The following is a 51,123-nucleotide window of genomic DNA, read 5'->3' on the forward strand; positions in this document are numbered from 1 at the left end:
TCGGTAGATCAAAGTTAAGATCCACATTCAGCGTGTGCATGGTTTGTTGATCTTGTAAAAACTGCACCCGATTAATCAACGGCGATATATCGCGTAAATATTGATTAATTAACAAGTCGTCGAACGGCGCCATGGGCAATTCACCGCTGGTTTTGAGCTTACTGAGTAATTCGTGATCTGGGCTGTCGAGTTGATGTTCAATGGCATTGTCGAGCATGCGTGATTGCAATAAATAACGCTCGAGTGCATTTAAGCTAAACGGCTCGTCATTGTCATCGGCTTGAATATCCAGTGATAAATCAACTTTTAAACTGCGGTTGAAAAAAAATTGCGCAGGATTGCGATAAAAACGGATTAATGCTGACAATTCGAGTTCGACCACTTTAATGCCATCGCTATTGATGTGAGTATGGGCGAACACTTCATCTGCCTGTTCGGCTGACAAGGGTAATGCTTGCTCAAAAAAGTGATTGTTAATGGTCGCATTGGCGGCTGGCGGACACCATTGGGCATTAAAACTGTGTTGCAGTTTACTGACAGTGTCCGCTGATTGTGGTGTCTCTCGAAATAGTTTTGCGTCAAATGGTTGCAAAGGTTGCGCTTGAATAAGCTGTGCCAGTACGGATTTATCAGCATCATCAAGATTGATTTCTACTTGCTGTTCAAGCTGTTGCTGTAAGGATTGCGGTAGGTAGCTGAGTTGGCAATATTCGACCAATTCAGACACTAACATTGAGGCGATACGTTCAGCATTATCGCGCTCACTGTGGCCAATATAACTGATGTAAAGCTGCTCTCTAGCAGACAGTAATGCTTCTAAAAATAGGTAGCGGTCGTCTAATCGGCGCGAACGGTCGCCTTTTTTAGGCCCAAAATGAGCCATTAAATCAAACCCGACAGGATGTTGAACCCGCGGATAGACGCCGTCATTCATGCCCAGCAAGCACACTACTTTAAAGGGGATTGATCGCATTGGCATTAAAGTACAAAAATTCACGCTACCAGCAAGGTAACGCTGGCCGACCCGAGATTCAGTTAAGCGTTGATTAAACCACTGTTTTAGGACTTCAATATCGACTTGGCCTTGATGGCCGGCGCTTTCAAGCTCGGTATCTAGGGTGACTAATGCATCTCGAATGGCTTGGATTTGTTCACGCTCGTCATCTGTGGTGTCGTAGCAATCGGTGAGTAGCTGTTGTAATTGTTCAAGGCGCTCTGCGGTGCTGTAGTCATTGGCAAATAAAGTGAAATAGGTGTCGATGGTTTCTAAGAAGTTGAGCAACTTACCTAATGCCTGCGATGACTGACCTTCAATGCCTTGCACCATTAAGGTATCGCGATAAATATCGGCATCGTCGTTAAAGGCGTAACCCAGTATTAAACGCTTAATGCCAAATGCCCATGAGTTTTGCGTAAAAGGCTGCACACCCAGTTGGCTTCGAGTGTGTTCACTGCGGCCCCAACGGACATTGGCATCATCTAACCAGCGGCGGATTAATGACAATTCGTCATCATCGAGTTGGAAACGACGCAAAATAGCCGGCACTTCTAAAATACCAATCATGTCAGTGAGGCCAAAGCGACTTTGATTGATATTTAACAGGCTTAAAAAGCTATTAATCAGCGGTGACTCTTGCGCTGCGCCCCTGTCGGCAATGGCGTAGGGAATGTAGTAATCGCCTTTATGCGGATTTTTGTCGGCAAAATACTGACTGTTGGCGGTGCCAAATACCGCATCAATATACGGCGCATAGGCCGCAACATCGGGCATCATGATCACTATGTCTTTAGGGCTTAAGTCGCTGTTGTTTGATAATAATTCTAAAAGATGATCATGTAAGGTTTCAACTTCACGCAAGGCACTGTGACAACTGCGTAAGGTAATAGAGTCATCACTTGGCAATAAGGTGCGGCGAGCATCAATATCTTGATACAAACTGGCATTTGGCCCTAATGGTTGACCGAGTGTTTCCATTTGTAAAATGTCGTATTGTACCCCGTGCAGCAGATTATTCGGCTCAGGTTCAACATAACAGTCGTAACCAAAATCGGTGTGCTCTGGCGGTAACGACAGTAATAAATCCAGTAGTTCACGGCCCATTTGACCATTATTGGCCAGTATAGGATTACCTACTTCTAGCTTGTCTTCCCAGTCTTGGTCGAGTTGTTTTTTATTGGCATATTGCAACGCCATGCGGGCACGGGTTTTCGGCTCAATAATATCACCCCAATAATGCTGGCAAGGGCTGAGAGACAGCATAATCACATCAATGCGACTGGCTAAATGGTACAGCACATCGAGGGTTTGTGGCGGCATGGATGAAATACCAAACACGTATAATCGAGCCGGCAACATGGATAAGTCAGTATCTGGATTAGCCAAGGTTGCAATTAAATCGGCATGTAAATTGGCGCGATGATAATGACTTGCGTGTAAATGATGTTGGTTATAATCGATTAATGCTCGCCACAGGATCGGTTGCCATTGCTGGTTTTCATCTAACGTTAAGCGATTGTCTAGGCTCGATAATGGCTGATTTTGCTCCCACGCTAAAATCCACTCGGGACGATAAACTAAGTATTGGTCAAAAATATCGGCAATGCGGCCACACAATTGAAATAGCTTAATCGCGTCATGTGACTGATTGAGCTGCAATATGGCGTGGGTGTTTGCTGTATGAATATCAGTACCAGTATTCGCATCGATATCTGTATCAGTAATATCACTTGGAGAATCAACTTGAGGTGATAAGTACTGTTTGAGCGGGCTAAAGTCTGGGTTATCTAGCAGACTTGGCAATAAGTCCATTAATTTCCACGTCATTGCCGCTTTGGTAAAGGCATTATCTTTTGGCACATCGGGCAGCAAGTCATGGCATAATTGCCAGGTAAAGCTCGAGGGTAGTGGGAACGATAATGCGGCGGCTATACCATTGTGTTTAGCGATTTCTAAACGCAGCCAAGTCGACATCCCCGGGCTTTGAACTAACACATGCTCACAGGCTAATAAACTGACGTTATCTAAGCGAATAGCCAATAGTTTGGCCAGTTGTTCAGATAACACTTCCATCTGATTAGATTGAATTAAAGTAAGCATGGGCGACCCGCTAATTTGAGATTAATTCATTCTATGGACTCTGCCGTAAATCATCAATCAAAACCGTTAATAATCAGGATGATTGCTGCTGTAGTGCACAAGATCAGTTGCGAAAGAGTCGCAGGCGCAAGCGACGATATAACTGGCTAAAATGTTGCTGTTGTTGCTGGATTTGCGACGCTGTCAGTGGTTGATATTTAAGAGCTACATAGGCACTGCTCAAGGCCGTAAAGTCCGCTGCCACTTGAGGAGCAAGGGCACCTAAATGTGCACTGACTGCCTCAGCGTAATCGGACGGTGCTTGGCCTTGTTGGCGGGCGATGCCTTTTTTGGCTAAGCGTTGGCAAATGATTTGATAGCGTTTATTGAGTGGGTCTTGTTGGCGAACGGTACTAAATAACCCAGCATAATAAGCAATAATCAGCGCGATAATGATAAAACTAAACATCATCAATAAGGCGATTTTAGTGCTGCTGACATCCCCCAATAGCTTGGCTAATACCTGTTGTTTTCGTTGTTCATCGAAACCTAATACCCACACGCTCCAGTAATAATCGACACTGGCAAACTGTTGGCGTAATTCATTTAACCATGGGTATTGCTTCATGTGCAGCGTGCTAAACGGGCTGTCTTGTAAGTAGCTGCTTTGGCTGTCAAAGGTGGCATCAAACCCATCGAGTACCCGTTGCGGGGCAATCATTGCGGTAGGATCAAAACGTTGCCAACCTTGGCCTTCTAACCACACTTCGGTCCAAGCATGCGCCATGTATTGATACACACTGTAATAGCCCGCTTTGGCATTGTATTCTCCGCCCTGATAACCGGTAACCATCCGCGTTGGTATGCCGCTGGCGCGAGCCATAAACACCAGCGCCGAGGCGTAGTGAGCACAAAATCCGGCACGGTTCTCAAATAAAAAGTCATCAATTTGCTGCTCACCAACACTCGGCGGACTTAAAGTGTAATAGTAGGCCTGCTCAGCAAAATAATTCATCATCGCATTAATGCGCGTCTGCGGATCTGGATAATCTTTGGCAAATTGTAAACCAAGCTCAAGGGTTTTTGGGTTGCTGTTGGGCGGTAATTCAAGGTTTAGCTGTTTGGTATTGCGATCGAGTTTTTTATCCATAATCTGATCGGGATATGAGGTCACTCGATAACTCATGCGCTGATCGACAGGCCTGAGTGAATACAAACGATAATCCGCTAATTCAACCACTTGATCATTATTGCTAAACGCTTCATCTAAGCCATACAACCATTTTTGATGACTGGGTTCGCTAATCACCACATAATCGATTTTGCTATTATTGCTGTTGGCAGCAGGGGCTTGGCGATCGGGTTTTTTAAAATATGCCTGCTGTTGAATTTGTTTGATACTTGGGTCTTGGCGCCATGTTTTACCATCGTAATTTTCCAGCACTAAGGTGCGCCAATATAAGTCTTGGTTTGCCGGTCCTAGGGTACTGCCATCTGGGTTGTCAAAACCGACGCGAAAGGCTAATTCTGCTGAACGAGTGAGCTTACTTATGTCACCAAAGGAGACTTCATCGGATAATCCAGTTTTGGCGGTTTTCATATTGGGCACTAACCATAAAGGCCCGAGCCTTGGGAACACCACAAACAGTAATATGGCTAATGGTAGGCTTTGTAAGATGATTTTTAGACTAAAACTGAGGTTAGCCGCTTTGTTGGATTTGTCTTGATAAACACTGATTAACACACCGGTATTGAGCACCGCAACGGCCAATAAGTGCAAGGTATCAAGCATGCTTTGTTGATCAAGCAGGGTGAGTCCAATAAGGAAATACCCTACTAATACAATCGCTTTTACATCTCTTAGTTGGCGCATTTCGATGTATTTTAATGCGTAACCTAAAATTAATAAGTTAACCAAGGCATTGAGTAAACCGATTTCAGATGACACTAAAGCAAGGGTTATCGCGGCGCCAATCGCCAAAGAAGTTACCAGCAATTTAGGCGGCGCAGCGACTTTACCGAGAAAAATGCCTACTCGCCAAACAAAGCAAATCGCACAGATGCCGATGCTCCATAAGGTGGCTTGTTGATACAAGGGGCTAAGGATGGCGACATTAGTGACCAATAGCCAAAACAAGGTATTGCGACTAATAATGGCATCAAAGTTATCGGTCATAGTGATTTACCTACCGTTGAGGAAGTCACATCGCTTGGGCTAAAATCTGGATTCATATTGGCGGGTAAACGATAAGTTGCAATCATGGTTTGGCAAGCCACTCGGTGTGCTTCGCCTGTTTGCTGGTTGATAATATGCTCATCCAGAATTAAGCCAAATACTTGCTTGGTTTGGCTGAGTTTATCAACTTGCCAAGCTAACTTACTCAGTTTGTGTTCAATGTTATTGCCCGATGTGTTGGCCAAGGTTAACCAAACAGGTAATCCTTCAGGCTCTGCAAACTCTTTGGATAACATGCCTTTGTCTTGGGCCCATTGTTTCCATGCCACTTGTTTGAGTGATTCCCCCGGAATATAAGTGCGTAAGCCTTTGTAGTCATCAACGCCTGGGCGTAATTTACCGTGCTCATATTGGCTATCATTGTCACTTATGTGGCTTGCAAGCTCAATGTCACACATTTCTGGTTTAGCAAAAATAACATGATGAATATCTAAGTCTACATAGGACCATGCACAGCATAATCCTAACGGAAAATAGGACGATACTTTGATCCGCCCAGGGGTTAATTGACCACGCTTAGCCCCTTTAAATGGCACGATAGCAATAGTTTGCTCGTGCATTTGTTTGACGCGGACATGGCGCTGATAGCTAAATTGCAAACAAATTTGCTGGTGGGTGGTATCGGGATTTTTCTGCCGAGTATGACCAGTTAACATGATGGGAAATGGCATGCTGTCGCCAGCATAGCATTGTGGCGGCGTGACTGGATTAAAGGTTAACCCTGCAAGGTTTTTATAGCTGTATATGATGCAGGTATGAAACACACTGGCGAGTAATAAGCTTAAGCCAATCACCAAGTTATTTTGATAATTGGTGCCAAATAAATACAGTAAAACAATGAGTCCAATCCACACCAAGCCAAAACCACTGGGAAGAATAAAAATACCTTTGTGGCTGAGGGTAATTTGCTTTTGTGCTGGTAGGCGCTTACTTATCCACCTTGACCAGCGCTGGGTTAACGATGCTGGAATTAAACGACGCAACCGTGACGGCTTGATAGCACCATTGGCATAGGTTGGCGAAGAGTGCTTTTTTGCTGTCGTCGATTTAGCCATGGGTATCTGCGCCGTTAACGTATTGGGTTAACACTAGCGAGGATAGTGTCAGACAACGCTTCGCCCTGAAATTGACTACTGCTGCGAATGCGATGTTCTGCTACTGAGGCAAATACCGCTTGAATATCTTCAGGGACTACGTACTGGCGTTGATTGATAAAAGCCCATGCTTTGGCAGCTTGAAGCAGAGCAATACTGGCGCGTGGCGATAAACCGTTAGCGGTATTGTGTTGCCGAGAAAAATCGACCAAGGCAATTAAGTAATTTAGTACTGCATCAGATGCCGACACTTGCGCCACTTGTTGTTGCAGTAGCATTAGCTCTTGCGGGGTTAAGCATTGTGATAATGAAGCCGGTTTATTCGCTTGAGTGCGCGATTTTAACATGGCTAATTCCGCTTCTGCGCTAGGGTAGCCGATGGAAATTCGCATCATAAATCGATCAAGTTGCGACTCTGGTAAGGGGAATGTGCCAGCTTGATCAACTGGGTTTTGGGTCGCAATAACAAAAAACGGTGAGCTAAGTTGATGGGTTATGCCATCGATAGTAATTTGTTGTTCTGCCATGGCTTCAAGTAAAGCACTTTGGGTTTTCGGGCTAGCGCGGTTAATTTCATCGGCCAACAACATTTGATTAAACACTGGGCCTTTGTGAAATATAAACTGTTGCTGCTCTTTACTGTAGATGGATACACCAAGAATATCAGCCGGTAACATGTCACTGGTAAATTGAATACGCTGGTAACTCATGCCTAAACTGTTGGCAATACCCTGGGATAAACTGGTTTTACCCATGCCGGGCAAGTCTTCAATCAGTAAATGGCCTTTGGCGAGGATACAAGCGACGGCAAGTTTTATTTGCTCTGGCTTACCGAGCAGAACTTGGCTGAGTTGAGTGAGTAATGTTTGAATATTTGATTGCGACACGAAAACTCCAACTTGTCTGCAATAAACCCTTATTGGTTTATTGTCGAAAGGGTTTATTGTGGGTTACGGTTTGTCGTTCAGTATTTGATCACTATCCTTGCCATTCGGGCTTATGATTACTGTGCGTTAATGGTGATAGATGACCATTGTGATTAGCATCAATCACCACCAAGCGCTTCAACACCTATAATGCCAGCACAATACCTACATCATAGGTTATCTTGTGAACCCATGTTAGCAAAATACACCAATATTGAATGGCGAATATTGGCTTCAACCAGAGCTAAAACGGGTCACGATTTATCATTGCTAGTAACGATAGCTAAGCTCTTTACGACTAAACATACCGTCTTTAGATGATTTATTCTGTTGGAATATCATGCGATAGCTCAGTACTGCTTGAACATATTCCCGGGTTTCAGTGTACGGAATTGTTTCAATGAAGCTCATTACATCTAGGCGACCATTGGAGTCTTTTAACCAGCGTTTAACACTACCTGGGCCAGCATTATAAGCCGCAGTTGCGAGTACTCTATTTTGATCAAATTGTTTAAGTAATTCACTGTAATACGCACTGCCCAGCATAATGTTCACTTTCGGGTCGTATAGGTCTTTTACGTTATTAAAAGGGATTTTATTTCTTTTAGCCGTTTGTTTGGCCGTAGCTGGCATTAACTGCATTAAACCTCTGGCTCCTACACCTGAGGTTGCATAGAGATAAAAGGCACTTTCGCGACGAGAAATAGCACGAATTTCATCAATATTAACCGAGAATTTTTTACTGGCGTTAACGAACTCATCGTTAGCCGCTTCCGGAAAGCGCAGTGCCAGTGAATCCCATAACTTACCTTGAATACTTGATTCAACGCTCAATGCATGCCAACCGTTTTTTAAGGCTAACAAACCGTATTGTGCCGTCATGTCACTGTTATGGCGGCGCATTAAATACAACCACTCATTACGAGCATCAATTTGCTTATCTAAAGCCATTAATTCAATCACGCGAGCAAGGCCGGGATCTTGATTTAACTTAGCTTGCAATTCTGGATTGGGTGCTAAGTTATTATCATTCATCGCCAAAGGTTTACCGAGCGCTTCTGCGGCATTAAAGCCGTAAAAGTTACGTTCGCCACTTAAGGTCAACTGCAGTTGTGTTGCACGGGTTTTGTCATGGCTAGAGGTCATCTTAGCTTGCCAATATTGCCAACGAGGATCAGCTTTACCTTGGTCGCTTAATAAGGCTAAATACTTCTCTACTGTCGCAAAGTCCTGTTGACGAATGGCCCAGCGTAAGCGCATTTCATATAAATCATCAGACTTGAGTAATGGCAACATGGTGTCAATGTGTGACACTAATTTATCGTCTTGCTTTATCAGTGCTCGGCGAACTAAATAGCGATTAAGTTGGCGTCCGCCAAAGTCACTGAATCGATCTAATTTTTGATATTTTACATACAGTTTAATTGCTTGATGTAAATCTTTGTAGGCCAGCTTTCGCAATCCGGCATCTACAATATCACCTATGATAGGTTTTGAGCTGGCAAATTTTTTCATGTGCCGTAAGCTATTTGGGTCGCGATACACTGACAATAATAGTTTGGCTTCGTCATCATGTTGGGTGATTTTTTGAGACAAATAGTTGAGTAAACTGGATTGGCCAGCGTCGAAACTAAGTAGCATGCGGGCCCAGATAAGTTCTTGGGTGCGATAGCCCGCTTTAGTCCATTGATTAATCACCGCATCACATTCTTTCGGACGTGAATAGCCATAAACCCATATGCGTTCTACACCTTTGTATGTCATCTCTTTATTACCCGCATCAAGTTGTGCTTGGTAGTAATAACATTGCAGACGGATATCATTAGGCGTGTCTGGTGATATCACCAGAAAGTCTTGCCAACGTTGTTTCTTACCTGCATTAAGCAGATAGCGATAACGGGCATTATTGTACAACGGTGTAGTATCAAATTTGTTGATAGCATCGAGTGCTATGCTACCTGGAGACTGCACTATGCTGTCGATGGTTGCGTGGTAGTCGAGGTAAACCGTTAATGGATAATCGGCTAATTTTTTGCGTAATGCTTGATACTTATCCAGCTGGTTTTTATCCAGTGCTTGACGAGCATCAAGATAGCGTTGCTGTTGTGAGGTCAGCGCATTAGCTTGGCTTATAAAGGCCAATGATGTACTGAATAATAATGCGCTAGCCATTAACATGTTTGCCCAAGTATTACGCATTTAAATAAGGATCTCCGCCACAGTAATTTGTTTCCTAAAAAGAATGGGTGATTAATGCTTTTGCTAAACAGTCGTTGTACGTTGTTAAATCACTATTAGTCTTATTGATTAAATAAAGATTAATTATTACTTATTATTGCAATTCACTATCACTAGTGTGTTTTTCGACTGATTCATCTAGTGCCCGGTTGAGCAATTGTTTATCTAACTGCTTGCTGGTATCGACACCTAATTGCTGCATGTAATGTGCTTGTCTAATGACATTGCCTTTACCTGAGGATAATTTTGCCATGGCACTTTGATAGCTTTTGTCTGCCGTGTCTAAGGCACGGCCAAGCTTTTCCATGTCTTCAAGGTAACCGCATAATTTATCGTAAATACGACTGGCTTGCTTAGCGATATTTTGCGCATTTTGGTTTTGGTACTCATAACGCCATATATTGTTGATGGTGCGCAAAGCTACTAATAAGTTGGTTGGACTCACCAGCATAATATTTTGCTCTAAGGCAAAGTTAACTAGGCTTGGATCATATTCAATGGCCAGTAAAAATGCTGGCTCAATCGGAATGAACATTAGCACATAGTCCAAACTCTTCAGCCCATGCAGCTTATGATAATCTTTTTGGCCAAGACCCTTAATATGTTGTCTAATTGATAACGCATGTTCTTTTATTGCCTGGTCGCGAATGTCTTTATCTTCGCTATTAAAGTAACGCTCATAGCTGACCAGCGACATTTTTGCATCAATTACCACGTCTTTTTGCTCAGGCAAATGCACGATAACATCGGGTTTAAAACGCTTGCCATTATCGTCTTTTAAATCTTGCTGTGTTTGATACTCATGGCCTTCGCGTAAACCACTTTCTTGTAATACGCGTTCTAAAATCACTTCGCCCCAATTACCTTGCTGCTTGTTGTCACCTTTAAGCGCTTTGGTAAGGTTAATGGCATCTTGGCTCATTTTTAAGTTGAGATCGCGTAGATTGTCTAATTGATGCTTTAACGCGCTACGCTCAGATTGCTCATGGGTGTACGACTCTTGAATTTGACGTCGAAAGCCTTCTAATTGTTGTTTCAGCGGCCCGATAACACCGTCTATTTGCGAGACATTTTGTTGTTTAAAGTTTTCACTGCGTTCTTCGAAAATTCGATTTGCCAGGTTTTCAAATTGCAGTTTAAGGCGTTCTTCAGCCGATTCGAGTAAGGCTATTTTATCTTGTAATGATTTTTGCTCAGTTTCAGCTTTGACCAGAATCGTTTGTTGCACTGCATTAGACTTCGCTAAATTGAGCTGTGATTCCATTAAACGATGTTGAATATCAACCATTTGTTGTTCAACAAGACTAACCCGATCTGCTTTGGTTTCTGCGCTAGACAGTTGGCCAATCAGATCTTCAATTTTACTTTGCAGATGATTACTGTGATCAATTTTGTCATCGAGATTATCTTGTAATCTGGACATTTCAATTTGGACTTCATTGAGTTGTTGAAGCGTTTGCTGTTCATGTTGAAGCTTAAGTTGCTCCCATCGTTTACGAGTTAATCGTTGATTGATTAGGGCGCCAATGAGAAAGGCAACAAACGCGACAGCAATCAAAGCTGCAATTTGAGGAGGAGTTAACGACACTGCAAAAGGCATAACAAAAACCGATAGAAAATAATGGTTAAGGGTCGCACGGCTAATAATCCGCTGCAAGAGGTAAACTGAGGATTTAATCAAATATTATTGTTAATGATTAAATTTAAACCTAACCCTTATATAGGTTCGTATGGGATTTACAGTGACACCATTTCGGCAATCGATAAAGGTTGACGGCCTTTTGGTTTTTTTTAGTCATGTTCTGAAATAAAAAAAGGTTTTTACCTGTCTATTGAGATAAGTATGGCAGATTATGGTAATACTTTGCTGTCGAAAAATATTTTATTGAGGTGATTTATGACCGGTAAAAAACGCTTTACTCAAGGCATACAACAACGTGCGGCTTGGCATATTCCTGATAACCAAGTGACACCCGAATCGGTATTTAATGATCGCCGTAACATTATCAAAGCACTTGGGTTAGGAGCGTTGGGAGCCAGTTTGCCTGGTCAAGTTCAAGCCGGTATTTTTGATTTATTTGGCGAGCAAAAAGCGCAACATCCTTTTGTGACTCAAGGTCTGCAATATACAACTCCCGCTAAGTTTGTGTTACCCAATCCGAAAACCCCAGAAGATAAAGTGACTCGTCATAATAACTTCTATGAATTTGGTACCAGTAAATCCGATCCTTATGACAATGGGCAAAACTTTAAGGTTGATCCTTGGACTCTGACCATTGATGGCTTGGTCGATAAGCCGATTACCTTAGACCTTAATGAGTTGACGACCCGTTTCGCTCTTGAAGAGCGCACTTATCGTTTACGCTGTGTTGAGGCTTGGTCGATGGTGATACCTTGGGTGGGCTTTTCGTTAGCCAGTTTACTTAAACAAGCTGGGGTGCAAAGTAACGCGACTCACGTTGCTTTTGAGACCTTGTTTGATCCAGAGCAAATGCCCGGACAAAAGAGTCGCTTAATGGGTGGTGGGATCCATTATCCTTATGTTGAAGGCTTAACGGTTGCAGAGGCAATGAATGACTTATCGTTTTTAGCCGTCGGTTTATATGGTAAAACCTTGCCGCCACAAAATGGTGCGCCTATCCGCTTAGTCGTGCCTTGGAAATACGGTTTTAAGAGCATTAAATCAGTAGTGAGAATCCGCGTGATGGATAAGCAGCCACCAACGAGTTGGAATCAATTAGCTTCGAGTGAGTATGGTTTCTATGCCAATGTCAATCCAGAGGTTGATCATCCACGTTGGTCACAAGCATCTGAGCGCAGTATTGGTGAGGGTGGACTTTTCTCAGCGAAACGTATTCCGACGCAAATGTTTAATGGTTATGGCGATTCAGTCGCCGACCTGTATAAAAATATCGACCTGAGGAAGTTTTACTAATGCGCATAAGTGCTCAAGGGCTGTTTTGGCTAAAAGTCTTGTTGCATATTAGCTTTTTATTGCCAGCCTTTTATCTCGTGGCGCTAGTGTTAACTGACAATGCGGGCGGCGATCCTGTGCAGTATATTATTCATTATACGGGCATGGGAGCGCTTAATAGCTTGTTAGCTACTTTGCTTATTTCACCTATTGCGAAACGTTTTAAGATAGCCGCGCTAATCCAAACTCGCCGCTTGGTGGGCTTGTATGTGTGTGCCTATGCACTGTTACATATTAGTGCTTTTATCAGTTTAGACTTACTGTTTGCGTGGGGATTATTGTTTGAAGAGGTGATTAAGCGGCCTTATATTTTAGTTGGCGCAGCGGCATTACTAATCATTTTATTACTGGCGCTAACGTCACCTAATAGCATCAAACGCCGCATGGGAAAGCGCTGGCAGTCATTACATAATTGGATTTATCTGGCTGCGATTTTGGCACCTATCCATTTTTATTGGTCGGTAAAGTCTGAAATTATTGAGCCGAGTATTTATATTGTGCTGTTTGCGGCGTTATTGCTTTACCGAAAAGACAGTATTTATAAATGGATTAAACCGAAAAAATAAGCTTTTTTTTATCAACTAACGTCTCAATTTTTGATTGAGGCCGTTAGTTGAAAAGGCGGCAAACACAGTAAATATCATCACAGACAGCATGATAATAGCCAACCTTAACCAAGGTTGTTGCAGTGCAATGCGCATATCAATAAAATTAAATGCGCTGACCGACCAGACAAATACTACGCTTACCAGTAAACCTATCTTGAGTAATGTGTGGGTAAATGAATGCCGAATAAGCATGAGTAATGGTAAGCTCATGGCAATAATGGCTAAGACGTGCTGGTCAAAACGTAAAAAATGCGCGCCTAATAACAGGTAAGCTAAACTAATTATGGTTACTCGCCACCACATACCATTCTTCCTCATTAATACGCCACAACGAATGCCAATAGTGCCACTACGAAAGTGTTACAAGTGTGTATGTCGTTGGCGATGAATAATGCAGCATAGCGTTAAATGATGGCTGATTGTTGGCTGCGGTTCACAAATTACTTATTTGTCAGCTTAATGATTCTCGATAATCAGTGATTAACTGAGGGTTATTTCAAGGGTATTATTTATCGGCGCGATGATTAGCTAGGCGCAGGCTTAAATTACAATTTGAGCGCCAGTATTAACCTTGCTTCACCAGGGGAAAAATAATCATTTTCGTTAGTCAGAATAATAAATTCCATTGATTGATATAAAGACAAAGCGACAAGATTGTTAGGCGCAACTGTGAGTAATAAACGTTTAATTGCCCCATTGGATTCACCGCGGGCAGTAGCGATAGCGTGATTGATTAGTCCACGAGCAATTCCTTTACCACGAGCTTGTGTTGCAACGGCCAATGATAAAATCCAAGCATCACCAGTTTGAGCGTTCGACTCAACCCATAATAAATAGCCTAATAATGAGCTATCCTGTTTGGCAACTAATAGTCCTTTAGGACAGCAATCAAAAGCTTGTCTAAAGAAAAAGGCAGGGTAACAAGGTTCACCAAATATCGTCTTTTCAAGTTGATGGATATCAGCTAAATCAGTTTTTTGGGCGAAATGGATCGGCAGTTGATCAAGAGGCAAAATATAATATCCTTATTATCTAACTTAGATTAGCGATGACTGATAAAGTGATTTTAGTGATTATCCCTTATGGATACAAAGCACTTATTAGCAAAATTAATACAATAGCATTATTCTCACTATCAATAAGCTACAAATGATTGTTGAATTAAGGTAAACACCACAGGAGTGTTGGCAATGAAGGCATATATGGCTGTAGGGTTACTCAGCTTCACATTAATCATAAGTGGTGCCAGCAGGGCACAAGAAACTGAACATGATATCGATTGCGATGCAGCAATGAGTACGGTTGATATTAATCAATGCGCTAGACAGGAATTTGAAGTGGCGCAAGTTAGGTTAGATGAATATATTGCTAAGGCTAGTGACACTTTTCATGATGATCCTGAAGTGCTTGAAGCACTCCAGCTATCGCAAAGAGACTGGCTGACTTATCGAGAGTCTTATTGCCATGCGATATACCAATTATGGCGAGATGGCACAATAAGAGGGGTTATGTATCAAGGATGTATGCTGCAACTTACGGTGCAGCGTACTCATAATATTTGGCAAAACTATTTAACCTACATGGATTCAAGTGAACCTATATTACCCGAGCCACAATGATGACTTTCATTAATCTCTTACTCATTGTATTGACTCAGTATAGGATTATTTACTCGCTGCTTCCAAGCTGACTATTTTAGCCCAAATTTGTTCCGATTCAGCCGTAAGTAAAGAGTAGGTTTTAATATCGCCTTTTCGCTGCGCTTGCATGGCTTGCTCTAGTATTGCATCGTAGCTTTTGCGCAATTTTTTAACTGGATCTGGCTTTAAAAATGAAAACATTATAGTGCTCTTTGTGATGACGATTGTTATTAAATACGAAGCGACTGAGGTTTCAGCTCAATGTGAATAAGGTTTTTGTCTATTTTAGCATTTATTCAAATATGCTTGGTTGTTTGGCCTATTGATAAAATCAAAAGACTGGGTAAACCGCTTGCCATTATTTAGTCGACAAAGAAGGTTTACAGACTATTTTTCGTAAGATAACCAATTAATATCATTAAAAATCATCGGTGCAAGGGAGATTTTTTGCATGACTCATTGCGTTGTCATCACACCTTTATTGATTAGATTTCAAATGACGCTTGCTTTGATGTGGCTTTTTTTAATGAAGATAATATTTTTTGCTCACCTTGTAATAAATCCGCCATTGATGCTCGGGCCTTGATCCGCGTATAAAGCGCTGAAAGATTCGGCCAACGCTGTGCATCTAGTTGCTCTCCTGCGTGCTCCATATTGACCATTTGAGAAGCAAACGCTAAATCGGCGAGGCTTAAGGTGTCTGCCACAAAGAATTTAGCATTACCTAAGGTGTGTTCTAAGTAATCAAAGTGGATGGGGAGTTTATCGTTTAAAGCTGACATTACCGAAGGTTCATCGCAAAGATGGCCCATACTGGGATTAATTATACGCTGTTGAAATAGGGTAAAGGTGACCAGTGGGGCCAACTCATAATCAGCATATTTTTCTAACCAACGTACCTTGGCATGTTGCTCTGCGGTTTGTCCTAGTAAAGGAGTAAGCTCGCAATATTTATCTTCAAGGTATTGGCAGATCACGCTGGAATCAGCCAAGGTTAAGTCACCATCCTTCATAGCTGGAATACGCCCCAGAGGATTGAGTTTTTTAAACCAAGCCGGTTGGTCAAAAGGCAATACAATGACCAACTGATAATCGAGCTGTTTTTCGGCCAGACATAAACGCAGTTTACGTACATAAGGAGAAAGTGGCACGCCATAGACAATTAGGCTCATTATAGATCCTTGTTAGTTAACCAATTCATAAGCTAGGTAGGTTAATTACTAGTGAGCAGCCATCACGATTTCATTTAGCGTAATGCAAATATCGCTGGCTGATTGAACCTCACAGCATGATCCTGCTAAAGATGTAATGGATCATGCTGTGTCGGTCAGGGGCTATTACTGACGTCTAATAAACGATTCAATATAAGCCGGAGTCCGTGCATTTAAAATAGGATCCGCTGACGGTGTAATCCCTTTTGGTAACAACACAGGGTTAAAAATACCATTGCCACATGTTTGGATCGTTGATTCGTTATCTCTTTCGCCGTTAATGATAACTTGGCCAACTAATAAACGCTGTCTGTCTTCAGGCCAAAGTACCGTTGGGTTATTAATTTCATCACCTTTTTCTGCAAGCTTAATGAATAAATTCCAGACTGCGGGTTGATGTTTAATTCGTGTTAATAATTCTTCTTTTAAAAAGTCATCTGGAAGCTCTGCAAGTTGAGCTTGAGATAAATTAACGACGCCGTCTTCAGGTTCAAAAATCCAACGACCAGGAACTATGTCGTTATTTTTGGTTGTGAATAGGAAGCTATTAACACCGAAATACGGGCTATTGGCAAAACTTGCACTGGGTGGCAATTGTTTGACGAAGTCAAAAAATGCCTTAGCATCGGGTTTGTTATCGATTAACCATTGTTTGCCTTCAGGCCCTTGTTTTACTTTAACTTGAAAAGTAAAAAAATCATCTAGGTTACCGGCAAAAAATACCGGTGAGTTTGTGGTGACAAAATTGAGGTTTTCTTTGTCACCATCAATTTTAAGTGACATAAAGCGTCCGGCAGTTTTATCTGAAGCGTGTGGATTTGTGCCACCCATTGAAAAACGCGCGGTGACATTAATCTTTGATTGGTCAAAGAAAGGAATCGCTAATTCATCATTTAATTTAGGGTTAGGTGCAAAATATCCAGAGGTACAGAATCCTTTAGCATGATTGCGCAGTTTGACTTTTTTACCTGCTTCTCGACTCGCCATATCAGGTGTGCCATTAACAGCATCAACGATTTCTTGCATGGTTTTTTCTGATGCATAAAGTGACGTTGATAGAATAGAAAGACTAGAGAGTAAACAGATTTTTGACAGTAATTGATATCGACGAGTCGTCATTTTTATTATTCCTAGTGGGGTAATGTAATCAGTATAGACAGGCAGAACCCGTGAAATATTTCACCGCTAAGGTATTTATTTTATATTTACGCTTAAATAGATTAAAAATCTCAATGTAACGTATATCAATGACAGCCATTATTTGAACCGTTGATCATTTTTTAGGTCAACGAGATAATTGTGTTATTAATAAAAGATGGCTTAAAAATAACCCCTAGATGATTTTACCAATGGTGTTTTAAAGTTGTACCCTTAATTAGATAGTGTATTTTTCTCTAGTTATTTTTAGGGGCATTGAGAAAGTTTTGAAGGCTGCTTATAGCTAAACCATAACATTATCTGTTGCGGTATTTTTATAATGCATCTCATGCTTATCAAGCAGAGGCCATGAAGTATTAATGGGACAAACTTCTGGCCATTTGGAAATTAACCTAACCCGTCAAGGTGAAGGCGTATTATTTGATTGGGTAGTCGGTTCGGCAGCTCGTCAGTCACTTCCTGCTAAAATTCGCAGAAGTTAATATTGGCACCTAGTTTGAAGCTAACAACGCTTTCCATAAAATGGAAAGCGTTGTTAATTTATGCTGAACACTGTTCCAGTTGAGTATTTTTCTTGTTCATTTGCAGATAACTTAACAGCCACATGATTAAGCCGCCGGCAAATAGCACTGCCGCCACATAACCGGTCTCGTTAGGCATGGCACCTTGTGCGATAAACATACCACCCACCCAAGGGCCGATAGCATTGGCGGTGTTAAATGAACATTGCACTAATGCACCTATCATGGCGTGACCATTTGGCGATACGTCCATCAGTAAGGTTTGAATTAATGTGGCTAAACCCACACTGCAACCAATAAAGAAAATCACCGCATACAATAGCCAAATATTATGGCTGGCGCTGACATAGGCCACAGAAAATATAATCGTACACACTAATGCGATACCTGTGGTTTTTAAGGCGGCGCGATCGGCCGCTTTGCCTAATACATAGTTACCTAAGGTACAACCAATACCAAACATCACCATGGCAATTGAAATCGTGTAGGCCGGGGTTTGTGTCACCACTAAGATGGTGTCGGCGATATAAGTGTAAATACAAAACACACCGCCAAAGCCAATAATCACAATGCCTAAAATTGACCACACCAATTTATTTTTCAACACACTAAATTCATTAATTAAATTAGATGGTTGGCTATTTTCTATTTTTGGAATTACCACATAGACGCACACAAGTGCGATTAAAGCGAGAGCCGATGCACCTGCTAAACAATAGCGCCAGCTTAAGTTTTGGCCGACTAAAGTGACAATTGGAACCCCAACAATGGTCGCTATGGTTAAGCCCATAAACACTTTAGACATATAGCTGGCACGTTTATGTTGTGGGGCAATATCGGCAGCCAATAAAATTGCGGCACCAAAATAAGCGCCGTGAGGTAGACCGCTTAAAAAGCGAAATACAATAAGCTGTTCAAGTGAAGTGGCCATGGCACTTAAGCCATTTGAGATAAACATTAATGTCAGAAATATCGCCAATGCATGACGTTTTTTCATATTGGCAGTTGTCAGCATCAAAATCGGTGCACCGACAACAACCCCTATCGCATAAGCACTAATAGCATAACCGCTTTGAGATGGCGTAGAGGCAAATGTCTCGCTAATTAATGGCAGCATTGGCATCATCGAAAATTCAGATAATCCCAAAATAAAGGTGCCTAGCGCTAACACGAGTAAAATGGCGGTAGTGTTTAGTTGGCTTGGTGATGTTGCCGCCGGTGTCATATGTAATCCTGTTATTGATAAGAGACGAATAGTGGTGAGTTTTATTTTTAAGCTTATGATAGTCATGTTATGTAAAGACATTATTACGGTTTAGATCTGGCAACAAGCAACAAGCTTTAATGTGCCAAAGACATAATGGTTAAACATGACTGCATCGACAGTGAATTCGCTATTATTAGGGGAAACTTAGCGACTGCGACATCATAAAGCACCACAGTTTATTAGATTTTTAATAAAAGGCCGCAATAAATTAAATTTTTATTATAAACAGGCTATTATGATTATTTAATGTGTCCTTTTATTGTCCAAGTCGTAAATGCGATGTAATCATGCGGTTAATCTGAACGGTTAATCTTAGCTGTTAACTTGAACAGGTAACTTAAGCGGTCAATCTCAGCCAACATTGATTCTTGATTCTTGATTCTTGAAATATTGATTTTTGGGTGCCTAAATTCCTTTCGTCTACGTTAATCTTTAGTCTAATACACCCCTTTTTTACTTGTGAGTGACCCCATGCATTGGTTAGTTTGAATAAGACGAATAACATTATTCATTATAATAATAAATGCACGGAGGCTTTAATGGTCAAACAACACCAAGCGCAACTTCCTCTTACTCTGAGTGAATACCATGGTGCCACTTCAATAACGCTTATCAATAAAACCATTGGTCAATATTTTGATGATATTGCTAACACCTATCCAGATAATCTTGCCGTTGTCGTTTACCATCAACATATCCGCTGGAACTATCGCCAGTATCAAGAAAAAATAGACTCCCTTGCCACAGGTTTGTTGCAGCTAGGCATTCAAGCAGGAGATAGAGTAGGGATCTGGTCGCCTAACAACATTGAGTGGTGTTTAACGCAATTTGCGACCGCTAAAATTGGCGCCATTATGGTGTGTATCAATCCCGCTTATCGACCTGAAGAGCTGGAATACTCCTTGAGCAATGTTGGTTGCCGTGCCGTGATTTGTGCTGATAGGTTTAAGTCCAGCGATTATCTACAAATGTTGAATGAGTTATTGCCAGAATTGAGCAGTAATCAGGGCCGTTTATCCGCTCGCGCACTGCCAAAACTTGAATTTGTTATCCGCATGGGTACAGACAAAACCCCTGGTATGCTTAATTTTAATGATTTGCTGGTGGAGGTTAACGCTGATGATCAACATGTGTTGGCTAGCATTGCTGACTCTCTTAATACACATGATTCGATTAATATTCAATTTACCTCTGGTACTACTGGCAGCCCCAAAGGCGCGACATTATCGCATCATAATATTTTAAATAATGCTTATTTAGTGGCTGAGGCGATGAAACTTACTCCGGTCGATAAATTGTGTATTCCTGTGCCGCTATATCATTGTTTTGGCATGGTATTAGGCAGTTTATGTTCAATTATAAATGCCTCCGCAGCTGTATACCCGGGAGAGTCTTTTGATCCGCTAACTACGTTAACCGTGGCTGCACAAGAGCGTTGTACTGCACTACATGGTGTACCGACCATGTTTATTGCTGAATTAGAGCATCCGCAATTTAGCGAGTTTGACCTTAGTTCATTGCGCACTGGTGTAATGGCGGGCGCCACTTGCCCCGAAGAAGTGATGCGCCGCGTTCAAAATGTAATGTATATGAAACAAGTATTAATAGGTTACGGACAAACTGAGTGCAGCCCGTTAAATCATATTACTGAGATTGATTCTTCCATCGAAAAGCAAGTACTCACAGTTGGTCGTGCATTGCCGCACACTGAAGTGAAAATCATCAATGAATTTGGTGATGTGGTGGCTGTTGGCCAACCCGGTGAAGTGTGCAGCCGAGGTTACTGCATTATGCAAGGTTACTGGAATGATCCGGTTAAAACTGCCGCAACCATTGACAGTGTAGGCTGGCTGCATTCAGGAGATATCGGTCAAATGGATGAACTTGGCTACGTACAAATTGTCGGCCGAATTAAAGACATGATCATTCGCGGCGGCGAGAATATTTATCCTCGTGAAATTGAAGAAAAACTCTACAGCCACAAAGATGTGCAGGACGCAGCCGTTTTTGGCGTTCAAAGTGACAAATATGGCGAGGAGGTGTGCGCATGGATTAAAGTGCGCGCCAATGCCGATATTACTGAAGACGATATTCGTCATTTTCTCACTGAGAAATTTGCCTATTTCAAAGTGCCGCGCTATATCAAATTTGTCGATCAATACCCCATGACAGTGACAGGTAAAATCCAGAAGTTTAAGATGCGTGAGTTAATGTATCAGGAGCTACACGAAGCGATAAATTAGTCTTTGAGCATTGAGTTTATACAACACCCAGTATTGCGTCATTGATACTGGGTTTTTTAATGGGTTCAAGGCTGTTGTACCGAAGCAATACCACACTTAACTTCAAAGAGATAAACCGTTGAGTTAGTCGGTTTAAACCAAAGTATTTCAACGACTCCGCATATCTCCATAGGACCAGCTAAATGAGCGGGTTTTATTCTCTGGCTTGAACTGCATACATCAACTACAGCGTTTATTTTTATGCGAGTAAATGCAAGCTCTGTTGAGATAACCGTAATATTTAAAAAGCTAAAATGTGTAGTTGTCATTCGAAAGAATGAGAACGCCAACTCCTTGATCAGCATAGTCAAAAATATCACTTTTTATTGATCTGACCCCGTATTTTTAATTAATTGAAATTAAATATTTTTCAAGTCAAAAAGCGCATTTTGATGGATTAAGGGCTATTTTACCCTCTTGAATATTTCCACATTTTTTGTATGGTTAACGGTATGTTTAATAGGTTTCTTTTTGGTAATAAAAAGGTGGTTTAAATGTTATATGTCGGTGCCGGTTGTTTAAGGTTTTGACTGTTGGATCGACTGGCGAACAAGGTTTACAGAGTGCATAAACCTTGTCGAGTTTTAATACCGCCCCAACTTAGTTACATAAAAATAAAATATAGGAGGTTGTTATGGTTGATTAATTTAATCCCAAAATAATTACAGGAGGTTGTTATGTTATTTGTTAAATATTTTAATAAAAAACCGCTTGCCCTTGCTATTTCTATAGCATTGCTTGCCTCAATAGGGAGTGCTACGGCTTATGAATCGCCAGTGCACGTTTTTTCAGTTAAGGATGTTCTGGGGGGACTTAATGGTGTGACTTTCTCTGAAGATCCATCAATTATTTGTGATATTGGAGAAATCAGTTGTCCTAGTGATAATCTTCCATTTCTTGATAAGTCGGGGGTGATGTTATATCCCGTCGATAGTGAATTTGGATTTTACGTTGTAGATTTTCTTGGCGCCCAACCCAAAGCGCGCAATGGTGACTACCTAGAAGGATTCGTTGGTAATATTCTCGATGGAGGAGAGATTATCGGTATTCAAGTTGCTAATGCTGCCACCGAAAAATATAAGGTGAAACCTCCATTAGGTACTTGGTGTCAAGGGTTAGGTGGCACCTCGGTAAAATGTGAAACGGAACATTATACCGTTATGGAGCATGCCCTTAGTTGTTATGAAACCATCCCATACTTTTTTGCCAGTCCAGATGGTACCCAAGCGATTTTATCAACACCAGACGGCAGTCTCTCGTTTGACTGTGCAAATGCACCACTGGATGATAATGTCCAAGTTTTAGTCGGTGGGAAAGCATATGAACGCTTGATCAAGGCAACACCTTGTGTGGCAGATAATGATCCAATTGGCTGTCAGATGTTCCCTAATGATAAGACCAATATGTTAGATAATATTGCCTTAAGTACTGATTATTCAATACAGCTCAAAGATGATGGTAAGCCACTTTATGGTTGGGGAGGAATACATAAACGGCCTAATGATATTCGCATGTATGCTCAGCTGGCATTGCCGGCAGAATGGAAAGATCCAGCAGCAAACTTTGTGGTTACTCGAGCAGAGTTGGTGGTTAATCATTGGATCACTAATAATCCTAATGACCAACTTCGTCCTGAAGACTTGGAGAATGAGGCGGCAACAGGTCGTAAACCATCTTATAGAATTGAAGGTGAAGGTGACACTGCTATTTGGAAAAGTACTGTTCCTTGTTATGAAGGTGATAGTGACATAATTGATACCGATGAAGGGTCTTTAGAACCGTCTTTTATCGGAATCGGTACCGTACTAAAAAATTCCCCTAAAGCGCTAGACCCTGCAGCTTCTCCTGGTTCAGAACCCTCCGATCATCCTTATGCCTTCTCATCGGATCTTGTTGGTGGTTATTCTAACGCCTACTATACCACCCTTAATCGAGACCCATTTGAATGGTCTTATGATACAAATCCAGATCCAAATATTCAGGACTTCATCGGTAGTGCATTGCCCGATGCTTCGCTTGGGGAGCTGGTTTCTGGGCCACGCTGGAGACTTAAACCTAATAAGTTTGGTCAAGACCTTCCTGGAATGGAAATCCCCTTGATTGAATGTAGTGCGCCGCCTTTTGCCAAAGATAACGTGAAATATACTGTGGGTATACCGACAACAACAGTGATCAATTTACTCGATTGGGCTGAGGGCGAAACCTCTCCACTCGCAACGAGTAAAGGCTGGGTAGATGTAACTGCAAATGAGTATGTCACAATTGTTTCTGACTCAGGTGAACCGCCTGTCACCAGCAATGGTTTGCCGATGACGTCGGACTTTGATCTTGCGGTCTATATTAAAGGCGATAGTAAATCGACGGCTTTATATAACGCGCAGCTTATCATCGAATATGAGGGTGAAGTACCTGTGGTGAATACTGAGGTAGATGTCGCATTGACGGCCTTTGCTGCATCAGCACAAGCTAAGTTTGGTGACACTGTGGCTATGGTTGTCGAAGTGGCCAATCTGAAAGAGAGTAGTGTTAGTGGCGAGGTAAGTGTGAGTGGCGTAACCAATAGAGGATTAGTTATTCACCTGCCTAGCTTGGCTTTTAGTGACTTAGCTGGCGGGGCTGCTACATCTTTAAACTTCAGCTGGCCAGTCAATATCCTAAAAAACGAGAAAATTATCTGGACGGCGACAGTGTTTGCCGAAGGCGATCTTAATAATGATAACAATACTGGTACTGCAATAACCAAAATCCGTAGATTTTAATTAAGGATTGACTGGTGAATCAAAGGGGGAGAGCGCTGTTCTCTCCTTTTCACTCAAGCTAAATAGAAACTGTTATTAGCCGTTTTTATAGACCGAAAGGATAGGAATAGCAGATGCGCATTATACAAATTGTCTTCATTGCGATTATTATTTTATCTTCGGCAATTATCACTTTGTCAGCTGAAGATAATCGTGATCCAACCCAATTAGAGACACCTGTTACTTCAGCTACGCCTGCTGAAACAAGCACGAAACCGTCACAAGTAACAGTAAAGCCAACTAAAGTAGTTCAAATAACAGTCACCCCAACAGCTAAACAAAGTGCTAAAAAACCGGCAATGGGCCACGATTACCAGAAAAATATGCCTAAGCTTGGTAAAGGTGAAGCTAATTATCGTGGTGGAAAGGAAACAACATCAGAAGAACAAGCTAAGGATAGCCCATTAAAACAATCACCAATCATAGATGAACAGCATATAAATAGTGCTAATGTTGGTTATCCTGGATATCGAGAACAAGGAGGTTCTGCTTACTTTCAGCATCAACAATATGCTAATCCACCCCGCTCTTCAGCAAGCCAAGCTGACCCCAAACGATTAGACCAACGCAATGATTTGCAACATAATCCGTTATTGATTGATGCTCAGGATAATAATGCTAAACCCCTGAAACCCTCTCACGAGCAACGCAGAGCATTACTTCATGCAGCCGCTTTTGGCGATGTGCAAGCGGTGAATAAACTTCTTAAAGAGGGAGCAAGTCCTGATGCCAGAGCAAAAGACAGAATAGGGCGTACAGCCTTAATGCTCGCTGCGTTGAGTGGGCATACCGACGTCGTTAATACTCTGCTTAAGCAAGGGGCGAGCGTAAATATAAAAGATAAAACAGGGCATACAGCGCTGAACTGGGCGGCAAATCGTTCAGATATAAATATCGTGACGATATTGCTCAGCTACGGAGCCGACATTAATACTCAAGATAATGCTGGAACATCTCCTTTGTTGTATGCCATTGGAACACACAATATTGCAATGGTCCGTTTATTGTTATCTCATGGCGCCGCGACTGAAATAGAAAGCGATGAAAGTAAGATGACCCCCTTGCTACTTGCCATCGAGCACAATGATCTGGAATCGATTAATCTTTTGTTAGATAACCGAGTCAATGTTAATGGAAAAAACAATGATAATTTTCGGCCATTAATGGCTGCGGCAGAACAAGGTCAACTCAATACTGTGCAACAACTTATCTTTCATGGTGCAGAGGTTAATCAGTATGATAATAAGCATTTTTCTGCATTGATCTATGCCGCGAATAAGCAACATATTGCTGTAATGGAGTTTTTATTGGCCAAAGGGGCAGATATTAATGCTCTTGATGGTAAAGGGTTGTCCATTGTGATGCGTGCCAGACAGCAGGGTCATACTGAAGTGATAAAGTTACTATGTGGAAATGGAGCTAAGCTTAACGCCGACGACTGCTGATATAAAGGGTGCTATCAATCTTTTATTATTCTGAATTATCATCTGCAGTACATATGCCGAAAGTCACGCTGATAATCAACGTATTGGCCGTTATAGTGAATATTAACTAAGGTTAGAAACCATCTCTTTACGGCTTCTCAGTGCAATATTGTAAAGCAATTTAAGCAGGACATGACTCAGTATATTGGTCTTTGTAGGATTTAAATGAAGGTTGAAATACGACATTATTTCGTTGTGCAGTGAATATCAATACATGTACTAATGTTACTGCTTTTAATCGTCGCACCTTGTCATACAGATGCTGCAGAAAAATGTGTGTGAAAGTTCAATTCATGCCATTCAATTTTGTAAATTACAGAAAAAGGCCCACAAGCTTTATGTCGTGGCTTAGATGACGTAAAAGTCAGCATTGATATTGAGTTTATAGACAGTCAGTTCTTTTATGAAACGATCCGTGTGGCTGATTTTTATATTGCATTAAATAACTCACTTTCTTATAAACAGACATACGACGGATGAATACTTCTGATGATAATGCTTTGGTATTTACTCTTAGGCATCAAGAAGACTTATTTGTGAGTGTCACGACAGTATTTTAGGTGTAAAGGGAGGCGGGAGCTCTAGATCACCGCGAAATGCTTAAAGACATGGGATATCACTTAGCCTAAGGATATGGTATTGCTAGACATATACCATAAAAAATTAATCAATTGGATAAAGCATTGAGTCCTTTAAGAGGAGTTGCTTAAGGCTATTTAGTCTCTGGCTCAATGTCGATATGAAGGTTACTGTTATGCCTTTTTATTTTGCTACCAGCGGCACTCTGTATTCGATATAGTCTTCATTCGGAGTGAATTATGTTATGACAGCTGTAAAGGAGTAATACCATGAAAGTATGCGACATTATGACCCCAAATCCGGTGTGTATTAGTCATGAAGCTAGCCTTAAAGATGCTCACCAATTGATGCAAAGCCGTAATGTGCGTCATCTACCGGTTATTTCTGAGCAAAATGGACAACTCATCGGCATGTTGACTCACAAAAAGATGATCGCCAGCGTGTTGAGTATGCTTAATAAATATGGTCAAGGAGCGTTAGACAGAAAAGAGCGATATACTCCTATTGCCGATATTATGGACACGAAAGTACAAAAGTTAGGCTTAGATGAACCGCTAACCATAGTCGTACAATATTTTATTGATAATAAACTAGGTTGCTTGCCGGTTGTTGATGAGCAAAATAATGTTCTTGGTATCGTTACATCTTCAGACTTTGTCAAACTGTGTCAGCGCTTATTACTGGCACAAAAGTAATAACGTTCAAACTAAGCTGACAATTTGATCAATCTCCATAGCTACCATTTCGCTTTTTAACAATGTTGCCGGAACTATGGGGCAGTGATTTAGTGTTTGGTTTTTATGTGGCGAAGTCTACTGTGTCACAGGCTAAAGGCTATAAAAGAATTAACTGGATTGCTCAACACAAACTAGAAAAACAAAACCCCGTTTCAGTGTTGCTGAAACGGGGTTTTGTTTAGGTCAATTTCGATAATATATCGAAATAAAACACCTGATTTGGTCGGTATGAGAGGATTCGAACCTCCGACCCCTGACACCCCATGACAGTGCGCTACCGGGCTGCGCTACATACCGAGTTTTATAGTACTTTATCACACTAGCGGTCAATAGTTAGTATCAAGCTGGTTGGTAAAGTATCACTTAGTTCGCCTAATGGCTTTGGGGTAACTCAGCTGAGTTCACTAAGCGGATAAGCACTTTATCAACAGTAATTAACGAGTGCAAGCAGTTAGTTAAGCGCTATTTATCGATTGACTATAAACTGCCCAATTACGATAACGAATATTGGATAAGCGGCTAGAATATAGCCTTTTGCATAAGCGTTGATCATGGATATAGGTCGATATTGACTTAGATGCTGAAGGGAACATTTATTGTATTACCTTCAGAACTTTTTAAGTATAACTTACACCAATGAATGGTACTTTGGTTGGTTTATTGGTTGTATAGCCTTCTACCTTCGCGCATCACTTGGATGAGTTCTGGTGCACTCATTTTTTTATCTAAGCGTTTTTTGTAGTCCAAATCATAGATACGGTACTTGCCGAAGCGATCCAGCACGGTAATTTCAGATTTTTGATAGATAGCAAAACGGCGACTATCTCCTATATAGACCCAGGTTTCATTATTAGGCTCTAGCAAGCTTCGGCCCGAGCTGTAATCAGTACTTGGGTTTGTGCAGCCTAAGACATGGCTTAGCAAGGTTGGTGCTATACCATAATGGCTAGTGCGGTAATTGACTTTATTACCACTGCTGTTTGGCCAATGAATGATCAGTGGCACTTCAACGTTACCGGGTGATAAATCGCTGCGTGCATCACTGGCGTTACTGGTGAAGACTTGACCGTATGTGCCGGTAATAAGCACCACAGTGTCATCACTGACATTATTGAGTAACGTAGCGAGTTGCTGGTCAATAAAGTTAAGCGACTGACGATATTGGTTAAACAATACTTTCTGTGCTGGCTTTAATGGCATTTGCGGTTTTACAGTTTGCACGCCTAAAAAACCAACAGGAGTATCGTAGTCTTTCGGTGCAGTCAGATTGACTAAGCTGAACCAAGGTTGTGTTTGATTCTGTTGCCATTGATTGACTGCGCTAATGGTATTGATGTCGGCATCTGCACTGCCATTTTGACTTTCGCTGATGTGCATGGTCATGCCGTTAAACATTGCGCTATTGGCAGCGTATTGTTCATTTTCGGGGGCAAACATGGCTAATTGATAACCTTGCTGCTTAAGGATGTTGCTTAAGATTGGGCTAGTACTGTCAAACTCTTTGCGGTCACTATAATTACCTTGTAGACCATACATGAGAGTAAACATACTGGTTTCAAAGTCAGAACCACCAGCATAGTGATTCGTAAAACGCTGATTTTGGATTCGATATTGGCTTAAAAACGGCATAGTGACGTTATCGACCATGTCTGCTCGAAGGCTGTCTATGGTGATCAGCATAATATTAGGTTGGCTATCAGCACTGCATTGCATCGGATTGATTGGGTAGCTTAACTTTCGCGATTTAGTGTTGCGTGATTCTGTTGACTGCATGCTGCTGTCAATGCCGTGATTTTCCATAAACGATCGCGCTGTTGCTGGGTATGACACTGGATAAGCGTCATCAAAACGAGTGACTTCAGTCATGTTAGTGGCATCGGCCCAAATATGAAATAAATGGCTGCTGACGAAACAAATTCCGACAAACAATACCACTTTATTACCCCATTGTTTTTTCTGGATTTTGTCGATGCGTTTCCACAAATAATTGGCCGCGGTAAGTTCAACAATCACAATGACGATAGGGGTGACTATGTATGAGGTACTGTGCAATAGCGCGTTGAGGTCTTGCCAAGCTAAATCAAAGGCAAAAGGACTTAAATGAATACCATAGTCGTCATAAATAATGGTGTCATACAGTAGGGCATATAATCCAATTGAGGCAATAAATGCAGCAAAACCGCGTAAAATTTTAGAGTAAGGTAGGAGTAAGGTAATCGGGAAGATAAAAACTAAGTAACCGATAAAAGCCAAAAAAGTAAAATGGCCAATGGTACTGATAGTAAGATATGCCCAGCCAATAATGGATTCTGGATAGCCGACACTGCCGATATACCGAGCGCCAATCAACATCGCCAATATGCCATTAAAGAAGGCAAACCAGTGACCCCAATTAACTAAGCGTGACACTTTATCACGCGTCATTTGCTGCTTTTTGCGCTCGATCATGTTAACTCGTATTCCTACGTTATTATCACGGCTTTTTTTTCAGTGTAACTGATTGTTAGCATTAGTGATAAATTTTATTTAGTCGTTACTTAATCGACTGTGTTAAAGCTTTGGCAAATTGCTCTGCTACTTTTTGACGAGACTCATTTGGGACTTTTTTGTCAAGCAAATGGGTCACGCAGTTACCTAGTACCATCAGGCTTAAATCGGTAGGTGCTTGATGCTTTGCTAGCACAGCAAGCAGCTCACTGATAAGTGCCTCAACTTGAGTGTTTGTGTATTTAGATTGAATTGCCATAGTCAGAAAACTTCAATAAAGAATGAATTAGCTGCACATAATAACGGATTTAGCCGGCGCTCGCCTCAAGTTTTATTCGCTCTATGTGAGGAATATCGTAAACCCTTGTTCGATTTATACGGTTGGTCTGATATCATTCTTTTTAAAATTATCATCTGTGACTGACTAGGATTAACAAGGCTTATGGGCATTAGTATTGAGCAAGCAATTATTCACGAAATATCGCAAGACAGTCAGGGGCAAATGCGTTGTCGTTTACGCCCGCAACCGTTGTTGAATACTCACGCCGTTGAAACCATGTTAGAAGAGTTACATCAGACCTATTCGGGCAAAGCGGGAAAAGGTTTTGGCTTTTTTGGTACCCATGACGATGATGGCGAAGCCAATAGTGCATTTTCTGATGCTCTGACAGGCTATCGCAAAGGCGATTTAGGCTTTGTAGAATTTAGCGGCCAAGCAAGCCAACTATTGCAGCAAGAATTGTCTAAGTACGACTTTAGCCAAGGCGGATTTTTATTGATGTCTTGCTATACCAGTATGACAAGCGACTATTTATTTGTGGCGTTATTAAGCGCTAAGTCGTCGATGACTGTCTTAGATGACATGGAATTGTCGCAAAATAATCACTTAGATTTAAACAATATTCAACTGGCCGCCCGCATTGATTTAACTGAGTGGCAGGCCGATAAAAGCTCGCGTAAATATATTTCGTTTATTCGTGGTCGTGCGGGCCGTAAAGTTGCCGACTTCTTTTTAGATTTTATGGGCTGTGTTGAAGGGGTTAACATCAAAGCGCAAAACAAAACCTTGATCCATGCGGTTGAAGACTTTGTTGCGGGCAGTGAGTTAACCAAAGATGAACGTCAAGAGTGCCGTAACAAGGTCTTTGACTATTGTTCTGAGCGCGCGGGCTCTGGTGATGTGATTGAAGTTAAAGATTTAGCTGACGAGTTAGCTGATTCCGGCATGGATTCATTTTATGATTTCGCCTGTGGTGGCAGTTATGAGTTGGATGATGAGTTTCCGGCAGATAAAGCCAGTTTACGCAGTTTGAAGAAGTTTTCAGGTACTGGCGGTGGAGTAACATTGAGTTTTGATGGCGGCCATTTAGGTGAACGGGTTATTTATGATCCTATTTCTGACACCATTTTGATAAAAGGTGTGCCGGCCAATTTGAAAGATCAATTGGATCGTCGTTTAAAAGGTGAGTAACTTAAGCTGAACTAACTCAATCTGCGTAGTGTGTTGTTATAGCGTCCTATCTGGGCGCTTTTTTATATCTGCTGAAAACATTAATGAAGGTTTAGCGCGTGTTATGCTGTTGTGAGTTAGCAGCTGAAGTCACTATATGTGATGTTACACATTGGTTTTTTATGGGAATGTTATGTTGAATATCGTGTTCGTTGACGCGAATATTAATGATGAAAATAGTCATTCTTTACATCAGTATCCAGATAATTAAATAGCCTAAGTGGCGCTTAATTCAGCACAGTCTAGTCTAGACTTATCTCATGTCTTATTTCACGAATGATGTCTCTGGTACGATCTTTGGCGCAGTTGAATATTTTACTTTTCATTCATTTGTAGTTGAGTAAACTAGCGCCACTTTTTGAGTGTTTTTTGTTTGTTGTGCTTTATAGCCTAATGAACTTTGGGGGAGCGATGATTACTGCATACGCCTATCAAAATAGAGAGTTAATCACCACCGAATTGAAAGTGGGCGATAAAGTGCCCGAGTCGACCTTATGGTTAGATTTATTGAAACCCGATGATGAAGAACGTCAGTGGTTGAGCTTGTTTTCAGCTGAAGAAGTACCCGACGAAGAAGATATTAAAGAAATTGAGGCATCAGCACGTTTTTATCAAAACCAAGATGGTTTACATATTAACTCGTTGTTTCCTCAACGTGTGAGTTCAGATGTGCGTGCAGTGAACGTGTCATTCAACTTACGTGAAAATTTTTTGCTGACAATGCGTGAGGAAGACGTTGGTCTTATCCGTTTATTGCGTAACTACTTGCGTTTAGGTCGTTTAGATATTACCACCCCACAAGGGTTATTATTAGAGTTATTTACCCTAAAAGTAGATTATCTATCTGACTTAATTGAAGATGTTTACAGTGTATTAGAAAATGTCAGCGAGCAAGTGTTTAATGATGAAGAGCTTGATGACGTATTTAAACTGATCACCTTGCAAGAAGACTCTAACGGTAAAATTCGATTAAGTTTATTGGATACCCAGCGCTCCTTGCGTTATATGCAACGTTATTATCGTGATCGTTTGTCGGATGAAAACTTGAAGGATATTCGAGAGATGTTATCGGATATTGAATCATTGATGCCACACAGCCAATTTATTTTCGATAAGTTACAATTCTTGCTTGATGCAGCCATGGGATTCAGTGGCTTGCAACAAAACAAAATTATTAAGATATTTTCGGTATCGGCGGTGGTTTTTTTACCTCCCACGCTCATTGCCAGTAGTTATGGGATGAATTTTCATATTATGCCCGAACTCGATTGGCGATTTGGCTATCCCATGGCGGTCGGATTAATGCTTGCCAGCGCAGCGGGAACTTACTTTTTCTTTAAACGAAAAGGCTGGTTATAACCACAAATTATGCTATAAGAAAGCCATCAATTGTTGCCAATTGATGGCTTTTTTATTTCTCAACAAGGGTGTATCAATTTGTGAATAAGGTCGTTGAATTTTATCATTATTGACATGACGACAACCCAAAAGCAGTGTCATTTAGCTGGCTAGCTTTGACCGATACCTAAGCTGATTTGTTCTCGAGGATTTAGGTATTTATGAATTTTCTCTGGCAATGCGGCGGCAGGTAAACTACGGACAATGGTGAGGCCTTCTTGTTGTAAACTAATGATAGGCGCCAAATCTTTAGGTACTAACTGATCGTATACCACAATATTAGGACACAATAAGTGTTGTAAGTTTACTGACATCACCAAGGCAAATTGGCCACTGGATAACTCGATAATACTTCCAGGAGGATAAACACCTAATAGTTTGATTAGTTTACTAATATACTCAGCATTTAGTTTATTTTTATAATTTTTATATAATAAACCTAAAGCGATACTGGGCGGCTTAGGTTTGATTTGATTAGTACCATTACATAGATTGTCATATTCATTGATCACCGCGATCAATTGCGACAACTTGTCTATCTTGTCTGCTTTAAGGCCTTGTGGATAACCACTCCCATCTAAAAATTCGTGATGATTAGCAATTAATGGTTTAGCCTCTTCCGGGAAATTATCTGCAAGTTTGAGAAAGTTAATGCTCATTAAAGGGTGTTGTTTAATAAAGTTTTCTTCTGGTGTGGTCAGAGGTACCCGCTTATTGAGAATATTACTTGGAATTTTGAGCTTACCTATATCGTGAAATAGCGCCCCCATACCAATAGTCTCTACCTCTTGGCGATTCCAGCCCAGCTCTTTTGCCATCAACATACACAGCATGGAGACGTTAAGTGAATGATGGTAAATATGTTCATCATTTTTAGCATCGGCCATTAAATGCAAGGCTAAGTTATCACTGTTGAGTAGCATGGTGGTCATGTTACTAATGAGATCTTTAGCCTCGATAACCGAGTTAAGAGGTCTGCTGCCGATTTTAGCGACCATGGAATGCATCATTGACACTGAGCGATTAAATTGTTGTTCGGTTTTCTTTAAATCGCGTTTGAGTTTTTGTTGTTCATCTATCTGCGCTGATTTTTGACTGAGCATTTGCTCTTTACGTGCATCGATTGTTTGCTGGTTAGGTGCTGTAACGTCAGCCGTGTCAGATGTTACCGGTTCAATGTCGCTTTTATCAGGATCAAAAAAAACATCCTTTAGCCCTAATCCTTTGATTAGCTCTATTTGTACTGTGTCTTTAATTTTAAAACTGCTGAACAAAAAAGGATGGTCTTTCCAAGAAATAGGCAAGCGGATAAAAGTACCCACTTCTAATTGATCTACAGATATTTTTTGATTTTTTTTCATATTCAATCGATAGTTACTTTGAAGAACAAAGAGGTATGTTGTGCATTGCGCTTTACAGATGCTTTATAGGCATGGCAGCATACTACTATACATTTATTAACAATAGTTACTCCCTATGGATTTTATTGAAGTATATCCCAATGCGATAAGTAATGACCTATGTGATCGTTTAATGGCAGCATTTAATGCTCATCCGAGTGTGGGGCCTGGTCATACTGGTTTTGGCATTGATACCGACAAAAAGCGCAGTCGTGACTTAATGTTAGACGCTTTTGATGATTTAGCTGAATTGAAAAATGAGCTATTAGCGGCAACATTTACTCACATTAGTGATTATTTCACCCAATACTCATTAACCCTAATGGGGGCCGTGTCAGTGCAAGTTGCTGATGAAAATGGTCAAGCTCAAACCCTGACGCCTGATAATTTTGAAACATTAGGTCGGCCAAGGGCTGCAGCGTTAACTAAGTACTTGTACCGCAGTGGTAGTATCAACGTGCAGCACTATCAGCAAGGTGTCGGTGGCTATCCGCATTGGCATTCAGAGCAATTTCCACAAAATGGCCATAATGAGGCGCTTCATCGGGTAGTGTTATACATGTTTTATCTTAACGATGTAGAAGAGGGCGGTGAAACGGAGTTTTATTATCAGCAGCGTAAAATAAGTCCTAGAAAAGGCACTATGGTTATAGCTCCCGCCGGCTTTACTCACAGTCATCGTGGTAATGTGCCTATTAGCAACGACAAGTATATTGCCACTTCTTGGGCAATGTTTAATCGTGCAGAGCAGCTTTATGCGCCATTGAGTTAGTGAATACTGTCGAGTAAAGCGTGTTGTTGCTGTATTTACTGCCCTGATAGCTTGCTTAGGTACTTATGTTTAAATGATATTACGTCGTTGCGGAGAGCTGGATCACAAAGGCTGCTCCGCCTAATTCACTGGTCGTAATGGTCATGGTGCCACCATAACTGCTAACGATTTCATGACATACTGCTAAACCAATGCCTTGTCCCGATGATTGGGTATCGGCTCTCATTCCGCGTTGAATGATTTTTTGTTTAATGGCGTCATCAACCCCAGGGCCATCATCTTCGATACTAAGCTGAATCATGTTGCCATCAAGATGCTGGGCGGTAACTTGTACCTTGTTACTACACAAGCGAAACGCATTTTCCATTAAGTTACCCAATAACTCCATTACATCCCCTTTGCTGAGCGGTAAGTGTAATGACGCCGATACTTGCAGTGTGAATATAACGTGTTTGTCCCGATAAATCTTATCAAGCATTTGTGCCACTTGTTGGGCAATAGGTGCGACCTTTGTTTGTTGTTGACGTAAGCCTTGCTGGCCTAACATGGCACGTTTGAGCTGATACTGCACCAGATGATCCATATCATTGATTTGTTCTAGTATCTTTTGCTGTTGCTGCTGACGATCTAAAGAGTCATCGTCAATGATGGCAATGCTGGCAGCAAGACGTGTCTTTAAACTATGAGCCAAATCATTCATCGCATTTTGATAGCGAGTCTGACGTTGATCCGTTTGGTCCATAAGCTGATTTAACGCCATCGTAATACCGTGTAATTCAACGGGATAATCCTGTGAAAGGCTTTTTTTATGTCCTTGTTGTAGTTGTAATAGTTCTTGTTTTAATTGTGTTAACGGCCGCATGCCCCAATAGGCTGCACTGACTAACAGTAGTAATGCAATAGCCATGACGATGGCTAATCTAAAATAAGTTAATCGGTTAAATTGTTTAAGTTCCGTTTTTAATGCCGTCGCGTCTTTTAAAATCAATAGATGATACATTTGCTCTTCAACATCAATACTGAGCAAATAAGCAAAGTAGCTTTGCTGGGCGTCAAAATTAAGATAAAACGGCGGTAAATCATCTTTTATTTGAAGATATTTTTCACAGATGTTATTCAATTTTAAGCTAATCGCGAAATCAGAACGCCATAAAGTGTGATAAGCACTATTACAAGTCGCCATAATATATTGCGTATCGACGTCATCACCTTCACGTGCTTGGGTGATGGGGATTAAATTGTTTTCGCGAAACTCCGCAGCAATGATAGGTAATTTAGCGATTAACGCGCTGGTGGTTTGGTTATAACGGTTTTGGGCATGGAGCAGGGTAATTAACCAAGCCAGACCAAATCCCACTAATGTGATAATAGCCAAGGAAGTAACAAACATCCTTGTTAGCAGGCGTTTTTGAGGTCGGGGAATTAGTCGCATGGGTGATTAAATTTATATCCTTGACCGCGAAGAGTCACAATCGCCTCTGCTATTCCGCCCTGAGCCAGTTTTTTTCTTAATCTACTGATTATTACTTCAATGGTATTGGGATCGCCTTCTTTGTCTGCATATACCACATCAAGTAAACGCTGCTTAGCGATAACTTCATGACTATGGCGCATTAAGTATTCCAAAATAAGGTATTCAAAGGCCGTGATGTCTAATGGTGTTTGATTCAGTGTCACGTTTTTTGCTGCCATATCAATTTGCAGCGCCCCACTGGTAATCGTTGAACTCACAAAACCACAGCTGCGGCGAACGATGGCGTCAAGCCTAGCGATGAGTTCTTCTTTTTGAAACGGTTTAACTAAATAGTCATCGGCGCCAGCATTAAGCCCTTCGACTTTGTCTTGCCACATGAGTCGTGCGGTTAAAATGAGAATCGGGGCTTTGATATCGGCACTACGGAGCATTTTGATTAAACTTATTCCGTCTTGATCGGGTAAACCTAAATCAATAATAGCAGCATCTATCGGATAGTTAGTCGCTTGATAAAATCCCTCTTTTGCGGTTAATGCGACTTGTACTTGGTTGCCTTGCGCAGATAACTGAACCTGTAAGTGATGTGACAAAATAGGATCGTCTTCAATAACCAATATGCGCATAATTTATCCTTGTTTCGCCGCTGCCTTAGGTAAAATGTGCTCGATTAGTATTACCTTATCAATCTTTTAGGTTAAATATTAAATAGGCTTTGGGTGTCGATATAATCAAGTTTATAACAATAATACTAATATTTTTTATTTGTTTTTACTCACATTTTTTATATTGAGTCGCTTTGGCTATGTAATCGAGTAGCAGGTAAGTTAGAATAGCGTTAACAACCGACTAACTTATAAGATTAAGATGAAACTAACACATTTATTAGCAGCGAGCTTTTTAAGTTTATTTTCGACGTTTGCATTAAGTGCAACCTTTACCTTTACTGCTATCCCTGATGAAGATGAAAGTCAGCTTCGTACTCGATTTGATAAAGTAGCTGATTATTTATCTGAGCAATTGGGCGTGGAAGTAAAATATATTCCAGTAAAGTCTTATTCTGCTGCGGTAACGGCGTTCCGTAACAATCAAGTTCAGCTTGCTTGGTTTGGCGGTTTATCTGGGGTTCAGGCTCGTCGCTTAGTGCCTGGTTCTGAAGCTATCGCTCAAGGTTTTGAAGATCAGTACTTTAAGAGTTATTTGATTGCGCATCAATCTACTGAAATTGTTCCTTCCAGTAATTTCCCGCTACTAAATGATTATACTTTTACGTTTGGTTCTAAAGATTCAACGTCTGGACGGTTAATGCCGCAGTTCTTTATTGAGCGAAACTTAGGTAAGCCGATCGAACAGATTTTTAAACGAATCGGTTTCTCTGGTGATCATAGCCGCACCATTAGCCAAGTCGAAGCGGGTGTATACCAAGTTGGCGCGGTTAATTATAAAGTGTGGGACACTGCTGTTGAAAAAGGCGAGGTTGATACCAGTAAAGTGAAAGTTATTTGGGAAAGTCCTAGCTACCCTGACTATCAATGGACAGTACGTGCTGGCGTTGATGACTCTTTTGGTGCAGGTTTTAAAGAAAAATTGACTAAAACATTAATTGGTATGACGGATAAAGATTTATTAGCCAGTTTCCCTCGTGAGTCATTTGTTCCCGCCCATAACAACGACTATGAGCCGATTGAGCGCGTCGCAAAAACCATTGGAATGCTTGATTAATGTTGTCTTTGGTTGATGTTGATTTAGGTTATAGTCAGAACATTGTTTTATCTAAGGTTAATTTGTCATTTAAGCCCAATGAACATGTGGCTATTTTAGGTCCTTCAGGCGTGGGTAAAACCACGTTATTGCATCATCTATATCTACAATTGGCTCAGCAAACCTGTTTGTGTTCTCAAGCACAAGGGTTGGTTGATAACTTGTCGATATATCATAATGTATTTATTGGTGGATTAGCGCGTTACTCTCGTTGGTACAATATGGCTAATTTATTATTGCCATTTAATAAGCCACAACAACAAATAGCCGCTATTTGTCAGCAGTTAGAGCTCACCATGCCATTAACACAAAAGGTCAGTGAGCTGTCTGGTGGACAACGTCAACGTGTCGCATTAGCCAGAGCATTATTTCAACAGCAATCCATTTTTATGGGTGATGAGCCCTTTTCTGCATTAGATCCATTAATGGGCTTACGGCTATTAAATTTGATTAAACAAGCACATCAAAGTGTGATTTGTGTGCTGCATGATGCTGAGTTAGCCTTAGCGCATTTTGATCGCATTATCGTGATTAGCGAGGGCAAAGTGGTGCTAGATGATGGCGCCGATAAGTTATCTCTGGCCCGTTTATCACAGCATTATGCTTTGGCCGATATGCCAAAGCAGGTTATGGCGTGAATATGATCACATCGCTGCAGCTCATTATATTGCTTATCACAGCTCTATCTGTGTGCCGTTACTGTCTTTTCTATTATGTCTGACGCTATGATTTTTCGTGGACGCGCTTTTGTGGGCCACTGGCAGAAAATCACTTTACTACTTTTAGTTACGGTATCTGTGTGTTGGTTTTTTGCTGATACCGAAGTGATAGCAATCGATCCTTGGTCCGAACTCGGCCGTATGTGGCAGGGTTTTGTGCATCCCGATTTTTTTGCGACAGAGAATCTGTTTGATGCACTGTGGCAAACTATTAGTTTTGCCTTGCTTGGGATCACGGTTGGATTGCTAGTGGGATTTCCATTAGCCTTGTGGTATCAGCATCCCTTAATTGCGGCCTTGTGTGCCTTTATCCGTGCGATCCATGAGATTTTCTGGGCGCTGATATTTTTACAGATCTTTGGTCTATCAGCCATTACCGGTATCTTAGCCATTGCACTACCTTATGCTGCCACATTTGCCCGAGTTTTTGCGGATATATTACAACAAGCGCCAATCCATACTTTATTTTCACTGCCCAAGGGTACTGATAAATTATCGGCATTTATCTATGGACGTTGGATGCACATGTATCCACAGATTATTGATTATATTCGTTATCGTTTTGAATGTGCATTGCGCAGTAGTGCGGTATTGGGTTTTATTGGTATGCCGACATTAGGCTTTTATTTAGAATCCGCTTTTCGTCAAGGGCGTTATGAGCAAGGTGGGGCATTACTGATTTTATTTGTGTTATTAATTGGCAGCATACGCTTTTGGGCTAAACCGATTTTGCTGTGGCTATATTTACCGCTTGCGGTGTATTTTTTACCACCAATACCTGTGATTGACTCGCAACTTATTTGGCGCTTTATCAGTGTTGATATCTTACCGCCAATGCTCCAAGGGCAGGCTTTTTTTACCTGGTTTGATGCAGATAATTTATCAAAGTTGTTTGACTGGGTTTATGAATTAATAAGCCAACAAGTGTTTCCGGGAATGATTGCCACTTTAGTATTGGCTTTTTGTGCCTTAGGATTAACTCACTTATTCACCATGATATTGTTGCCGCTAAACACGCGTTTAATGATGCCAAACCTGATCATCTTGTTCATGCGTGCGGTTAATTTAATATTACGTTCACTGCCAGAATATTTATTGGCTTTTGTGTTTATGATGTTGCTGGGTCCTTCTATGTTACCCGCTATTATCGCGCTAGCATTACACAATGCCGGTCTTATGGTATTTTTAATGGCGCGCCAAGCTGACAACGTGAGTGTTCCGCTCACATATCTGCCAAGGATTGACCAATATAGTTATTTGGTTGTGCCTACGCTATATCCACATTTTATGGGATTACTGTTTTATCGTTTTGAAGTGATTATTCGTGAAACGGCTATTTTGGGTATGCTTGGCGTGATGACGTTAGGCTTTTATGTTGACAGTAACTTTTCTGAAATCCGCTTTAGCGGTGCCTTATTGTTATTGGTGTTCACTGCGGGTTTAAATGTTGTCGTGGATTATCTAGCGCGTCGATTACTCCATTATCCTCGGCATCGTATACAGGTTTGCTAAAGCAGCCTTAAGATTAACCCTCGGATTAATCTTGGCCACGAATTACTTATAAGGCTTAAAACTCAGGCCGCTTTAAATGAGTCTATCTATTTCAATTAGCTGATAATTTGTTGGATAATATTACTTGCAATAGTCAGCGCAACGGCAATAAAAATAATTCCTACCAGTAAATCAATAATGGTATTCGCTGCGAGTAATTTTTGCTGAACCCGAGGTTTAGATAATACTAATGCCAGCAAGCTAAACCATGCTAATGACAACACAAACAATAATACTGTCGCAGCTATTTTGGTTGAATGATTGACTTGTGGCGTAATTAATACTGAAAATAAAGTAATAAAAAAGATCAGCGCTTTAGGGTTGAGTAGATTGGTATAAAGACCCACCTTAAACCCTTTTAACGACGAGACTATAGCCACCTGGGTGAGATTTTGCTGAACTGAAGGGATGTCTACAGTCCGGTGTTTGCTGATAATACTCGTCATCGCTGATTTAAGCGCCCCATATCCCATCCAAGCTAAGTAGCTGCTACCAATGAGTTGTACAGCCATGAACGCAATATGAGATTGTTGGATCATCACACTGATCCCCATCAAAGATAGAAAGGTATGTATCAAGATCGCCACCGCAATACCTAAGGCACAATAAAGTGCGGTTAAGCGTGTTTGTTGTGTGGCCATTTTTACAATAATGGCGAAATCGGGTCCAGGGCTCATCAATGCCACTATGTGAATAACCGCTAAACTTGCCAATAAAGTAAGGTCCATATTTATTCCGTTTTTTGTAAGCTATGACGAGTCATTTACCCATGAGTTTTAATGATAATGAAAGCCTATATCAATGTAAGTTGATGATAATGACATATTTATGCAGAAAAAAGATAATAAAAAAGCGCTAAATTAGCGCTTTTTTATATAAGGTGATGTTAAGTGTTAATTTTTGGAATTGAGCACTTGCTCTTCAAAGTTTTTAGCGACTTTACCCGCTTGTGAGTCATTGAATATTTGTTCATTGAATTCACCCTCTGATTTAGCAATAATCACCGTCGCTACCGCATCACCGGTTACGTTCACCGCGGTGCGGATCATGTCGAGCATTCTGTCGACACCAATAATTAATGCAATCCCCTCTACAGGTAAGCCAACTTGGTTTAACACCATGGCGAGCATGATTAAGCCTACGCCTGGCACCCCCGCAGTGCCAATGGAGGCTAACGTTGCAGTGACCACCACTGTAGCGTAATCCATTATGCTCAGTTCAATACCAAACACTTGGGCAATAAATACCGTGGCGACACCTTGCATAATGGCGGTGCCATCCATGTTAAGTGTTGCACCCAGTGGTAAAGTGAATGAGGCAATTTTGTTGTCAACCCCCATTCGGTGTTCAGCTGTTTCAATGGTGACAGGTAATGTGGCATTTGAACTGGCTGTACTAAAGGCAAACAGTTGCACATCACGAATTTTACGCAAAAACATCAGTGGACTCAGGCCTGAGAATAACTTTAATAATGTCGGGTATACCACTAAGCCTTGAATAAATAATACTGCAACGACCAGGAAGAAGTATTTTACGACGCTACCGAAGGTTTCTAAGCCTAACGTTAAGCTGAGAGTCGCCATCAGTGCAAACACACCATAAGGCGCGAGCTGCATAATCAAGGTAACTACACGCATAATCACATCATTTAAATCGTTAAAAAATGATGCTATACGCGTACCGCGTTCACCAATATGTGAGATGGCAAAGCCAAAAACAACTGCAAATAGGATAATCTGCAGCATATTGCCTTCACTCATGGCTTGCATAGGGTTTGTCGGTACAATATTAATAATGACTTCAGACAGGCTAGGCGCGTCTTTTGCTGAGTATTCTAATGCGTTACCGGCCAAACTAGCATTACCTGGATGGATCAACACTGCGGCTAGAATCGCAATCGTGAGCGCAATAGCGGTAGTGAATAAATAGAAGGATATGGTCTTGCCACCAAGACGCCCCAATTTAGATGGATCGCTAAGGGAGCAAGTACCGCACACTAATGAGATAAATACTAAAGGTACGACAAGCATTTTTAAGCTTGAGATAAAGATAGTGCCAATGACATGCAAGAATCCATCGGTAATGTACTCTTGAATAAATTGGCTATCAGGAAAAGAGTTTCTCAATACTAGGCCAAATATAATGCCTAATGCCATGCCAAATAAAATTTTGCTCGTGAGTCCGAGCTTGTATTGTTTACTCACAGAGTGTTCCTTTCATCATATTATTTTATTTCTTTATTGAATGCGCTAAAGACTAGCAGGAATCGTTAACTTAGGAAATGGCCTAAAAGTGAAAGTTTTAGCCGATAAATAGCAAAGAAATTATTATAGTTATGCTAAAGTTATAGGATGTTTGTGTATTGTTTAAATATAAGTAACTATAATAATTCTTAAGTTTTATTTCAATGTAACAGGGAGCCTGACAATGAGGTCAGCATATAAAGTTTATTTCGCACTTTTATGTACTTTTTTTCTCGTCGCATGTGGTGGCGGCGGCGGTATTACTGATAGTGGAACCGGAGGCGATGGAGGGACGGATCCTACTGAGGTTATTTCAATAAAACTTGAGACATCTTCAAATGAGATTACGGCAAGTTCATCAGCAATGTTAAAGGCAACTGTTACAAGTTCTTTAACTGGAGCTGTTGCAAATACAGTTGTGACTTTTTCCTTATCAGATCCATCTTTGGGTTCATTTACCCCAAGCGCTGGGACTGCCAAAACTAATTCTGAAGGTGTGGCCGAAGTCATTCTTAGCACATCAACCACTCAAGGTGCTGTGACAGTAACGGCTTCTTTAGATTCTGGTGAATCAGCGTCTACAGGTATATCAATGGCTGGAGATGGGGCTGTTACTGGTGAGAATTTAATAACGCTAAAATTAAAAGACGCTGCTGGAAATGCAATTAGTAATATTAGTTTTTTAACACCAGGTTATATTCATGTAGAGTATAAAGACCCCACAGGGATACCGATAGCCAATCGCTTAGTTACTTTTTCTCTTAATGATTCTGCTTTAGCGACTTTTGTCCCAAACAGTGGGACTGCGTTGACTGATACTGATGGTAAAGCTGTTATCAAGGTTACTTCAGCAAATAAGGAAGGAGCAGGTACGGTTAATGTTGAGATTGATGAACAAGAGATTGTTAATATTAATTTTTACTCTAAAGGTGATGCTGGAGTATCCGGTTCGTCATCTTTGACTGCAAAATTAACCAATACTTCAGGAACTTCAATAACTGAAATATCGGATTCTCAACCTGGATTTATAGAAGTACTTCTTGCTGATTCATCAGGTGTAGGTATTGCAAATGAAGTTGTTTCATTTGCCTTAAATAATAGTTCTTACGGTACATTTGAACCTTCCAGTGGAACCGCATTGACGAATGCTACAGGCGTAGCAAAAATTAAACTCCGTACTGCTAATGTAGAAACTGCTGCCACAGTAAATGTAAGTTCTCTGACTGGACTAACTACTTCTGTAAGTTTTTATATGCTTGGCGATGGGTTGGCTACTGGGACTAATCGTTTAAGCATTAAATTAGTAGACTCTTTAGGCGGACAATTAAGCATAATAAGTAAAGATACTCCTGCATTTATCGAGGCGACTTATTTAGACGTTAATGGTGCCCCTCTTGTTGGTAAAATTGCTAACTTTTCGACGTCTTTAGGTTATTTAACACCAGGAACCGGCACTGCAATAACTAACTCGAGCGGTATTGCAAGTCTTTCAATCAATGCCGGAAGTGTCGCAGGTGCAGCAGAGGCTTCAGTTAGCATAGCGTCATCGACAGCGAGTATTGCTTTTGAAACATTAGGTGATGAGCTGACTAATAATACTATCGTGCTTGCCCTGAAGGATGTTACTGAAGTAAATATCACAAATATTAGTGCAGTTAACTCTGGCTATGTTCATGTTACTTACACTGATATTCAGGGTAATCCTATCCCTAATAAAGTAGTATCTTTTGCCTTTGATGATTCAGCGTTAGCGACCTTCGTGCCTAATAGCGGTACTGCGTTAACCGACTCAACGGGTAAGGCAATTATTAAAGTTGTCGCTGGCGATAAAGAAGGTGCTGGTAATATTTCAATTGCTATCGATAACGAACCGTCTAAAACGATTGGATTTTATTCCATTGGTGATGGTGTTGTTACCTCTTCTCTTTCTGCAAAGTTAGTGAACGCGACAGGGGCTGCCATCAGTACAGTTTCTGATATACAACCTGGGTTTATCGAAGTTTTATTTACTAATACAAATGGTGCTGGTATTGCAAATGAATCAGTAACGTTTACTTTAAACGATAATGCTGTCGGTGTTTTTGAGCCCTCTACAGGTACAGCATTGACTGATGTTAATGGTATAGCAAAGGTTAAACTGTTAAGTGCCAATATTGAAACTTCAGCAACGGTAAGTATTTCTACAGAGTCTGGTTATACTACCTCGATAAGTTTCTACATGCTTGGTGATGGAGTCGCTGTTGGTACAAACCGTTTATCACTCAAGCTATTTGATAATAGTGGTAACCCTATTTCAGTTGTGAGTAATGCTACTCCAGCAGTAATAGAGGCGACTTATTTAGATTTAAATGGTTCACCGTTAGCCGGTAAGTTAGCTACGTTTACGACTACGTTAGGTAATCTGTCGCCAACAACGGGCACAGCAATGACTAATAATAGTGGTGTAGCCACACTTAATTTAAGTGCAGGTTATGTTGCAGGCGCAGCAGAGTTGTCAGTTAGCATAGCGTCATCGACAGCGAGTATTGCTTTTGAAACATTAGGTGATGAAGTTATTGTTCGTCCTATAGATTCATACACTTTAAATTTAACGGTACTCGACTCATTAAATAATGAGTTACGAAGTATAAATAAGAGCTCGCCAGGATCTGTAAGGGCTACGTTATTAAAAGACGGAGCAGCTTCACCGAATGCATTAATTAATTTTTCTTTAGTTGGTGAGGGGGTCATTAACCCTACATCAGGAAATGCACTAACTGATGCGAGTGGTTTTGCTAAAGTGACTCTATTGACTGGTATGGTGGATGGTGCTGGTACTGTTCAAGCAACCTTTAATCTAGATAATGAACTATTAATAGAAACATTTAATTACAGTGTTGCTGGTGATGCTCCTGGTGGCGATGGTGAAAACAACTCATTAACCATAAGCTTGCTTGATGGTACTGGAAATCAGGCTTCTACTATTAGCCAATCATCTCCAGGACGTGCACAAGTTTATTTACTTGACCGAAATAACAACCCACTAAGTGGGAAAGTTATTTCATTTTCTAGTAGCTTAGGTGAGTTTCTACCTTCAGTAGGGACAGCCCTTACTGATGGCGCTGGTAAAGCTGAATTAGCTATTACAGCAGGAACCGTAGAGGGGGCTGCTACTATCACTGCTAGTTATGGTTTAACAGTTGATACTGTCAGTTTTACTACCGCTGGTGATGATATTGATCCCGTTGCTGCAGATCCTTCTATCTCATTTGAAATTTATGATTGTAATGGCGTTGTAACATTCGACAAGACTTTGAAAAACTTTGAAGTCTGTCCTGTTACCGATAACATTACTAATCAACGCCCTGGTATTTTAGGGGCAATAGTCAAACTTGATGGTTCTAATCAACCTTTAAAGCAAGTACTAATTACTGCTGGTACGACTTTAGGTGCAATTAGCCCAAATTCTGCTACAGCAATAACTAATGCTGACGGTAAAGCTGTTTTAGATCTATATTCAAACGGTGATGTTGGTGCTGGTGAAGTGTCTTTAAAAGTTAAACAAGTTACTTCTACCAAAGCTTTTGAGATTGGTCGTGTCGATATCTCTCTTGAAGTTAGTACATACATAGGTACTAACACTCTTCCAGCTGGCGGCTCTACTGTTATTGAAGTAACCGTTAAAGCTCCGGATGGCAGTATTGAGACAAGTCAACCTTTTACATTAGAGTTTTCTTCTCAATGTATGTCGGCAGGTAATGCAGTTGTTGATTCTCCGGTGATAACAAATGCGGGTAAAGGTTTTGCAACCTATCGAAGCATTAATTGCCAAGGTACAGATACTGTTACTGTTTCAGCAATTACAGGAGCATCAAGCGTAAATGCTACTGCGGATATCACCATTAATCCTAATGCGGTCGGTGCAATTCAATTCGTCAGTGCGTCACCAAAGGAGCTCGCAATTAAAGTCTCTGGGGGCCTTGATGGTGCAGGTGCTCGTTCAGAAACCGCAAATGTTGCTTTCAAGTTGCTCAATGAGATCGGTCAACCAGCAAGTTCTGAAAGAGTTTGTTTTGAACTCTCTACTGATGTGGGGGGTATGGTATTAACTCCAGCACCATTAGCTGATGATTTTGTAAATTGTCCTAATTTTCCTAAAGTAGGTGATGCTGAGTATCCTAGCGATATCAGTACTCCTAATAAATATGCAGTAGCTTACACTGATGCTAATGGTAATGTATCTGTTACTGTTCGTTCAGGAACAATACCAACGCCTGTTAAAGTTTTTGCTCTTTGGCAGGATGCTATAGATCCAACAAGTCTTATAGTGTCAAATGTGTCTGATAGTTTAACAGTGACAACAGGCTTAGCTGATTACAACAGCTTCTCGTTATCGGCGACACAGTTAAATGTAGAGGGCTGGAGTCATGATGGAGAGTCATCGACGATTACCATTCGTTCAGCAGATCATTTTAACAATCCTGTTCCTGATGGGACTGTGATCAACTTTAGAACTGAAGGTGGCTCTATCGGCGCGAGCTGTGAAACGGCTGGTCGAACAGGGGCTTGTTCTTTAGATTGGACGAGCCAGAATCCACGCCCATTTGAAGGAACATCTGTTGTTTGTCCTGTTGCTTTTAACGGTTTATTAACACCACCATGTACCGGTAATCAGTTAGCGGGTTATTTAGATGGTTCTACTTCTGTCATAGCAGAGCCTCGACCTGGTCGAGCAACTATTACTGCATATGGGATAGGAGAAGAAAGTTTTGTTGATTTGAACGGCAATGGTTTATTTGATATTGGTGAAGATTTCATTGATTTAACAGAAGCCTTTACCGATGATAACGAAGATGGTGTTTATCGTGGCTCATCAGTGCCTTTAGGCGCTGTAAATGAAGAGTTTATTGACTTTAATACCAATGGTAGCTTTGATGGTAAAGATGGTTTTTATACTGGTCTTTTGTGCGCAGCATCTTCAGTATCTAATTGTACCCAAACTGGAGTTAATAACACTCAAGCACAGCTTAATGTATTCAGAAATATGCCAATTGTTATGTCTGGTTCCGTGCCTTACGGTCGTTTAGTTGATATTGACAGCTTGGGGAATATTACCCCTGTAGTCGATATAGATTTAACTGCGGCAACAGGCATATCCTCAAAAACTGTTTATTTATTCTTGTCTGATATCAATAATAACACTCTTGCCAACGGTACTGAGATTACAACCAGTATTGACAATGGTGCATTATCTACATCTACATCGTCGTACACAATTGGTAACAATACCTCCAACAAACCATTACTGTATGCATTTACTGTAACTCGAGAAGCTAGTCCAAATCAAAAATCAGCTGGATTATTATCTATTACAGTTAAAACCATTTACGGCGATCCGGTTTCATATAGTGTTAATGTTCGAGATGATGGCTAAGGAGTTAGCTTTATTTCTTAATTGATTGATATAAAATAATTAATCAATCACGTGTTTAGTAAATAAAAAATAGGCCATGAACTCGTTCTTGGCCTATTTTTATATTTCTAAGGTTTTGATTTTATTTTAATTATTGATTTTTTGAGTGATGGGTTAATTTGTTTTATATCCATAATTTACTATATTTTGGCTGTCATCAACTAAAGCTGTACAAAATTAGAAACTGTCTAAATAGTAGTAAGTTACTTGTTATAATTAGTTTTAAAAATGATCCCCCCGAGATTAAATTTCATACATTAGATATTCAAATATTAAGTTCTTTAGCGAGAAAAATCTCAAAAGCAAACCGTCACTAATTTTACTTTACTCTACTTCGAGAGGTATTTTAGATTATCACAGACCTAGAGTACCCGTCTAAAATGGCATCCATTAAAAAAGGCGCTTTAAGCGCCTTTTTTGTTTTTACTTTTCTATTAAGAGCACAACGTTTCTAGGTTGCCGCTTTCATTGCTGCGGTAAATTGAGCAAGTTTTGCCAGTAATGTGACTTCATCATGTTGATGAGCTTCGATAATTTTAACCACTGCAGAACCTGATATCGCGCCTGCGGCACCGGCTTTGATGGCCGCGCGTACTTGCTCTGGTTCGGCAATACCAAAACCTAATAGTGGCGGTGGGGCATTAAATTCGACCAATTGTGCCAGAATATTCTCAATTGGCACACCGGCTTTTGATTCAGTACCCGTTACGCCGGCACGAGATAACAGGTAGGTATAACCTTCACCTTGTGCGCTGACCAGTTTTAAGGTGTCAGCATCAGCATTAGGCGGTGCGATAAAGATAGGTGCGATACCATGTGCTTTTGCGGCTAAACTAAAAGGTTTTGACTCTTCAACCGGCACATCGGCAATCAATACCGAATCTACACCTGCAGTTTGTGCTTTGGCGTAAAACTCATCAATACCATTGGCAAATACTAAATTGGCATATAGCAATAATCCGATAGGCAGATCAGGATATTGCGCGCGTATTTTAGCGATAATGTCAAAGCAATCGCTTTGTTTAGTTCCAGCGGCTAATGAGCGTAAGTTAGCACCTTGTATTACTGGGCCATCAGCTAATGGATCTGAAAAAGGAAAACCTAATTCAAGTGCATCAGCACCATTATCAACTAAGGTTTGAATGATCTTTAACGATAATTCAGGGCTCGGATCGCCAATGGTGACAAAAGGAACAAACGCACCTTGATTTTGTGCCTTAAGTGCAGCAAATTTTGCTTGATAACGGTTACTCATTGCCGCTCTCCTGTTGTTTTTGTTTCGCTTCTAAAATATCTGCCACAGTGAAAATATCTTTGTCACCACGGCCTGATAAATTAACCACTAAAATGGTCTCTTTAGTCGCTTCTTTTGCCATGCGAACTGCGTAAGCAAGTGCATGCGCTGATTCTAATGCCGGAATGATACCTTCACAGCGAGCGAGGGTTTGGAACATCTCTAACGCTTCATCATCGGTTGCTGATTCATATCGTGCACGACCAATGGCATTTAAATGTGCATGTTGCGGGCCTACCGAGGGGAAATCAAGCCCGGCAGAAACAGAATACGACTCTTCAATTTGACCATCACTGTTTTGCATTAACGGTGATTTCATGCCAAAGAATATACCGGTTTTACCGTGTTTAAGCGGCGCGCCGTGCATCGCAGTATCAAGTCCTTTTCCTGCCGGTTCAACACCAATTAATTCAACGGATGGTTCGTCAATAAAGTCGGCAAACATACCAATAGCATTTGAGCCTCCGCCAACACAGGCGATGACAGCGTCAGGTAAACGGCCTTCTTTTTCAAGAATTTGTTTTTTGGTTTCTTCCCCAATAATACGCTGAAATTCGCGCACAATTGTCGGGAACGGATGTGGCCCAGCAGCGGTGCCGAGTAAGTAGTGAGCTTTATCATAACTTGCTGACCAGTCGCGCATGGCTTCGTTACAGGCATCTTTTAGGGTTGATGAACCTGAAGTCACCGGAATCACTTCAGCACCCATTAATTTCATTCGAAACACATTTGGCGATTGACGTTCAATGTCTTTAGCACCCATGTAAACTCGACATTTTAAGCCTAAAAGCGCACAGGCTAGGGCAGTGGCTACGCCATGTTGACCAGCACCTGTTTCTGCGATGATTTCTTTTTTACCCATACGTCTCGCTAACAACGCTTGACCTAACACTTGGTTGGTTTTGTGGGCGCCACCATGGAGTAAGTCTTCACGTTTTAGGTAGATTTTTACCATAGGATTTGGACTTAAATTACGGGTAAGTGTTAGCGCTGTTGGGCGGCCTGCATAGTTTTTCAGCAGGTCGGTAAATTCAGCGATAAAGCTTTCATCTTGTTGCGCGTCAATAAAGGCTGTTTCGAGTTGTTTTAATGCAGGCACTAAAATTTGCGGTACATACATACCGCCGTATTCGCCGAAATAAGGGTTAAGCTTGAGCTCGGTCATAAATGTTCCCTTTGAGTAATCGTATGTTCATGTTGATTCGTTGTTCGTTATTCAATGTTAATTGCGGCGTAACTGGGCAAATGCAGCGTTCAGTTTTTGATGGTCTTTATGGCCAGGAGCTGATTCTACTCCTGAATTTAAGTCGACCCCATAAAATCCCTGTTGGCTGGCAAGATAAACATTCTCTGCGGTCAACCCGCCGGCCAAGATGGCGTCTTGTTTATTATCAATATTGGCTTGCCAGTTAAATGTTTGTCCTGTGCCACCAAATTGCTGTGCAGATTTGCTGTCGTACAAATAACGATCGGCCCCGGCAGGTTTTGGACTCACTTCACCGCTCTGACTGTCAATTGCAATGGCTTTCCAAATCTCGGTGCTAAGTTGCTGCTCAGTCAGTAATGTTTTTAACTCTTTAATTTCAAGTTCTGTTTCATCGCCATGTAGTTGCACTGCAAAAAGATCCAGTGTTTTGGCTAAAGCTGCGATATCAGTAACGGCATGATTAACAAACACGCCGACCATGTTTAATCCAATATGATGTTGGTGCATTTGGGCGACTAAGTCACTTGCTTGTGCTGGCGTTACAGCTCTGGGTGATTTAGGATGAAATATTAATCCTCCAAATACCGCACCGGCTTGTGCCACTGCTGCAATATCGTCAATTTGAGTCAAGCCGCAAACTTTATTATTACCATAAATCAATTGTCTACAGGCTAAATCAATATCGTCTTGCGCCATTATTGAGCTACCGACAAGGTAACCGTCAACTAATGGGTTTAAGCGACACACTTGCTGATGATAATAAATCCCTGACTCACTGATCACCACTCTGTCAGCGGGGATTTGCGGTGCTAATAATTCTGTGGTGGCAAGGTCGGTACTTAAGTCGCGTAAATTACGGTTATTAATACCAATAATCGGCGCGTTTAGATCAATCGCTCTAACTAATTCTGCTTCGTTACTGACTTCAGTTAAGCAATCTAAGTGATACTTTGCCGCTTCGTTTGCTAACAATCGATATTGTTGATCATCAAGCACTGACAGCATCAGTAAAATGGCATCAGCGCCTTG

37 protein-coding genes and 1 tRNA gene (1 of these 38 running past the window's edge) are annotated in these 51,123 nt (G+C 41.1%); 15 read left to right on the forward strand and 23 right to left on the reverse strand.

What is annotated here, in order from left to right:
* The 6 genes from recC to rmuC form a co-directional block, all read right to left on the reverse strand.
* Positions 1–3,097: the 5' portion of an exodeoxyribonuclease V subunit gamma gene (gene recC / locus ACED29_RS08295; RefSeq protein WP_371697446.1), read on the reverse strand. Its footprint begins 650 nt before the window's first position; only the first 3,097 of its 3,747 coding nucleotides appear in the window; the start codon lies at positions 3,095–3,097; the stop codon falls past the left edge of the window.
* Between the two features lie 103 nt (positions 3,098–3,200).
* Complete coding sequence (locus ACED29_RS08300) at positions 3,201–5,252, reverse strand: DUF3488 and DUF4129 domain-containing transglutaminase family protein (protein WP_371697447.1); 2,052 nt, start codon at positions 5,250–5,252, stop codon at positions 3,201–3,203.
* Positions 5,249–6,367 carry a DUF58 domain-containing protein gene (locus ACED29_RS08305; RefSeq protein WP_371697448.1) on the reverse strand — a complete coding sequence of 373 codons (1,119 nt, stop codon included), beginning with the start codon at positions 6,365–6,367 and terminating at the stop codon, positions 5,249–5,251. The genes ACED29_RS08300 and ACED29_RS08305 overlap by 4 nt, the downstream gene beginning before the upstream one ends.
* Positions 6,368–6,381: 14 nt before the next feature.
* Positions 6,382–7,293, reverse strand: a complete 912-nt coding sequence (locus ACED29_RS08310; RefSeq protein ID WP_124016462.1) for a MoxR family ATPase — start codon at positions 7,291–7,293, stop codon at positions 6,382–6,384.
* A gap of 309 nt (positions 7,294–7,602) precedes the next feature.
* Positions 7,603–9,531: a transglycosylase SLT domain-containing protein gene (locus tag ACED29_RS08315; protein ID WP_371697449.1), complete on the reverse strand. Its 1,929-nt coding sequence runs from the start codon at positions 9,529–9,531 to the stop codon at positions 7,603–7,605.
* A gap of 133 nt (positions 9,532–9,664) precedes the next feature.
* A complete protein-coding gene (gene rmuC / locus ACED29_RS08320; protein WP_182696995.1) occupies positions 9,665–11,170 on the reverse strand; it encodes a DNA recombination protein RmuC in 1,506 nt (501 codons plus the stop codon).
* A 297-nt stretch (positions 11,171–11,467) separates the two neighbouring features.
* Between rmuC and msrP the strand changes: the two genes are divergently transcribed.
* Positions 11,468–12,505 carry a protein-methionine-sulfoxide reductase catalytic subunit MsrP gene (gene msrP / locus ACED29_RS08325; protein ID WP_124016465.1) on the forward strand — a complete coding sequence of 346 codons (1,038 nt, stop codon included), beginning with the start codon at positions 11,468–11,470 and terminating at the stop codon, positions 12,503–12,505.
* On the forward strand, positions 12,505–13,110 hold the full coding sequence (msrQ, locus tag ACED29_RS08330; RefSeq protein WP_371697450.1) for a protein-methionine-sulfoxide reductase heme-binding subunit MsrQ: 606 nt from the start codon (positions 12,505–12,507) through the stop codon (positions 13,108–13,110). The genes msrP and msrQ overlap by 1 nt, the downstream gene beginning before the upstream one ends.
* 15 nt (positions 13,111–13,125) lie before the next feature.
* Here the strand turns inward: msrQ and ACED29_RS08335 are convergent, their stop codons facing one another.
* Both ACED29_RS08335 and ACED29_RS08340 read right to left on the reverse strand, forming a co-directional pair.
* Positions 13,126–13,455, reverse strand: a complete 330-nt coding sequence (locus ACED29_RS08335) for a hypothetical protein (RefSeq protein ID WP_371697451.1) — start codon at positions 13,453–13,455, stop codon at positions 13,126–13,128.
* 242 nt (positions 13,456–13,697) lie between these two features.
* On the reverse strand, positions 13,698–14,165 hold the full coding sequence (locus ACED29_RS08340) for a GNAT family N-acetyltransferase (RefSeq protein ID WP_371697452.1): 468 nt from the start codon (positions 14,163–14,165) through the stop codon (positions 13,698–13,700).
* A 177-nt stretch (positions 14,166–14,342) separates the two neighbouring features.
* On the opposite strand from ACED29_RS08340, the gene ACED29_RS08345 reads away from it, so the two are divergent.
* Positions 14,343–14,771, forward strand: coding sequence for a lysozyme inhibitor LprI family protein (locus ACED29_RS08345; RefSeq protein WP_182696993.1), 429 nt, complete (start codon positions 14,343–14,345; stop codon positions 14,769–14,771).
* 45 nt (positions 14,772–14,816) lie between these two features.
* Here the strand turns inward: ACED29_RS08345 and ACED29_RS08350 are convergent, their stop codons facing one another.
* The 3 genes from ACED29_RS08350 to ACED29_RS08360 all read right to left on the reverse strand — a co-directional run bounded on the left by ACED29_RS08350 (position 14,817) and on the right by ACED29_RS08360 (position 17,122).
* Entirely contained in the window at positions 14,817–14,993 is a 177-nt protein-coding gene (locus ACED29_RS08350) for a DUF6435 family protein (RefSeq protein WP_182696992.1), read from the reverse strand.
* 284 nt (positions 14,994–15,277) lie between these two features.
* A complete protein-coding gene (locus ACED29_RS08355; RefSeq protein WP_182696991.1) occupies positions 15,278–15,964 on the reverse strand; it encodes a glutathione S-transferase family protein in 687 nt (228 codons plus the stop codon).
* A 165-nt stretch (positions 15,965–16,129) separates the two neighbouring features.
* The gene (locus ACED29_RS08360) at positions 16,130–17,122 is read right to left on the reverse strand and encodes a catalase family peroxidase (RefSeq protein ID WP_371697453.1); all 993 of its coding nucleotides are present in this window, start codon (positions 17,120–17,122) and stop codon (positions 16,130–16,132) included.
* A gap of 398 nt (positions 17,123–17,520) precedes the next feature.
* Between ACED29_RS08360 and ACED29_RS08365 the strand changes: the two genes are divergently transcribed.
* Complete coding sequence (locus tag ACED29_RS08365) at positions 17,521–17,643, forward strand: hypothetical protein (protein ID WP_259395220.1); 123 nt, start codon at positions 17,521–17,523, stop codon at positions 17,641–17,643.
* A gap of 58 nt (positions 17,644–17,701) precedes the next feature.
* Here the strand turns inward: ACED29_RS08365 and ACED29_RS08370 are convergent, their stop codons facing one another.
* Positions 17,702–18,907: an MFS transporter gene (locus ACED29_RS08370; protein WP_124016471.1), complete on the reverse strand. Its 1,206-nt coding sequence runs from the start codon at positions 18,905–18,907 to the stop codon at positions 17,702–17,704.
* Positions 18,908–19,488: 581 nt separating this feature from the next.
* Between ACED29_RS08370 and ACED29_RS08375 the strand changes: the two genes are divergently transcribed.
* The 4 genes from ACED29_RS08375 to ACED29_RS08390 all read left to right on the forward strand — a co-directional run bounded on the left by ACED29_RS08375 (position 19,489) and on the right by ACED29_RS08390 (position 26,787).
* The gene (locus ACED29_RS08375) at positions 19,489–21,192 is read left to right on the forward strand and encodes an AMP-binding protein (RefSeq protein ID WP_182722160.1); all 1,704 of its coding nucleotides are present in this window, start codon (positions 19,489–19,491) and stop codon (positions 21,190–21,192) included.
* A 716-nt stretch (positions 21,193–21,908) separates the two neighbouring features.
* Entirely contained in the window at positions 21,909–23,990 is a 2,082-nt protein-coding gene (locus tag ACED29_RS08380; RefSeq protein ID WP_182696988.1) for a hypothetical protein, read from the forward strand.
* A 113-nt stretch (positions 23,991–24,103) separates the two neighbouring features.
* Positions 24,104–25,474 (forward strand): ankyrin repeat domain-containing protein, encoded by a 1,371-nt coding sequence (locus ACED29_RS08385; RefSeq protein WP_182696987.1) that lies wholly within the window; start codon positions 24,104–24,106, stop codon positions 25,472–25,474.
* Between the two features lie 887 nt (positions 25,475–26,361).
* On the forward strand, positions 26,362–26,787 hold the full coding sequence (locus ACED29_RS08390; RefSeq protein WP_124016473.1) for an HPP family protein: 426 nt from the start codon (positions 26,362–26,364) through the stop codon (positions 26,785–26,787).
* Between the two features lie 262 nt (positions 26,788–27,049).
* Here ACED29_RS08390 and ACED29_RS08395 read toward each other — a convergent pair.
* The 3 genes from ACED29_RS08395 to ACED29_RS08405 all read right to left on the reverse strand — a co-directional run bounded on the left by ACED29_RS08395 (position 27,050) and on the right by ACED29_RS08405 (position 29,575).
* Positions 27,050–27,126, reverse strand: a tRNA-Pro gene (locus tag ACED29_RS08395).
* A gap of 360 nt (positions 27,127–27,486) precedes the next feature.
* Positions 27,487–29,277 (reverse strand): DUF3413 domain-containing protein, encoded by a 1,791-nt coding sequence (locus tag ACED29_RS08400; RefSeq protein WP_124016474.1) that lies wholly within the window; start codon positions 29,275–29,277, stop codon positions 27,487–27,489.
* A gap of 85 nt (positions 29,278–29,362) precedes the next feature.
* Positions 29,363–29,575 carry a YejL family protein gene (locus tag ACED29_RS08405; protein ID WP_124016475.1) on the reverse strand — a complete coding sequence of 71 codons (213 nt, stop codon included), beginning with the start codon at positions 29,573–29,575 and terminating at the stop codon, positions 29,363–29,365.
* Between the two features lie 183 nt (positions 29,576–29,758).
* Between ACED29_RS08405 and yejK the strand changes: the two genes are divergently transcribed.
* Both yejK and corA read left to right on the forward strand, forming a co-directional pair.
* Complete coding sequence (gene yejK / locus ACED29_RS08410; RefSeq protein ID WP_124016476.1) at positions 29,759–30,787, forward strand: nucleoid-associated protein YejK; 1,029 nt, start codon at positions 29,759–29,761, stop codon at positions 30,785–30,787.
* Between the two features lie 450 nt (positions 30,788–31,237).
* Positions 31,238–32,185: a magnesium/cobalt transporter CorA gene (corA, locus tag ACED29_RS08415; protein WP_124016477.1), complete on the forward strand. Its 948-nt coding sequence runs from the start codon at positions 31,238–31,240 to the stop codon at positions 32,183–32,185.
* A gap of 149 nt (positions 32,186–32,334) precedes the next feature.
* Here corA and ACED29_RS08420 read toward each other — a convergent pair whose 3' ends face one another.
* Positions 32,335–33,585 (reverse strand): DUF3391 domain-containing protein, encoded by a 1,251-nt coding sequence (locus tag ACED29_RS08420; RefSeq protein ID WP_347690558.1) that lies wholly within the window; start codon positions 33,583–33,585, stop codon positions 32,335–32,337.
* A gap of 115 nt (positions 33,586–33,700) precedes the next feature.
* Here ACED29_RS08420 and ACED29_RS08425 point away from each other — a divergent pair, with 115 nt between their 5' ends.
* Positions 33,701–34,396, forward strand: a complete 696-nt coding sequence (locus ACED29_RS08425) for a 2OG-Fe(II) oxygenase (RefSeq protein ID WP_124016479.1) — start codon at positions 33,701–33,703, stop codon at positions 34,394–34,396.
* A 79-nt stretch (positions 34,397–34,475) separates the two neighbouring features.
* On the opposite strand, the gene ACED29_RS08430 is transcribed toward ACED29_RS08425, so the two are convergent.
* Complete coding sequence (locus tag ACED29_RS08430; protein WP_371697454.1) at positions 34,476–35,828, reverse strand: ATP-binding protein; 1,353 nt, start codon at positions 35,826–35,828, stop codon at positions 34,476–34,478.
* Entirely contained in the window at positions 35,819–36,493 is a 675-nt protein-coding gene (locus tag ACED29_RS08435; protein ID WP_182696982.1) for a response regulator, read from the reverse strand. Before ACED29_RS08435 ends, ACED29_RS08430 begins: the two co-directional genes overlap by 10 nt.
* Before the next feature lie 241 nt (positions 36,494–36,734).
* Here ACED29_RS08435 and ACED29_RS08440 point away from each other — a divergent pair, with 241 nt between their 5' ends.
* The 3 genes from ACED29_RS08440 to ACED29_RS08450 all read left to right on the forward strand — a co-directional run bounded on the left by ACED29_RS08440 (position 36,735) and on the right by ACED29_RS08450 (position 39,859).
* On the forward strand, positions 36,735–37,589 hold the full coding sequence (locus tag ACED29_RS08440; protein WP_182696981.1) for a putative selenate ABC transporter substrate-binding protein: 855 nt from the start codon (positions 36,735–36,737) through the stop codon (positions 37,587–37,589).
* Entirely contained in the window at positions 37,589–38,266 is a 678-nt protein-coding gene (locus tag ACED29_RS08445) for an ATP-binding cassette domain-containing protein (RefSeq protein WP_182696980.1), read from the forward strand. The genes ACED29_RS08440 and ACED29_RS08445 overlap by 1 nt, the downstream gene beginning before the upstream one ends.
* 87 nt (positions 38,267–38,353) lie before the next feature.
* The gene (locus ACED29_RS08450; protein WP_371697455.1) at positions 38,354–39,859 is read left to right on the forward strand and encodes a PhnE/PtxC family ABC transporter permease; all 1,506 of its coding nucleotides are present in this window, start codon (positions 38,354–38,356) and stop codon (positions 39,857–39,859) included.
* 95 nt (positions 39,860–39,954) lie between these two features.
* Here the strand turns inward: ACED29_RS08450 and ACED29_RS08455 are convergent, their stop codons facing one another.
* Positions 39,955–40,626 carry a LysE family translocator gene (locus tag ACED29_RS08455; protein WP_182696978.1) on the reverse strand — a complete coding sequence of 224 codons (672 nt, stop codon included), beginning with the start codon at positions 40,624–40,626 and terminating at the stop codon, positions 39,955–39,957.
* A 165-nt stretch (positions 40,627–40,791) separates the two neighbouring features.
* Positions 40,792–42,102: a dicarboxylate/amino acid:cation symporter gene (locus ACED29_RS08460; protein ID WP_371697456.1), complete on the reverse strand. Its 1,311-nt coding sequence runs from the start codon at positions 42,100–42,102 to the stop codon at positions 40,792–40,794.
* A gap of 223 nt (positions 42,103–42,325) precedes the next feature.
* On the opposite strand from ACED29_RS08460, the gene ACED29_RS08465 reads away from it, so the two are divergent.
* Positions 42,326–47,554: a beta strand repeat-containing protein gene (locus tag ACED29_RS08465; RefSeq protein WP_371697457.1), complete on the forward strand. Its 5,229-nt coding sequence runs from the start codon at positions 42,326–42,328 to the stop codon at positions 47,552–47,554.
* 490 nt (positions 47,555–48,044) lie between these two features.
* Here ACED29_RS08465 and trpA read toward each other — a convergent pair whose 3' ends face one another.
* The 3 genes from trpA to trpCF all read right to left on the reverse strand — a co-directional run.
* A complete protein-coding gene (trpA, locus tag ACED29_RS08470) occupies positions 48,045–48,848 on the reverse strand; it encodes a tryptophan synthase subunit alpha (protein ID WP_371697458.1) in 804 nt (267 codons plus the stop codon).
* The gene (trpB, locus tag ACED29_RS08475) at positions 48,841–50,052 is read right to left on the reverse strand and encodes a tryptophan synthase subunit beta (protein WP_124016489.1); all 1,212 of its coding nucleotides are present in this window, start codon (positions 50,050–50,052) and stop codon (positions 48,841–48,843) included. The genes trpA and trpB overlap by 8 nt, the downstream gene beginning before the upstream one ends.
* 57 nt (positions 50,053–50,109) lie before the next feature.
* Positions 50,110–51,123 (reverse strand): bifunctional indole-3-glycerol-phosphate synthase TrpC/phosphoribosylanthranilate isomerase TrpF (gene trpCF / locus ACED29_RS08480; protein WP_371697459.1); only part of this gene is annotated, 1,014 nt, incomplete at its 5' end.

This window comes from Shewanella sp. 5S214, assembly GCF_041439795.1.
Classification (GTDB): Bacteria; Pseudomonadota; Gammaproteobacteria; order Enterobacterales; family Shewanellaceae; genus Shewanella; species Shewanella vesiculosa.

Excerpts from the sequence above, each read along its gene's own strand:
- msrP (WP_124016465.1), top strand. The coding sequence starts at position 11,468 with ATGACCGGTAAAAAACGCTTTACTCAAGGCATACAACAACGTGCGGCT.
- yejK (WP_124016476.1), top strand. The coding sequence starts at position 29,759 with ATGGGCATTAGTATTGAGCAAGCAATTATTCACGAAATATCGCAAGAC.
- ACED29_RS08335 (WP_371697451.1), bottom strand. The coding sequence starts at position 13,455 with ATGTGGTGGCGAGTAACCATAATTAGTTTAGCTTACCTGTTATTAGGC.
- ACED29_RS08445 (WP_182696980.1), top strand. The coding sequence starts at position 37,589 with ATGTTGTCTTTGGTTGATGTTGATTTAGGTTATAGTCAGAACATTGTT.
- ACED29_RS08430 (WP_371697454.1), bottom strand. The coding sequence starts at position 35,828 with ATGCGACTAATTCCCCGACCTCAAAAACGCCTGCTAACAAGGATGTTT.
- ACED29_RS08350 (WP_182696992.1), bottom strand. The coding sequence starts at position 14,993 with ATGTTTTCATTTTTAAAGCCAGATCCAGTTAAAAAATTGCGCAAAAGC.
- ACED29_RS08440 (WP_182696981.1), top strand. The coding sequence starts at position 36,735 with ATGAAACTAACACATTTATTAGCAGCGAGCTTTTTAAGTTTATTTTCG.
- ACED29_RS08365 (WP_259395220.1), top strand. The coding sequence starts at position 17,521 with ATGGGACAAACTTCTGGCCATTTGGAAATTAACCTAACCCGTCAAGGT.
- msrQ (WP_371697450.1), top strand. The coding sequence starts at position 12,505 with ATGCGCATAAGTGCTCAAGGGCTGTTTTGGCTAAAAGTCTTGTTGCAT.
- ACED29_RS08300 (WP_371697447.1), bottom strand. The coding sequence starts at position 5,252 with ATGACCGATAACTTTGATGCCATTATTAGTCGCAATACCTTGTTTTGG.
- ACED29_RS08315 (WP_371697449.1), bottom strand. The coding sequence starts at position 9,531 with ATGCGTAATACTTGGGCAAACATGTTAATGGCTAGCGCATTATTATTC.
- rmuC (WP_182696995.1), bottom strand. The coding sequence starts at position 11,170 with ATGCCTTTTGCAGTGTCGTTAACTCCTCCTCAAATTGCAGCTTTGATT.
- ACED29_RS08455 (WP_182696978.1), bottom strand. The coding sequence starts at position 40,626 with ATGGACCTTACTTTATTGGCAAGTTTAGCGGTTATTCACATAGTGGCA.
- trpB (WP_124016489.1), bottom strand. The coding sequence starts at position 50,052 with ATGACCGAGCTCAAGCTTAACCCTTATTTCGGCGAATACGGCGGTATG.
- ACED29_RS08355 (WP_182696991.1), bottom strand. The coding sequence starts at position 15,964 with ATGAGCCTAATTGTCTATGGCGTGCCACTTTCTCCTTATGTACGTAAA.
- trpA (WP_371697458.1), bottom strand. The coding sequence starts at position 48,848 with ATGAGTAACCGTTATCAAGCAAAATTTGCTGCACTTAAGGCACAAAAT.
- ACED29_RS08435 (WP_182696982.1), bottom strand. The coding sequence starts at position 36,493 with ATGCGCATATTGGTTATTGAAGACGATCCTATTTTGTCACATCACTTA.
- ACED29_RS08380 (WP_182696988.1), top strand. The coding sequence starts at position 21,909 with ATGTTATTTGTTAAATATTTTAATAAAAAACCGCTTGCCCTTGCTATT.
- ACED29_RS08465 (WP_371697457.1), top strand. The coding sequence starts at position 42,326 with ATGAGGTCAGCATATAAAGTTTATTTCGCACTTTTATGTACTTTTTTT.
- ACED29_RS08450 (WP_371697455.1), top strand. The coding sequence starts at position 38,354 with ATGATTTTTCGTGGACGCGCTTTTGTGGGCCACTGGCAGAAAATCACT.
- ACED29_RS08345 (WP_182696993.1), top strand. The coding sequence starts at position 14,343 with ATGAAGGCATATATGGCTGTAGGGTTACTCAGCTTCACATTAATCATA.
- ACED29_RS08420 (WP_347690558.1), bottom strand. The coding sequence starts at position 33,585 with ATGAAAAAAAATCAAAAAATATCTGTAGATCAATTAGAAGTGGGTACT.
- ACED29_RS08405 (WP_124016475.1), bottom strand. The coding sequence starts at position 29,575 with ATGGCAATTCAATCTAAATACACAAACACTCAAGTTGAGGCACTTATC.
- ACED29_RS08375 (WP_182722160.1), top strand. The coding sequence starts at position 19,489 with ATGGTCAAACAACACCAAGCGCAACTTCCTCTTACTCTGAGTGAATAC.
- ACED29_RS08390 (WP_124016473.1), top strand. The coding sequence starts at position 26,362 with ATGAAAGTATGCGACATTATGACCCCAAATCCGGTGTGTATTAGTCAT.
- corA (WP_124016477.1), top strand. The coding sequence starts at position 31,238 with ATGATTACTGCATACGCCTATCAAAATAGAGAGTTAATCACCACCGAA.
- ACED29_RS08400 (WP_124016474.1), bottom strand. The coding sequence starts at position 29,277 with ATGATCGAGCGCAAAAAGCAGCAAATGACGCGTGATAAAGTGTCACGC.
- ACED29_RS08385 (WP_182696987.1), top strand. The coding sequence starts at position 24,104 with ATGCGCATTATACAAATTGTCTTCATTGCGATTATTATTTTATCTTCG.
- ACED29_RS08360 (WP_371697453.1), bottom strand. The coding sequence starts at position 17,122 with ATGACGACTCGTCGATATCAATTACTGTCAAAAATCTGTTTACTCTCT.
- ACED29_RS08425 (WP_124016479.1), top strand. The coding sequence starts at position 33,701 with ATGGATTTTATTGAAGTATATCCCAATGCGATAAGTAATGACCTATGT.
- ACED29_RS08305 (WP_371697448.1), bottom strand. The coding sequence starts at position 6,367 with ATGGCTAAATCGACGACAGCAAAAAAGCACTCTTCGCCAACCTATGCC.
- ACED29_RS08370 (WP_124016471.1), bottom strand. The coding sequence starts at position 18,907 with ATGACACCGGCGGCAACATCACCAAGCCAACTAAACACTACCGCCATT.